This is a genomic window from Streptomyces sp. NPDC004065 (genome assembly GCF_044903565.1).
Lineage (GTDB): Bacteria > Actinomycetota > Actinomycetes > Streptomycetales > Streptomycetaceae > Streptomyces.
In genome coordinates this window covers 1-57671 of the sequence record NZ_JBJDQT010000036.1, presented here as the reverse complement: position 1 = coordinate 57671, position 57671 = coordinate 1, and the positions used below count along the sequence as shown (strand labels likewise).

49 protein-coding genes (1 of these 49 running past the window's edge) are annotated in these 57671 nt (G+C 72.2%); 26 read left to right on the top strand and 23 right to left on the bottom strand.

Annotation, left to right across the window (positions count from 1 at the left end; all coding sequences use genetic code 11):
- Positions 1–274: the 5' portion of an oligopeptide:H+ symporter gene (locus ACI2LW_RS29755; RefSeq protein WP_404734338.1), read on the bottom strand. The gene continues 1223 nt to the left of window position 1, outside the view; 274 of the gene's 1497 nt are visible here — the first part of the coding sequence; the start codon lies at positions 272–274; the stop codon falls past the left edge of the window.
- 568 nt (positions 275–842) lie between these two features.
- Between ACI2LW_RS29755 and ACI2LW_RS29750 the strand changes: the two genes are divergently transcribed.
- Complete coding sequence (locus tag ACI2LW_RS29750) at positions 843–1520, top strand: response regulator transcription factor (RefSeq protein WP_326802750.1); 678 nt, start codon at positions 843–845, stop codon at positions 1518–1520.
- 37 nt (positions 1521–1557) lie between these two features.
- Positions 1558–2829, top strand: coding sequence for an ATP-binding protein (locus ACI2LW_RS29745; RefSeq protein WP_404734337.1), 1272 nt, complete (start codon positions 1558–1560; stop codon positions 2827–2829).
- Between the two features lie 169 nt (positions 2830–2998).
- On the opposite strand, the gene ACI2LW_RS29740 is transcribed toward ACI2LW_RS29745, so the two are convergent.
- Positions 2999–3544: a GtrA family protein gene (locus tag ACI2LW_RS29740; RefSeq protein WP_404734336.1), complete on the bottom strand. Its 546-nt coding sequence runs from the start codon at positions 3542–3544 to the stop codon at positions 2999–3001.
- A 231-nt stretch (positions 3545–3775) separates the two neighbouring features.
- Between ACI2LW_RS29740 and ACI2LW_RS29735 the strand changes: the two genes are divergently transcribed.
- From ACI2LW_RS29735 to ACI2LW_RS29725, 3 genes are read left to right on the top strand one after another with little or no spacing between them, the layout of a single operon-like run.
- Positions 3776–4987, top strand: a complete 1212-nt coding sequence (locus tag ACI2LW_RS29735) for a 5-(carboxyamino)imidazole ribonucleotide synthase (RefSeq protein ID WP_404734335.1) — start codon at positions 3776–3778, stop codon at positions 4985–4987.
- A complete protein-coding gene (purE, locus tag ACI2LW_RS29730) occupies positions 4984–5514 on the top strand; it encodes a 5-(carboxyamino)imidazole ribonucleotide mutase (protein WP_404734334.1) in 531 nt (176 codons plus the stop codon). The genes ACI2LW_RS29735 and purE overlap by 4 nt, the downstream gene beginning before the upstream one ends.
- A complete protein-coding gene (locus ACI2LW_RS29725; RefSeq protein WP_404734333.1) occupies positions 5511–6698 on the top strand; it encodes a dipeptidase in 1188 nt (395 codons plus the stop codon). Before purE ends, ACI2LW_RS29725 begins: the two co-directional genes overlap by 4 nt.
- 28 nt (positions 6699–6726) lie before the next feature.
- Here the strand turns inward: ACI2LW_RS29725 and ACI2LW_RS29720 are convergent, their stop codons facing one another.
- Together ACI2LW_RS29720 and ACI2LW_RS29715 are read right to left on the bottom strand one after the other, a co-directional pair.
- Positions 6727–7119, bottom strand: a complete 393-nt coding sequence (locus ACI2LW_RS29720) for a VOC family protein (RefSeq protein ID WP_404734332.1) — start codon at positions 7117–7119, stop codon at positions 6727–6729.
- A 62-nt stretch (positions 7120–7181) separates the two neighbouring features.
- The gene (locus ACI2LW_RS29715; RefSeq protein ID WP_404734331.1) at positions 7182–7541 is read right to left on the bottom strand and encodes a VOC family protein; all 360 of its coding nucleotides are present in this window, start codon (positions 7539–7541) and stop codon (positions 7182–7184) included.
- Positions 7542–7790: 249 nt separating this feature from the next.
- On the opposite strand from ACI2LW_RS29715, the gene ACI2LW_RS29710 reads away from it, so the two are divergent.
- Positions 7791–10793 carry a Tn3 family transposase gene (locus ACI2LW_RS29710; RefSeq protein WP_404734330.1) on the top strand — a complete coding sequence of 1001 codons (3003 nt, stop codon included), beginning with the start codon at positions 7791–7793 and terminating at the stop codon, positions 10791–10793.
- A gap of 38 nt (positions 10794–10831) precedes the next feature.
- Here the strand turns inward: ACI2LW_RS29710 and ACI2LW_RS29705 are convergent, their stop codons facing one another.
- From ACI2LW_RS29705 to ACI2LW_RS29685, 5 genes are all read right to left on the bottom strand, one after another.
- Positions 10832–11026: a hypothetical protein gene (locus ACI2LW_RS29705; RefSeq protein ID WP_404734329.1), complete on the bottom strand. Its 195-nt coding sequence runs from the start codon at positions 11024–11026 to the stop codon at positions 10832–10834.
- 196 nt (positions 11027–11222) lie between these two features.
- Complete coding sequence (locus tag ACI2LW_RS29700; protein ID WP_404734328.1) at positions 11223–11549, bottom strand: hypothetical protein; 327 nt, start codon at positions 11547–11549, stop codon at positions 11223–11225.
- 1 nt (position 11550) lies between these two features.
- Positions 11551–12057 (bottom strand): DUF6232 family protein, encoded by a 507-nt coding sequence (locus ACI2LW_RS29695; protein WP_404734327.1) that lies wholly within the window; start codon positions 12055–12057, stop codon positions 11551–11553.
- A 104-nt stretch (positions 12058–12161) separates the two neighbouring features.
- Positions 12162–12887, bottom strand: coding sequence for a TetR/AcrR family transcriptional regulator (locus ACI2LW_RS29690; protein ID WP_404734326.1), 726 nt, complete (start codon positions 12885–12887; stop codon positions 12162–12164).
- Between the two features lie 76 nt (positions 12888–12963).
- Complete coding sequence (locus ACI2LW_RS29685; RefSeq protein WP_404734325.1) at positions 12964–14043, bottom strand: hypothetical protein; 1080 nt, start codon at positions 14041–14043, stop codon at positions 12964–12966.
- A 270-nt stretch (positions 14044–14313) separates the two neighbouring features.
- Here ACI2LW_RS29685 and ACI2LW_RS29680 point away from each other — a divergent pair, with 270 nt between their 5' ends.
- Both ACI2LW_RS29680 and ACI2LW_RS29675 read left to right on the top strand, forming a co-directional pair.
- Positions 14314–15381 (top strand): tyrosine-type recombinase/integrase, encoded by a 1068-nt coding sequence (locus tag ACI2LW_RS29680; RefSeq protein ID WP_404734324.1) that lies wholly within the window; start codon positions 14314–14316, stop codon positions 15379–15381.
- Between the two features lie 88 nt (positions 15382–15469).
- Positions 15470–15976: a CGNR zinc finger domain-containing protein gene (locus ACI2LW_RS29675; protein WP_404734323.1), complete on the top strand. Its 507-nt coding sequence runs from the start codon at positions 15470–15472 to the stop codon at positions 15974–15976.
- A gap of 157 nt (positions 15977–16133) precedes the next feature.
- On the opposite strand, the gene ACI2LW_RS29670 is transcribed toward ACI2LW_RS29675, so the two are convergent.
- A complete protein-coding gene (locus tag ACI2LW_RS29670) occupies positions 16134–17477 on the bottom strand; it encodes a UDP-glucose dehydrogenase family protein (RefSeq protein ID WP_404734322.1) in 1344 nt (447 codons plus the stop codon).
- 184 nt (positions 17478–17661) lie between these two features.
- On the opposite strand from ACI2LW_RS29670, the gene ACI2LW_RS29665 reads away from it, so the two are divergent.
- Positions 17662–18819, top strand: a complete 1158-nt coding sequence (locus ACI2LW_RS29665) for an acyl-CoA dehydrogenase (protein WP_404734321.1) — start codon at positions 17662–17664, stop codon at positions 18817–18819.
- Positions 18820–19112: 293 nt separating this feature from the next.
- Positions 19113–19460 carry a four-helix bundle copper-binding protein gene (locus ACI2LW_RS29660; RefSeq protein ID WP_404734365.1) on the top strand — a complete coding sequence of 116 codons (348 nt, stop codon included), beginning with the start codon at positions 19113–19115 and terminating at the stop codon, positions 19458–19460.
- A gap of 107 nt (positions 19461–19567) precedes the next feature.
- Here the strand turns inward: ACI2LW_RS29660 and ACI2LW_RS29655 are convergent, their stop codons facing one another.
- Complete coding sequence (locus ACI2LW_RS29655) at positions 19568–20884, bottom strand: LCP family protein (RefSeq protein ID WP_404734320.1); 1317 nt, start codon at positions 20882–20884, stop codon at positions 19568–19570.
- A 118-nt stretch (positions 20885–21002) separates the two neighbouring features.
- Here ACI2LW_RS29655 and ACI2LW_RS29650 point away from each other — a divergent pair, with 118 nt between their 5' ends.
- Entirely contained in the window at positions 21003–21563 is a 561-nt protein-coding gene (locus tag ACI2LW_RS29650; RefSeq protein WP_404734319.1) for an acyl-CoA thioesterase, read from the top strand.
- A gap of 115 nt (positions 21564–21678) precedes the next feature.
- On the opposite strand, the gene ACI2LW_RS29645 is transcribed toward ACI2LW_RS29650, so the two are convergent.
- On the bottom strand, positions 21679–23049 hold the full coding sequence (locus tag ACI2LW_RS29645) for an LCP family protein (protein ID WP_404734364.1): 1371 nt from the start codon (positions 23047–23049) through the stop codon (positions 21679–21681).
- Between the two features lie 365 nt (positions 23050–23414).
- On the opposite strand from ACI2LW_RS29645, the gene ACI2LW_RS29640 reads away from it, so the two are divergent.
- Positions 23415–24452, top strand: a complete 1038-nt coding sequence (locus ACI2LW_RS29640) for a glycosyltransferase family 2 protein (protein WP_404734318.1) — start codon at positions 23415–23417, stop codon at positions 24450–24452.
- A 191-nt stretch (positions 24453–24643) separates the two neighbouring features.
- On the opposite strand, the gene ACI2LW_RS29635 is transcribed toward ACI2LW_RS29640, so the two are convergent.
- The 4 genes from ACI2LW_RS29635 to ACI2LW_RS29620 form a co-directional block, all read right to left on the bottom strand.
- Positions 24644–26326: an LCP family protein gene (locus ACI2LW_RS29635; protein ID WP_404734317.1), complete on the bottom strand. Its 1683-nt coding sequence runs from the start codon at positions 26324–26326 to the stop codon at positions 24644–24646.
- A gap of 76 nt (positions 26327–26402) precedes the next feature.
- Positions 26403–28181, bottom strand: coding sequence for an LCP family protein (locus tag ACI2LW_RS29630; protein ID WP_404734316.1), 1779 nt, complete (start codon positions 28179–28181; stop codon positions 26403–26405).
- Between the two features lie 227 nt (positions 28182–28408).
- Entirely contained in the window at positions 28409–29689 is a 1281-nt protein-coding gene (locus ACI2LW_RS29625; protein ID WP_404734363.1) for an LCP family protein, read from the bottom strand.
- A 945-nt stretch (positions 29690–30634) separates the two neighbouring features.
- Positions 30635–31390: a TIGR03089 family protein gene (locus ACI2LW_RS29620; RefSeq protein ID WP_404734315.1), complete on the bottom strand. Its 756-nt coding sequence runs from the start codon at positions 31388–31390 to the stop codon at positions 30635–30637.
- A 141-nt stretch (positions 31391–31531) separates the two neighbouring features.
- On the opposite strand from ACI2LW_RS29620, the gene ACI2LW_RS29615 reads away from it, so the two are divergent.
- Both ACI2LW_RS29615 and ACI2LW_RS29610 read left to right on the top strand, forming a co-directional pair.
- The gene (locus ACI2LW_RS29615) at positions 31532–32947 is read left to right on the top strand and encodes a peptidoglycan recognition protein (protein WP_404734362.1); all 1416 of its coding nucleotides are present in this window, start codon (positions 31532–31534) and stop codon (positions 32945–32947) included.
- A 112-nt stretch (positions 32948–33059) separates the two neighbouring features.
- The gene (locus ACI2LW_RS29610) at positions 33060–34142 is read left to right on the top strand and encodes a sugar phosphate nucleotidyltransferase (protein ID WP_404734314.1); all 1083 of its coding nucleotides are present in this window, start codon (positions 33060–33062) and stop codon (positions 34140–34142) included.
- 98 nt (positions 34143–34240) lie between these two features.
- Here the strand turns inward: ACI2LW_RS29610 and ACI2LW_RS29605 are convergent, their stop codons facing one another.
- The 4 genes from ACI2LW_RS29605 to ACI2LW_RS29590 form a co-directional block, all read right to left on the bottom strand.
- Entirely contained in the window at positions 34241–35242 is a 1002-nt protein-coding gene (locus ACI2LW_RS29605) for a DNA-3-methyladenine glycosylase family protein (RefSeq protein ID WP_404734313.1), read from the bottom strand.
- Between the two features lie 250 nt (positions 35243–35492).
- The gene (locus ACI2LW_RS29600) at positions 35493–36953 is read right to left on the bottom strand and encodes a coenzyme F420-0:L-glutamate ligase (protein ID WP_404734312.1); all 1461 of its coding nucleotides are present in this window, start codon (positions 36951–36953) and stop codon (positions 35493–35495) included.
- Positions 36950–37909 (bottom strand): 2-phospho-L-lactate transferase, encoded by a 960-nt coding sequence (gene cofD / locus ACI2LW_RS29595; protein WP_404734311.1) that lies wholly within the window; start codon positions 37907–37909, stop codon positions 36950–36952. Before cofD ends, ACI2LW_RS29600 begins: the two co-directional genes overlap by 4 nt.
- Positions 37910–37986: 77 nt before the next feature.
- On the bottom strand, positions 37987–38535 hold the full coding sequence (locus ACI2LW_RS29590; protein WP_404734310.1) for a cysteine dioxygenase: 549 nt from the start codon (positions 38533–38535) through the stop codon (positions 37987–37989).
- Positions 38536–39193: 658 nt separating this feature from the next.
- Here ACI2LW_RS29590 and ACI2LW_RS29585 point away from each other — a divergent pair.
- The 3 genes from ACI2LW_RS29585 (at position 39194) to ACI2LW_RS29575 (ending at position 45056) form a co-directional block, all read left to right on the top strand.
- The gene (locus ACI2LW_RS29585) at positions 39194–39457 is read left to right on the top strand and encodes a WhiB family transcriptional regulator (RefSeq protein WP_003975777.1); all 264 of its coding nucleotides are present in this window, start codon (positions 39194–39196) and stop codon (positions 39455–39457) included.
- Between the two features lie 182 nt (positions 39458–39639).
- Positions 39640–43545 carry a glycosyltransferase gene (locus ACI2LW_RS29580; protein WP_404734309.1) on the top strand — a complete coding sequence of 1302 codons (3906 nt, stop codon included), beginning with the start codon at positions 39640–39642 and terminating at the stop codon, positions 43543–43545.
- The gene (locus ACI2LW_RS29575; RefSeq protein WP_404734308.1) at positions 43542–45056 is read left to right on the top strand and encodes a DUF5719 family protein; all 1515 of its coding nucleotides are present in this window, start codon (positions 43542–43544) and stop codon (positions 45054–45056) included. The genes ACI2LW_RS29580 and ACI2LW_RS29575 overlap by 4 nt, the downstream gene beginning before the upstream one ends.
- Positions 45057–45218: 162 nt before the next feature.
- On the opposite strand, the gene ACI2LW_RS29570 is transcribed toward ACI2LW_RS29575, so the two are convergent.
- A complete protein-coding gene (locus ACI2LW_RS29570; RefSeq protein WP_404734361.1) occupies positions 45219–45668 on the bottom strand; it encodes a metallopeptidase family protein in 450 nt (149 codons plus the stop codon).
- A 307-nt stretch (positions 45669–45975) separates the two neighbouring features.
- Here ACI2LW_RS29570 and ACI2LW_RS29565 point away from each other — a divergent pair, with 307 nt between their 5' ends.
- The 8 genes from ACI2LW_RS29565 (at position 45976) to ACI2LW_RS29530 (ending at position 55084) form a co-directional block, all read left to right on the top strand.
- The gene (locus ACI2LW_RS29565) at positions 45976–46401 is read left to right on the top strand and encodes a DUF3499 domain-containing protein (RefSeq protein WP_404734307.1); all 426 of its coding nucleotides are present in this window, start codon (positions 45976–45978) and stop codon (positions 46399–46401) included.
- Positions 46402–46550: 149 nt separating this feature from the next.
- Positions 46551–47915 carry a phosphomannomutase/phosphoglucomutase gene (locus tag ACI2LW_RS29560; RefSeq protein ID WP_404734306.1) on the top strand — a complete coding sequence of 455 codons (1365 nt, stop codon included), beginning with the start codon at positions 46551–46553 and terminating at the stop codon, positions 47913–47915.
- Positions 47916–48013: 98 nt separating this feature from the next.
- Complete coding sequence (locus ACI2LW_RS29555) at positions 48014–48184, top strand: Trm112 family protein (protein WP_007382472.1); 171 nt, start codon at positions 48014–48016, stop codon at positions 48182–48184.
- Between the two features lie 789 nt (positions 48185–48973).
- On the top strand, positions 48974–50119 hold the full coding sequence (locus tag ACI2LW_RS29550) for an SIS domain-containing protein (RefSeq protein ID WP_404734305.1): 1146 nt from the start codon (positions 48974–48976) through the stop codon (positions 50117–50119).
- Positions 50120–50202: 83 nt separating this feature from the next.
- Positions 50203–51372, top strand: a complete 1170-nt coding sequence (gene manA / locus ACI2LW_RS29545) for a mannose-6-phosphate isomerase, class I (RefSeq protein WP_404734304.1) — start codon at positions 50203–50205, stop codon at positions 51370–51372.
- Between the two features lie 148 nt (positions 51373–51520).
- Positions 51521–52501: a cation diffusion facilitator family transporter gene (locus ACI2LW_RS29540; RefSeq protein WP_404734303.1), complete on the top strand. Its 981-nt coding sequence runs from the start codon at positions 51521–51523 to the stop codon at positions 52499–52501.
- A gap of 336 nt (positions 52502–52837) precedes the next feature.
- Positions 52838–54295, top strand: coding sequence for an adenosylhomocysteinase (gene ahcY, locus ACI2LW_RS29535; RefSeq protein ID WP_404734302.1), 1458 nt, complete (start codon positions 52838–52840; stop codon positions 54293–54295).
- Positions 54296–54469: 174 nt separating this feature from the next.
- Positions 54470–55084, top strand: a complete 615-nt coding sequence (locus ACI2LW_RS29530) for a hypothetical protein (protein WP_404734301.1) — start codon at positions 54470–54472, stop codon at positions 55082–55084.
- A 20-nt stretch (positions 55085–55104) separates the two neighbouring features.
- Here ACI2LW_RS29530 and ACI2LW_RS29525 read toward each other — a convergent pair whose 3' ends face one another.
- Positions 55105–56133: an RDD family protein gene (locus ACI2LW_RS29525; RefSeq protein WP_404734300.1), complete on the bottom strand. Its 1029-nt coding sequence runs from the start codon at positions 56131–56133 to the stop codon at positions 55105–55107.
- Between the two features lie 131 nt (positions 56134–56264).
- Between ACI2LW_RS29525 and ACI2LW_RS29520 the strand changes: the two genes are divergently transcribed.
- Entirely contained in the window at positions 56265–57272 is a 1008-nt protein-coding gene (locus ACI2LW_RS29520) for a stage II sporulation protein M (RefSeq protein WP_404734299.1), read from the top strand.
- 134 nt (positions 57273–57406) lie between these two features.
- Here the strand turns inward: ACI2LW_RS29520 and ACI2LW_RS29515 are convergent.
- The coding region (locus ACI2LW_RS29515) for a hypothetical protein (RefSeq protein WP_404734298.1) at positions 57407–57671 on the bottom strand (265 nt) is incomplete at its 5' end.

The following is a 57671-nucleotide window of genomic DNA, read 5'->3' as shown; positions in this document are numbered from 1 at the left end:
GGACGCGGTCCGCGAACCAGCCGCCGGGCAGCGTGAGCAGGTACACGAGGGACAGGTACACCGAGTAGATCGCGGTCGCGGAGGCCGCGCTCATGTGCAGGCCGCCCGGTGCCACCAGGTACAGCGGGAGCAGTGCCTTCATGCCGTAGTAGGAGAAGCGCTCCCACATCTCGGTCATGAAGAGGGTGGCCAGGCCGCGGGGGTGGCCGAAGAAGGTCTTCTCGGAGCCGGGGGTGCCCGGTTGGACCGAGTCCTTCGTCAGGCTGGACGCCATGGTCGTTCCTTGCTGGTCGGGACGCGCCGCGATGAGCGGGGACGCGCCCGGTGGGGGTGGCCGGCACCGGCGGGGCCGGACGCCCACCCCACGCCCAGGGGAGTCCGCCCCGGGTCACGGAGCGGCGGACGACGGCCACCGGGATCCACGCCGCCACCCGCGTCGATCCGCGGGCGGGGCCCGGCCCTAGGTCATTCCTTCCGGCCGGCCGCACGGGCCGGCTCGCACACAAAAGGGACCCTCGGTGACGGATGAACACCAAAGGTCCGCTGCGTGCTACAGGCGTTCAACTCACCATACGGCAGGACAACACCGGATTTGGCACACCTGAGACGCGGATCACAGGTGATGGCGGCAACCCCGGCGGCCTTTCGAAGGTCTTCCAAGGATCGCATCTTCCGATGATTGGTCCGGACCACGGCGTGGCAAGGGGCGGTGAAGGTTCCGTGCCCGCGAGCCGCAAGCCGGCCGCAAGCCGGCCGCAGGCCGGCCGCAAGGTAAGAGAGCCGGTTCCCCGTCACACCGCAGCACCGCACTGACGGACGGCACGGCGGACTACCATCACCTCATGACCCGTGTACTGCTCGCCGAGGACGACGCGTCCATCTCGGAGCCGCTGGCCCGCGCACTGCGCCGGGAAGGCTACGAGGTCGAGGTGCGTGAGGACGGACCCGCCGCGCTCGACGCCGGAATGCAGGGCGGCGTCGACCTGGTCGTGCTGGACCTCGGCCTGCCCGGCATGGACGGCCTGGAGGTCGCCCGCCGGCTGCGCTCCGACGGCCACACGGTGCCCATCCTCATCCTCACCGCGCGCGCCGACGAGGTGGACACCGTCGTCGGGCTCGACGCGGGCGCCGACGACTACGTCACCAAGCCGTTCCGGCTCGCCGAACTGCTCGCCCGGGTCCGGGCCCTGCTCCGGCGCGGCGCCGCCGAGCCCCAGCAGCCGCCCGCGACCCACGGCGTCCGCATCGACGTCGAGTCCCACCGGGCGTGGATGGGCGAGGAGGAACTCCAGCTCACCGCCAAGGAGTTCGACCTGCTGCGGGTGCTGGTGCGGGACGCGGGCCGGGTCGTCACCCGCGACCAGCTGATGCGCGAGGTCTGGGACACCACCTGGTGGTCGTCCACCAAGACCCTCGACATGCACATCTCCTGGCTGCGCAAGAAGCTCGGCGACGACGCCGCGAACCCCCGCTACATCGCCACCGTGCGCGGCGTGGGCTTCCGCTTCGAGAAGAGCTGAGCCCCATCACCCGGGCCGCCCCCGCAGGTAAGAGGACATGCGCCGCCGACTGATCCAGTCCACGCTCGCCGTGGTGCTCGTCGTGATCGCCGTCTTCGGCGTCTCCCTGGTGATCGTCGAGACCCGGACGATCAGCAACAGCGCCCAGGAGCGCGTGGACTCCGAGGCGCTGCGGCTGGCCAGCATCGTCGACAGCCGGCTGATGGGCTCGGAGACCGTCAACGCGCGGATCCTGGCCGACCAGGTGGCCCCCGGCCAGTACGCCGTGGTGAGCATCCCGGGACAGCGGCCGATCCGCATCGGCAGCAGGCCCGCCGGCGACGTGATCCATTCCACGGCCCGCGGTGAGCGGGGCGAGACCGTGCGCATGGAGGAGTCACGCTCCTCGGTGACCCGGGAGGTCGGCCGCACCCTGCTGATCATCGGGCTGGTGGCGCTGCTCGCGGTGGTGGCCGCCGTACTGCTCGCGATCCGCCAGGCCAGCCGGCTCGCGTCCCCGCTGACCGACCTCGCGGAGACCGCCGAACGCCTCGGCTCCGGCGACCCGCGTCCCCGCCACAAGCGCTACGGCGTCCCCGAGCTGGACCGGGTCGCCGATGTGCTGGACCGCTCGGCCGAGAAGATCGCCCGCATGCTCACCGCGGAGCGCCGACTGGCCGCCGACGCCTCCCACCAGCTGCGCACCCCGCTGACCGCGCTGTCCATGCGGCTGGAGGAGATCACCCTCACCGACGACCCGGACACGGTGAAGGAGGAGGCGAACGTCGCGCTCACCCAGGTCGAGCGGCTGACGGACGTGGTGGAACGCCTGCTGACCAACTCCCGCGACCCGCGCAGCGGCTCCGCCGTCTCCTTCGACCTCGACGAGGTGATCCAGCAGCAGATCGCCGAGTGGCGGCCGGCCTACCGCAGCGCCGGCCGCGCGATCGTCAGCTCCGGCAAGCGGCACCTGCGGGCGGTGGGCACACCGGGCGCGGTGGCGCAGGTGCTGGCGGCGCTGATCGAGAACTCCCTGATGCACGGCGGCGGCACGGTGGCGCTGCGCACCCGCGTCACCGGCAACCAGGCGGTCGTCGAGGTCACCGACGAGGGGCCGGGCGTCCCCGCCGACCTGGGCGCCCGCATCTTCGAGCGCACGATCAGCGGCCGCAACTCCACGGGCATCGGCCTCGCGGTCGCCCGGGACCTCGCGGAGGCCGACGGGGGCCGTCTGGAACTGCTCCAGGCCCAGCCGCCGGTCTTCGGCCTGTTCCTGTCGCGCACCCCGCCGCCGAAGAAGACCGCCGAGGACGCCCCGACGGTCCGCTGACCCGCCGGACCCGCCGGACCCGCCGGCCCGCCCGCGCGGCCCGGGGGACGGTCGGCGCGGTCCTGGGGACGGTCGGCGCGGCCCGCGACGGTCGGCGCGGCCCGCGAAACGGTTGGCGCGGTCCGAGGTGCGGTCGGCGCGGTCCGCGGGACGGGCCGGCGCGCGACGGTCAGCGCGGGACCCGGGTGCGGGGCTTCTTCGACTCGGCCGCCAGGATCGACTCCGCGTCCGCCACCGTGTCGCGGACCGGGAGGGCGCGGAATACCCAGGTGCGGTAGGACCAGAAGCGGAACAGGGTCGCCACGCCGATGCCCAGGAACTTGAAGATGTTGCTCTGCAGCCGGCTGTCCCAGCCGAAGCCGTACGTCGCCAGGTACAGCACACCGTTCTCGATCACCAGCCCGACCACGCTGAACAGCAGGAACAGGGTGAGTTCCTTGGTGCGGCCGCTCTTGTCGCGGTCCCGGTAGGTGAAGTAGCGGAAGCCGACGTAGTTGAAGATGATCGCGACGACGGTCGCGATGACGCTCGCCCGCACCACCTGGAGGTCGGTCACGTTCCGCACCAGGTTGAAGACGAGCAGGTTGACCAGGAGCCCCGCCCCGCCCACCGCACCGAACTTCGCGACCTCGCGCCACAGCTGTCCGATGCGCCGGCGCAACGCGCTCCGGGGCGCCGGGGGCGCCGATCGGAGTCCCGAGGAACCCTGTCCCATGGCCGTGCAGGCCCCCGTCCGGTCGGTTGTGTCAACCCCGCCATGCTAACCAGCGCCCGCTGCCCGCGCCCGGGGACCGGCCGTGAGCTGGGTAACCCCGGTCGGAAAGAGGCCGGGAAACGACGGGAGCGAAACCACCGATTCCGGCGGCTGCGGGCGGTACGTCCGCAATGCCGCGCGGCCCGCGCGGGCGGGATCCGGCCGCCGTGGCGCGGCCGATACCCTTGAGGCGTGACATTCCCGGTAGTCGGCATGGTCGGCGGGGGTCAGCTCGCTCGTATGACACACGAGGCGGGCATCCCGTTGGGCATCAGGTTCAAGCTCCTCAGTGACACCCCACAGGACTCCGCGGCGCAGGTCGTGAGCGATGTCGTCGTCGGCGACTACCGCGACCTGGAGACGCTGCGCGCCTTCGCGCGGGGCTGTGACGTGATCACCTTCGATCACGAGCACGTGCCCACCGAGCACCTGCGGGCCCTGGAGGCGGACGGCATACCCGTGCGCCCCGGCCCCGACGCGCTCGTGCACGCCCAGGACAAGGGCGTGATGCGGGCCAGGCTCGACGCGATCGGCGTGCCGTGCCCGCGGCACCGGATCGTGACCGATCCGCAGGACGTGGCCGCGTTCGCGGCCGAGCTCGCGGCCCAGGACGGCCCCGGGGCACAGGACGGGCCCGGCGCCTCCGCCGGCGAGGACGGCGGGCGGCCGGCGGACGGGTTCCCCGTCGTCCTGAAGACGGTCCGCGGCGGCTATGACGGCAAGGGCGTCTGGGTGGTCCGCTCGGTGGAGGAGGCCGAGGAGCCCTTCCGGGCCGGCGTGCCCGTCCTCGCCGAGGAGAAGGTCGACTTCGTCCGCGAGCTCGCCGCCAACGTCGTACGCTCCCCGCACGGCCAGGCCGTCGCCTACCCCGTGGTCGAGTCGCGCCAGGTGAACGGCGTCTGCGACACGGTGATCGCCCCGGCCCCCGGCCTGGACGAGAACCTCGCGCTCCAGGCCGAGGAGATGGCGCTGCGGATCGCGAAGGAACTCGGCGTCGTCGGCCACCTCGCCGTCGAGCTGTTCCAGACCCGCGACGGCCGCGTCCTCGTCAACGAACTGGCCATGCGCCCGCACAACTCGGGCCACTGGTCGATGGACGGCGCGGTCACCTCGCAGTTCGCCAACCACGTCCGCGCGGTCCTCGACCTGCCGCTGGGCGACCCGCGCCCGCGCGCGAAGTGGACGGTCATGGTCAACGTGCTCGGCGGCGACTACCCCGACATGTACTCGGCGTACCTGCACTGCATGGCCCGCGACCCCCAGTTGAAGATCCACATGTACGGCAAGGACGTGAAGCCCGGCCGCAAGGTGGGACACGTCAACACCTACGGCGACGACCTGGACGAGGTGCTCGAGCGCGCCCGTCACGCAGCCGGCTACCTGAGAGGCACCATCACCGAATGAGCCCTGTTGTTGGCATCGTCATGGGGTCGGACTCCGACTGGCCCGTCATGGAGGCCGCCGCCAAGGCGCTCGACGAGTTCGAGATCGCCTACGAGGTCGACGTCGTCTCCGCGCACCGCATGCCGCGCGAGATGATCACCTACGGCGAGCAGGCGGCCGAGCGCGGGCTGAAGGCGATCATCGCGGGCGCGGGCGGTGCCGCCCACCTGCCCGGCATGCTCGCCTCCGTCACCCCGCTGCCGGTGATCGGTGTGCCCGTGCCGCTGAAGTACCTGGACGGCATGGACTCGCTGCTGTCGATCGTGCAGATGCCGGCCGGGGTCCCCGTGGCGACCGTCTCCGTGGGCGGCGCCCGCAACGCCGGACTGCTCGCCGCGCGCATCCTCGCCGCCCACGACGAGGAACTGCTCGCCCGGATGCGGGAGTTCCAGCAGGAGCTCAACGACCAGGCCACCGAGAAGGGCAAGCGGCTGCGCACCAAGGTCGAGGGCGCCGGCGGCGGTTTCGGCTGCGGCGCGGGGAAGTGACCGCCGTGAGCCACCTGGAGCGCGCACGGGAACTGCTGCGCGAGTTCCCGGTCGTCGACGGCCACAACGACCTGCCCTGGGCGCTGCGCAAGCAGGCCCGCTACGACCTCGGGGCCCTGGACGTCGCCGCGCGCCAGAGCGCCCGCCTGCACACCGACATCCCGCGCCTGCGCGAGGGCGGCGTCGGCGCGCAGTACTGGTCGGTGTACGTCCCCGCCGACCAGCCCGAGCCGGTGGCGGCGACCCTGGAGCAGATCGACTGCGTACGGCAGCTGCTCGCCCGCTACCCGGCGGACCTGGCCCCCGCCCTGACCGCCGCCGACATGGAGGCGGCGCGCGCGCAGGGCCGCATCGCCTCCCTGATGGGCGCCGAGGGCGGCCACAGCATCGCCGGCTCCCTGGGCACCCTGCGCGGGCTGTACGAGCTGGGCGTCCGCTACCTGACCCTCACCCACAACGACAACGTGCCGTGGGCGGACTCGGCCACGGACACCCCGCGGGTGGGCGGTCTGTCGGCCTTCGGCCGCGCGGTGGTGCGGGAGATGAACCGCCTGGGCATGCTGGTCGACCTCTCCCACGTGGCCGCCACCACCATGCGGGACGCGCTGGACGCCAGCTCCGCGCCGGTGATCTTCTCGCACTCCTCCGCGCGGGCCGTCTGCGACCACCCGCGCAACATCCCGGACGACGTGCTGGAGCGGCTGCCCGCGAACGGCGGCGTGGCCATGGTCACCTTCGTGCCGAAGTTCGTGCTCCAGGCCGCCGTCGACTGGACGGCCGCCGCCGACGAGAACATGCGCGCCCACGGCTTCCACCACCTCGACACCACCCCCGAGGCGATGAAGGTGCACCGCGCCTTCGAGGAGCGCAGCCCGCGCCCGGTCGCCACGGTGTCCACGGTCGCCGACCACCTGGACCACATGCGCGAGGTCGCCGGTGTCGACCACCTCGGCATCGGCGGCGACTACGACGGCACGGCCTTCACCCCCGACGGCCTCGACGACGTCTCCGGCTACCCGAACCTGCTCGCCGAACTGCTGGACCGCGGCTGGTCGACGTCCGACCTGGCCAAGCTGACCTGGCAGAACGCGGTGCGCGTGCTGGGCGCCGCCGAGGACGTGGCCCGCGAGCTGCGCACCACCCGCGGCCCCTCCAACGCCACCCTCGAGGAACTCGACGGCTGAACCCCGGGCCCCGGCGGGACGGGCGGTCTCAGAGGTGCTCGATCCGGCACAGGCAGAACGGGTGCCCGGCCGGGTCGGCGTACACCCGGAAGTCCTTCTTCTCCGCGTCCTCCACATCCAGCGGGCGGGCGCCCAGGGCCAGCACCTTCTCGTGGGCCGCGTCCATCTCCTCCCAGGTGGCGCCCGCGTCGAAGTCCAGGTGGAACTGCTGGGAGTCCCGGTCGGCGCGCGGCCACCGGGGCGGGGCGTACCCGGGCGCCCGCTGGAACGCCAGCCGCGGCCCGTCCGGGATCCGCAGGACGACCCAGTCGTCGTCCTCGGCCTGCGGCGTGCCGCCGCCCACCCGGGCGTAGAACCCGGCCAGGGCGTGCGGGTCGGGACAGTCGATCACGACGGAACGCAGACGTGCCACGGCGGGCATCGGGCTCTCCTGTCTGTCGGTGTCCGCCGGCGTCAGCGGGCGTCAGCGGGCGCCCGCCGGTGTCAGCAGGCGCAGAGGCAGAACGGGTGCCCGGCCGGGTCCGCGTAAACCCGGAACGTACGGGCCCGGTCCTCCGCGTCCAGCGGCCTGGCCCCGAGCTCGAGGACGCCCTTCTCCGCCGCGTCCAGGTCCTCGACGGTCAGGTCCAGGTGGAACTGCTGCGAGTGGTCGGCCGCCGGCCACTTCGGCGGCACGAACCCCGGTGCCTTCTGGAAGGCCAGCGCGGGTCCGCCCGGCACCTTCAGGTCCACCCAGTCGCCCTCGCCCTCGACGGTGCCGCCCAGCACCCCGGCGTAGAAACCGGCGAGCGCGCGCGGGTCGGGACAGTCCAGGACGACGACACCCAGTTCGGCCAGAGCCATTGCTGCCTCCCAGTGACGGATGATCGGTTCGGCGGTAGCCGGTTACCCACAGAGGCGGGTAACCGGTAACCGTTACCGCATGCTCCCGTATAGCCGGTAACGCCGCAACCGGTTTGGGGGGATCGCCGAGATAAGCCCAGAAGGGGCCACGAGATGATCTTGATGCCTTGAGGCCGCAACCCGTCACCTGTTCGGCTTGGCCTCGTTGGTGTGATGTTGGGCTTGTCGTCTGGGGCCGGGGCGGGACTTGTGACCTCGATCGAGCGGACCGCGTATCCGCGGTTCAAGCGGCTGATCACCGCGCATGAGCTGCATCTGTTCTTCTCGCCGACACGTGATGAGGTCGCGTGGGCGTCGGAGGTCACGGACTGCGACGAGCATCTGTTGGCGCTACTGCTGATGCTGAAGTCCTATCAGCGGATGGGGTGTTTCCCCAGGCTGGAGGACGTCCCGGAGATGGTGGTGGACTTCGTGCGGCGGGCGGTGGAGCTGCCGGAGGGCACGCTGCCGCTGTACCAGGCGGTGAAGACCGCGAAGAACCACCGGGGCCTGGTGCGGCAGCGGGTGGGCGTGGTCTACGACCAGGCCGAGGCCCGGAGGATCGCCGAGGCGTCGATCCGCAGCGAGGCCGCGGCGAAGAACCGCCCGGCAGATCTGATCAACATCGCGCTGGAGAAGGTCGTGGGGGCCGGACTGGAGCTGCCGGCGTTCTCCACCCTGGACGCGATGGCTTCGACCGTCCGCAAGGAGGTCAATGCGTCGATCTGCGCGGGCATCCACGACCGGATGAGCGCGGTGGAGCGGGCGGGGCTGATGCGGCTCCTGGAGGAGCGCGACGCGGACGGCACCACGCAGTACAACCGGCTGAAGAAGTTCGCGCAGAGTCCGACCTGGTCGCACTTCAAGCGGCTGATCGCGCAGCTGGAGTGGCTGGATGCCCTGGGCGATTCCTGGGTGTGGACGGACGGTGTGGCTCCGCGGAAGGTCACGGATTTCGCCGGGGAGGCGGATGCGGCGGACGCGTCCGAGCTGAAGGCGTACACGCCGGTCAAGCGGGTCGCGTTGATGGCGTGCCTGGTGCACAAGGCACGGATGCGGGTGCGGGACGAGCTGGCGCTGATGTTCTGCAAGCGGGTCGGGTCGAAGACGAAGAGGGCGAAGGAGGAACTGCAGGCGCTGAGGCTCGCCGAGCGGGAGATGACCGAGACTCTGATCGGCAACTACCGCACGGTGCTTAAGCACCTCGATGACGGTGGCCCGGCCCAGGAGGCGCTGGCGAAGGCCGCCGCGATGACCGCCGAGGCGGCCGGAGCCCTTCAGGGCCTGGACGAACAGGCGCCGGCCGACGAGGTCACCCGGCGGCTGGAGGGGAAAGTGTCCCCGGCGGTGCTCGCCTTCCTGAAGGCCATGACGGTGCAGGCCGGAGGGCTGGGCACGGTGACCCGGGCGGTGGAGGGGTTCGGCGGGTTCGCCAGGGAGTACGAGCAGATCGAGAAGGTCTCCGCCCATCACGGCAACTTCTGGGAGGTGCTGCTGTACGGGCAGATCGGCCGGGACCGGGCCCTGATGTTCGACCTGGCCGGGAAGCTGGAGTTCGCCGCGACCTCGGAGGACCGGACGGCGCTGGCCGCGCTCGCGCACGCCCGCCGCAACCAGGGCGCCCGCGGCGAGTACATCAGCGCGCTCGGTGAGGACGGCCGTCCGGTCGACGTCTCCTTCGCCACGCAGAACTGGCAGAAGGCCGTGGTCGACCGGACGCGGCCGGGGCAGTTCGTGCGCCGGCACTTCGAGGCGATGGTGTTCACCTACCTCGCCGAGGAACTGCGCACCGGGGATGTGGCGGTGGCCGGCTCGGAGGAGTACGGCGACTGGTCCAAGCAGTTGCTCGCGTGGGAGGTCGTCGAGGAGAAGCTGCCCGCCTACCTGGTGGAGATTGGGCTGGCCGAGGACGAGGGTGAGGCCGCCGGCTTCGACGCCGGGTATCCGGACAACGAGAGCCTGGTCATCGACCCGGCGACCGGTATCCCGTCGCTCAAGGCGCACCGCTCGGAGGGACAGCGGCCGTCGGCGAAGCGGCTGGAGCAGGAGGTCAAGGCGAGGATGCCGGAGCGCACGCTGATCGGGATCTGTGCGCGGACCGCGTACTGGGTGGAGTGGTGGCGCCGTTTCGGGCCGCCCTCGGGCCACGACCCGAAGCTCGCCGACCCGTTCGGCCGGTACGTGCTCACCACCTTCGTCAAGGGCACCAACATGGGCCCGTCCGTCGCGGCGGACGGCACGCACATGGACACTTACCTCGACAACCTGCTCGCCGAGACGTCCGTCAGGTACGGCAAGCCGGGCGGCATCGCCTACCACCATATCTCGGACACCTACATCGCGCTGTTCACGCACTTCATTCCGTGCGGGGTGTGGGAGGCCGTCTACATCATCGAGGGCCTGCTCAAGAACGCCTCCGAGGTCAAGCCCACCACCGTGCACGCCGACACGCAGGGCCAGTCACTGCCTGTCTTCACTCTGGCGCACCTGCTGGGCTTCGACCTGATGCCCAGGATCAGGAACTGGAAGGGCCTGGTCTTCTACCGGCCGTCCAAGACCACCGAGTACGTGCACATCGACGCCCTGTTCGGCGAGGCCGGGAAGAACGTCATCGACTTCGACCTGATCGAGTCCCAGTTCCGGCACCTGATGCGGGTGGCCGTCTCCGTCCGTGAGGGTGTCATCTCCTCGGCGACGCTGCTCAAGCGGCTGCGCTCCGGCTCCCACAAGAACGCCACGTACACCGCGTTCCGCGAGGTCGGCCGTGTGATCCGTACAGTGCAGCTGCTTCGGTATCTGACGGACGCGCCGCTGCGCCGGCGGGTGACAGCGGCGACGAACAAGGTGGAGTCGTTCAACCGGTTCTCCCAGTGGGTCGGCTTCGGCAACCGGGGCGTCATCGCCGACAACGATCCTGTCGAGCAGGAGAAGGCGATGAAGTTCAACGCCTTGTTGACCAACGCCGTGATCTTCCACAACGCCCTGGACATCGCCGAGATCGTCCGCCAGCTCCTGGAGGAGGGATGGGAGATCGACCCCGAGGACCTGGCGCACATCTCGCCATACCTGACCGAGCACATCAAACGGTTCGGCGAGTACAGCACGCACGAACTCGGCATCGAGCCAGAGGCGTATCACCCGAAACTCGACGTCGACTTCACCCTGCTGCGCGAGCCAGACCAGGCCGCTGGCGGCTACGGCCAGGCTGCCTGATCCGGCCCAACGGCTTCAGCGACAGGAATCAGCACGGCTCAGGGACGTATCTGCTCGATGAGTCGGAGGTTGCAGGAGGCGTGGCCCTTGCCGTTCTTCGGAAGCACCCAGAAGGAGCCGTCACTGCCTCGTCCCACCACCGTTGAGCCGCGCTTCAGCGAGTCGGAGTCGTAGTTCCTGGCCGCCTTGTGCAGTTCGACGAGTGCCTCCTCCCGCGTCTTGTTCCCGCTCACCGTCCGAGCCTTGACCTGTCGATGCGATGCCAGCCCATCGGCTGTGACCGTCTCCTCTTCGATGATCAACCACGTAGACATCAATCAGCCTCCTTGTGGCTGGCGTCGGTGACTCGCTCACAACGAGCGGCGAACTACATCGGGACTTCGACCCGGTCTGCCCGATACGGTCGCACCCCCGGTGTGACAGTGGCAGTCAGCCCCCGAGGGCTGCTCTTACACCCTGCACTGCCTCAATCACAGGAACACCAATGGTGCCAACCATCGAGGCGATGCCGGCAATACTTGCGAGCGCCCGACGTACAGCGCCGTTAGGGGAACTTGGCTCCGCCTCGATCGTCTCCAGCGCGTCGTCAAGGACCTGTTGGTCCTCCTCGGGAACGTGCTCTCGCAAGAGCCGCACCGCCTCAAGCAGCGTCTCCAAATGTGCCCCGGCCTCAGCGGGTGCCTGGCTCTTAGCGATACCGATGTTGTGGTCACCGTACTGCGTGACGGAGTCGCCAATATGGAAACTGTTGCTCACTTCACCCAGCCTGCTTTCCGATGTTGTAGCCGCCGTGTTGCGTGATTTTGTCGCCAATGTGCACGGTCTCGATCTGCACGTGGAATTCCGTGTTCGGGTCGCTAATCGCTTCCGTGATCTGCTTGTTGAGGGCGTGTACCTTAATCCAGTCGGTGCTTGCAATGACCGTCTCTGCTGCGCTGGGCGTCTCGATGTTCAGCACGTGGACGTCTGGCGTGCGCAGCCTCTTCACTAGCACGATGACCAGTATGAGGAACACGAGGACCGAGACGCCTGGCGCAAGTTCCTTCAACGTCTGACTGAAAGTCTCGCCTGCTGTCATCAAAATGACCATGGCAACAAAAAGTGCGATGACGGACTTTACGAAGCTCTTTACGCTGCCCCCGCGATCAGCTTCAATGACCTGGCGGCGAGTGGCCGTTACGTTCCGCAACGGATAAGCGTCTGCCCCGATCCAGAGCACTTGATTTTCGATCTTCACATCGACAAGGTCAGTTCTCTGAGTCACCGACGAAATCCCTTTCAAGCATTGCTGTGTGGTCGCCTTGGTGTACGTACGCGCTTTAGCTCAAGTTCCAGCCTTCCCTGCAATTAATGTCGGCGATTCAGGGCTTATCTGGTCGGCGGCTGGTACTGGTCTTCGAGGCCCATGCCACGCATCAGGTCTTGCATCAGCAGCTCGAACATGGGCTCCTGGTCGGAGAAGAGGGGGGCGAAGTGCCCGAAGACCTCCAACGCGATTTGACCGTAGAGCGACCGCCAGCAGCTCAGCATCACAACCATCGCGCCAGGGGGAAGGTCCACGCCGGTGTCTGCTCGGTAATCCTGCATCTGTTGCCGCAGACGAGGGTCCATTTCATCGTCTGCGAGGACCGGAAACCGGCGTTCCGCCCACAGCTGCACGAAGATCGGGCCCCAGACGGCGGCAAGCCGCCGCACCCAGGCGCTGGTCAGCTCTGCGTGGGCGTCACCGGCGGCTGCGGACGGGGTACCGAACAGCAGATTGAATTCGGACTGGTGCGTTATTGCCCAGTTGCGAAGTGCACGCACTGGCTCGATCATCCGCATCGCGAATTTGTCTTCAGGGTGGGAATCGGCTGCGGACTGCAGCTCGTGTACCAGGTCGTCGACGATGTCCTCGGCGACCCGGTACACGATCTCCGGGAGTCCGTCATCGAAATGGTGATACAGGGCTGCAGGGGTCACGCCGACACGTCGCGCGATCTCCGCAAGGGTGAGAGCCTCGACGCCCTGGTGAGCGATGATGTGGCGGGCAATGGACCGCACTTCGCCAGACATCTGGGCCCGCATCCGCTCCCGACGTCCCGGTGCGGCCATCTACTCCCCTCCTTGCTCCGAGAAGTCAGTGCCGTCAGGCACTGACGTATATCCACGCGTGGACCACGAAGTGTGACTAACCTTGAACCGAGATTGAGAAGGGCTGAGGGCGCCCTTCCTTGTACGTCATCCCTTCCTCATACTTATCGAGGACACTATCGGGGCCCTTGACTTCGAAGGTGATATCGGATGTTTTCCCTTCAGGCACTCCTTGCAGGATGAGTGTCCCGGTGTTCACAGCCCCAGAACCGCCTCGACTCCCAAGCAGAAGCCCAGGTCCACAGTTGACCACCTCGTTTCGGGTGTAGTACGTCACCCCCTCCGGGACGCCCTTAATGGAAATCGTGGCGGTATCGGGATCGAACTTGCTGGAATCAGCTTCCCAGCGTGGATCGTTTGCATTGAGGACTTCGAGCGTCACCGGAACGATTGACTTGCCGGGAAGAGCCTTCAGTCCGCACGCGTCGTCGCTTTGGGTGGGCTGACCAACCGTTGCGGTTACCTTCCCGCGAGAGCGGTAGATGGTCTTACCGCCTCCCAAGTCGATATACGTCCCCTGGATGTCGAAGTTGACCGTCTTGGATTCCGGTACTTTCGCGTCGCCGACAGCAGAACCCTGCGGGCCGACCGTATCTCCCGAAATGGACGGCTGGCCATTTGCTTTGGTCCCGCCGTCGCCGCCGACCCACTGCGTGACTCCGTAGCCACCGAGGACGACAGCGAGGAGGGCGAACGCTCCGAAGCCGATGCGGATGTTGCGCTTCCTGCTGTTGTCAATGTTGCCGCCGGCGACCTGGTGGCCCTTCCCGCTGATGTCACCACCGCTGATGTTGACCTGGTGGTGCGGCGAGCCGGAGGTGGCGGTGCCCTGGTCCGTGTCCTGGTGGTAGACGTTCACCGCGTCGTTCAGGGCCTGCGCGAACGCAGGGTCGCTCTGAGCGGCGCTGGCTAGCATGCTCGCGGCTTCCATTCGCCGTCCGGAGTCCTGCGGAGTGTCTTCAAGCCGGTCCAGCGCTCTCGCGCCGTCATCGGTCGACCCCAGGCGCTGCCTCACCAGTTCTGTCACGGTGCCGGCCGCCACGTCCTGCACGACTCCGGCCAGGAAGTCCGCTGCGATGCCTACCGCCGCGCCTGCCAGGATCCCGAGCTCCACCATCTTTTCCTCCCCCGAGTATTGAGCCAACCACCCCTCAGTTAAAGGGGCTTTAGAAAGTAGTGCATCTTTAAGATCCTTCTCCAGCTGTGCGCGACAAAGGGACGTGAGCGTTTGGTGTCTGCCGCAGTAAATACCGGATTTACTGCGGCAGAGCCGATACCCTTCCCTCGGCGCCCCTTCAGCGACCTTGGATGTTCGATCTCGCGCCAGGATCGTGATGCGGGGTGAGGTGTACGCATTTACTGCGGCAGGGCCGAAAGGGGCGGACGGGTGGCAATCGAACGGGCGGCCGCGCCGGAGAACGGGGGCGCATTACGGTTGCCGCGCGCCCGGGTCGTGCCGCTGTCCGCCCGGCCCCCGTCGTACGAAGCTGCGGTCGAGCGGTACCTCACCGGCGCGGGCATCGCGAAGTCCTCCGCACGGATCTACCGGATCTCGCTCACCACTTGGGGATGGATGCTGCGCGGCGAACCGGCACCGACCGGGCCCGATCGCCGCGGCGCCAAGCCCGCACCTTTCGAGCTAGCCGCGATCGACGACCCTGAACTGCCGTCGGCGCTCGCCGAACTCGCCGCGGCGCGGGCGGACGAGATGGACGCCGACACCGTCAACCGTGAACTGTCCATCGCGCGCAAGGCGCTCGGATGGTGGCAGGCTCAAGGGTGGATCGAAGCCGACCCCACGATCGGGATCGAGCGCCGCCCGGCCCCGCCGGACCGTACGAAGGCACTGTCCAAACCACAGATCACCGCCCTATGGCAACTGGACGCGTCCGTACGGGAGAAGACGTTCTGGAAGCTCCTCTACGAGAGCGCGGCCAGAGCAGACGAGATTCTGTGCCTGAACATCGAAGAGCTGTTCCCCTCTGACAAGCGCGGACGCGTCGTCTCCAAGGGCGGCGCCATCGAATGGATCCACTGGCAGTCCGGCACCGCCCAGCTCCTGCCTCGCCTCATCGCCGGCCGCACCCGCGGCCCGCTCTTCCTCACCGACCGCAGAGCCCCTGCTCGCACCCCGAGCCTGGACATCTGCCCGGCCACCGGCCGCGCGAGACTGTCCTACCGCCGCGCCGAGGAAATCTTCGAGGCGAGCACCCGACTGCTGGCCAACCCCCTCGCCAGCCCCGACGACTTCGACGAACTGGAGGGCTGGACGCTCCACCGGCTCCGCCACAGTGCGCTCACCCACGACGCGGAGGACGGCACGTCCACGCCCATGCTGCTGGCCCGCTCGCGGCACGCGTCCGTGCGGTCCCTGGAACGGTATGCACGTCCCGGCGTCGATGCGGTCGCCCAGCACGTCGCCGAGCGCGATCCAGCCGCCCGCCGCCGTAGGTGAGCCCGGGCACTCAAGGCTTCAAGATCACCCCGTGGCCCCTTTTGGGCTTATCTCGGCGATCCCCCTTTTGCGGGGTACCGTCGCTGGCATGAGTGAGAGATCGCCCGCGCCGGGGGGCCTGGCTCTGGTCGAGTCCCTGGTGAACACGCTGGACGTCGAGTCGGGCGCCGACTCGCTCGACACCGCGGACGGCCGGGCGCCCTTCGGGATCACGGAGGCCGGCCTGCCCGCGGCCCGCGAGCTGCGCGAGTCCCTGCGGGCCGCGCTGCTCGCGCACGCCGGTCACCCGCCGCACCGCCCGGTGACCCCCCTCGGCGAGCTTCTCGCCGCGTCCCCGCTGGTCGTGGCCGTCGACGACCGCGACGGCTCCGCGCGTCTGGCCCCCCTCGACCCCGCCCCCCTGCTCTCCCGGGTCGCCGCCGCGGTGGCCCAGGCGCTCGTGGAGGGCACCTGGACGCGGCTCAAGGCGTGCGAGGCCGACACCTGCCACTGGGCGTACTACGACCGCAGCCCGGCCGGACGGGGCCGCTGGTGCTCCATGCGGGTGTGCGGGGCGCGTGCCAAGATGCGGCGCTATCGCGCGAAGGAGGTGTGATCCCGGACGGATCCACCCCGGGTTCACCGCCGCGCGGCCGCGCGGTGGTGCAGAATGCGGGAAGACGCCGGTTCGGCCGACTGAGCCTCGGCCGAACCGGCGTCGCCCGCCCGCGAGCCCCCTCGCCGGTCCGGCCGTCCCCGGCCGTCCCCGGCCGTTACGCCGTCGGGCGGCCCATCGCCCGGTACGTCCAGCCGGCCCGCCGCCACAGCTCCGGGTCCAGCGCGTTGCGCCCGTCGAGCACCAGCCGGACCGCCACGGCCTCGCCCAGCGCCGCCGGGTCCAGCTCGCGGAACTCGCGCCACTCCGTCAGATGCAGCACGACGTCCGCGCCCCGCACCGCCTCCAGCGCCGATCCGGCGTAGCCGAGCGTGGGGAAGACCCGGCGGGCGTTGTCCATGCCCTTGGGGTCGTAGACCGTCACCTGGCCGCCCTGGAGGTGGATCTGGCCGGCCACGTTCAGCGCCGGCGAGTCGCGCACGTCGTCCGAGTCGGGCTTGAAGGTGGCGCCCAGCACCGCGACCCGCTTGCCGAGGAACGGACCGCCGCCCAGCGCCTGCCGGGCCAGCTCCACCATCTGCCCGCGCTGGCGCATGTTGATCGAGTCGATCTCGCGCAGGAAGGTCAGCGCCTGGTCGGCGCCCAGCTCGCCGGCGCGCGCCATGAAGGCCCGGATGTCCTTGGGCAGGCAGCCGCCGCCGAAGCCGATGCCGGCCCGCAGGAACTTGCTGCCGATCCGGTCGTCGTACCCGATCGCCTCCGCCAGCTTCGCGACGTCGCCGCCCGCCGCCTCGCACACCTCGGCCATGGCGTTGATGAAGGAGATCTTCGTGGCGAGGAAGGAGTTCGCGGAGGTCTTCACCAGCTCCGCGGTAGGGAAGTCGGTGACCACGAACGGGGAGCCCTCGCCGATCGGCGTGGCGTACACCTCGCGCAGCAGCTTCTCCGCCCGCTCGCTGCGCACGCCCACCACGATCCGGTCCGGGTGCAGGGTGTCCCGCACCGCGAAGCCCTCGCGCAGGAACTCCGGGTTCCACGCGAGCTCCACGTCCTCGCCCGCGGGGGCCAGCTCGGCGATCAGCCGGGCCAGCCGGTCGGCGGAGCCCACGGGCACGGTCGACTTGCCGACCACCAGGGCGGGCCCGGTCAGGTGCGGCGCGAGCGAGGTGATCGCGGAGTCGACGTAGGACATGTCGCAGGCGTACTCGCCGTGCTTCTGCGGAGTGTTCACGCAGACGAAGTGGATGTCGCCGAACGCCGCCGCCTCGGCGAAGTCCATCGTGAAGCGCAGCCGCCCCGTCGAGCCCTCGATCCCGGCCACGTGCCGGCGCAGCAGCTCCTCGAGGCCGGGCTCGTACATCGGGACCTCGCCCCGCCGCAGCGTCTCGATCTTCTCGGGCACGACGTCCAGCCCGAGCACCTCGAAACCGAGCTCGGCCATGGCCGCGGCGTGGGTCGCGCCGAGATAGCCGGTGCCGATCACAGTGATCTTGAGGCTCATGGGTGCTCCAAGAGGGACGATGGTGATGCGGTGCCCGAGCATATCCGGGGCATGGGAGCGGTCTTCGCCGGGCAGTGTCCCGGCTGTCGTCAAGCTCACGTACTCACGGGCGTGGGCGGACCTCTAAAATTTGAGTTACTTAACGGTAATTAGCGTCAGTGCGTCTTCTTTGGAGTGAGAGACCTTGGCCGGATCGGCTGACTTCGACCTGTACCGCCCGTCCGAGGAGCACGACATGCTCCGCGACGCCGTCCGCTCGCTGGCCGAGGCGAAGATCGCGCCGTACGCCGCCGCGGTGGACGAGGAGGCGCGCTTCCCGCAGGAGGCCCTCGACGCGCTGGTCGCGGGCGACCTGCACGCCGTGCACGTGCCCGAGGAGTACGGCGGCGCGGGCGCGGACGCCCTCGCCACGGTCATCGTGATCGAGGAGGTGGCCCGCGTGTGCGCCTCCTCCTCCCTCATCCCCGCCGTGAACAAGCTGGGCTCCCTGCCGGTGATCCTCTCCGGCTCCGAGGAGCTGAAGAAGAAGTACCTGGGCCCGCTCGCCAAGGGCGACGCGATGTTCTCGTACTGCCTCTCCGAGCCGGACGCCGGCTCGGACGCGGCCGGCATGAAGACCAAGGCGGTCCGCGACGGCGACCACTACGTCCTCAACGGCGTCAAGCGCTGGATCACCAACGCCGGCGTCTCGGAGTTCTACACGGTGATGGCCGTCACCGACCCCGACAAGCGCAGCAAGGGCATCTCCGCCTTCGTGGTGGAGAAGTCCGACCCGGGTGTCTCCTTCGGCGCCCCGGAGAAGAAGCTCGGCATCAAGGGCTCCCCGACCCGCGAGGTCTACCTCGACGACGTCCGCATCCCGGCCGACCGCATGATCGGCGCCGAGGGCACCGGCTTCGCCACCGCGATGCGCACCCTCGACCACACCCGCATCACCATCGCCGCCCAGGCCCTCGGCATCGCCCAGGGCGCCCTCGACTACGCCAAGGGCTATGTGCGCGAGCGCAAGCAGTTCGGCAAGCCGATCGGCGACTTCCAGGGCATCCAGTTCATGCTCGCGGACATGGCCATGAAGATCGAGGCCGCCCGCCAGCTGACCTACGCGGCCGCCGCCAAGTCCGAGCGCAACGACCCCGACCTCACCTTCCAGGGCGCCGCCGCCAAGTGCTTCGCCTCCGACGTCGCCATGGAGGTCACCACCGACGCCGTCCAGCTCCTCGGCGGCTACGGCTACACCCGCGACTACCCGGTCGAGCGCATGATGCGCGACGCCAAGATCACCCAGATTTATGAGGGCACGAACCAAGTGCAGCGGATCGTGATGGCGAGGAACCTGCCGTAACGGCGAGGCGGGTGACCCGGACACCACGAGTACCACGGCCCCCGGCACGCGCCGGGGGCCGTAGTGTTTCCGGCGGACGCGCGCCCCGTGCGGCAGGCGCCCGTCCGCGCCCGCCACTGCGGGCTCCCCTCCCGCGCGGCACCGCGGCCTCACCCGGACGGGTGCAGCGGAGCCGGTGTGTGTGCCGGATGGCGCGTCGGGGTGCCGGGGCGTACGACGGAGGGGAACGGGGCCCGCCCCGGGCCCCTCTCGTCCCCCAAGGAGGAGCCGTGACCAACACCCAGCCCGGCGCCATGGCCGCCATGAGCAAGGAGATGCAGGACTGCGTCGACGCCTGCATGAGCTGCCACAACATCTGCGAGGAAGCCATGAGCTCCTGCATGCAGATGGGCGGCCAGGCGCAGATGCAGATCATGCGGGCGCTCATGGACTGCTCCGAGACGACCCGCATGTGCGCGGACATGATGATGCGCCGCTCGCCGATGTCGGCCGAGATGTGCGCGATGTGCGCCAAGGCCTGCGACATGTGCGCCGAGGCGTGTATGTCCATGCCCGACGATCCGATGATGATGCGCTGTGCGCAGGCGTGTCGGCACTGCGCCGACATGTGCCGCACGATGGCGGGCGCCGGCATGAGCTGAGCCCCCAGCCCTGAACCCCGGCAGCACACGCGGGAGCCCCGCGGCGCGTGAAGCGGATCGCGGGGCTCCTGGTGGTGCGGCCGTACGGTTCGGGCGCGGTCGCCCGGTCAGTCGCTCGTGACGGTGACCTTCTCGTCGTTCTTCAGCTGGTTCACCAGCGTCTTGACCTTGGCCTTGTCCCAGACGAGGTTGCCGCCGGCGGAGCCCGATATCGGCATGTTCATGGAGGTGCCGTCGCCGCCGCTGACGCCCTTCATCGCCCAGAACATCGACGCCAGGTCCCACAGGCTCATGTCCTTGTCGACGATCAGCGAGTCCAGGCCGGCGCTCATCGTCGGGTAGAGCGTGAAGGGGTTCAGCACCGTCGAGGGGGTCGCCACCTGGTGCGCCAGCGCGGAGAGGAACTTCTGCTGGTTCTTGGTGCGCTGCAGGTCGCTGGCGGCGAAGGCGTGCCGGGTGCGGACGAAGGCCAGGGCCTGCTCGCCGTTCAGGGTCTGCTTGCCGGCCTGGAAGTCGGCGCCCGAGTACTTGTCCTTGAAGGGCTTGTCGATGGTGATGTCGACGCCGCCGACCGCGTCCACGATGTTGGCGAAGCCGGCGAAGCCGATCTCCACGTAGTGGTCGATGTGCAGGCCGGTGTTGTACTCGATGGTGCGCACCAGCAGCGTCGGGCCGTCGAAGGCGTAGGCGGCGTTCAGCTTGTTCTGGCCGAGCGGGCCGCGGAGCTTGCCGGACTCCGAGCCCTGGAACTTCGGGATCGTGACGTTGGAGTCGCGCGGCAGGGATATCAGGGTGTCGCCGTTGTCACCGACGTGCAGGATCATCATCGAGTCCGTGCGCTTGCCCTCGGCGGACCCGGTGTGCAGCTTCTTCTTGTCCGCGTCGGACAGCCCGGCCCGGCTGTCCGAGCCGACGATCAGGTAGTTGGTGCCCTTGCCCGTCTCCGGCCGGTCGATCACCTTGGACAGGTCGACGTCGCGGTGCAGCTTGGAGTCGGCCCAGAAGTAGGTCGCGACGGAGGTGACCACCAGCACGGTGACCAGGGTCAGCGCGGCCCACTTGATGCGGCGGCGCCAGTTCGGCGCGGGGCGGCCGGGGCCGCCGTAGCCGTCACCGGGTCCGCCGCCGCCCGGGGCGCCGTAGACCTGGCCGGTGTTGTAGCCGCTGTCGTAGCCGTAGCCGTCGTGGTTCCCGGCGTCGTCGTAGCCGCGGCCGTCGACGTACGACGGCTGCCGCGGGACCCCGTACGGCGGGGCCGACGGACCCTGGCCGCCGTAGCCGCCGTCCCGCGCGGGCGGTACCGCCGGGCCGCCGCGCCGCACTTGACGCATCACGCGGGCGCCCTCCGGCTGTGCGCCGGCACTGCCGCGTCCGTATCGGGGGCCGCCGTTCTCACCGGACCATCCATCGGGCCAATCATTCATGCGCCCCAGTGTGCAGGGCACGACGGTGTGCCTTACAAGGCCCGTCGGAAAATAAGGTCGCCGCTGTTGCCAAGCTGACACAAAATCCCCGGATGTCGCCTCGGCATAGGGTGGGGGCATGACAGACCAGGCCCCCGCCGCCGCCGAGTCCGGAACTCCGGACATTCCGGGCAAGCCGACCTCGGCGTCCCGCACCACCCTGAGCCACATCATGACCCACAACGACACCAACCTCCTGGGGACGGTGCACGGCGGGGTGATCATGAAGCTGGTCGACGACGCGGCGGGAGCCGTGGCCGGCCGGCACAGCGGCGGACCCGCCGTCACCGCCTCCATGGACGAGATGGTGTTCCTGGAGCCGGTCCGGGTGGGCGACCTCGTCCATGTGAAGGCCCAGGTGAACTGGACCGGCCGGACCTCGATGGAGGTCGGCGTGCGCGTCCTGGCCGAGCGCTGGAACGAGTCCACCCCGCCGACCCAGGTCGGCTCCGCCTATCTCGTCTTCGCCGCGGTGGACGCCGACGGCAAGCCGCGGATCGTGCCGCCGGTGCTGCCCGAGACGGAGAAGGACAAGCGCCGCTACCAGGAGGCCCAGATCCGCCGCACCCACCGGCTGGCCCGCCGCCGCGAGATCAGGGAACTCCGCGAGAAGCGCGCCGCGGAGGGCTACGAGGACTGACCCCGCCCACGGGGGCGGGGCACAGGACCGCCCGGAGGCGACGGCCTGGAGGCGACGGCCTGGAGGCGACGGCCCGGAGGCGACGGCTCGGAGGCGACGGTCCGGAGGCGCCGGCTCAGGAGCAGGCCACCTCGTCGCCGGTCACCACCGTGGCGGACTGCTGGGCCGGGTTCTGGACCTGGACCTTGCGCACCTGGCGGAAGTCGCCGCCCGCGATCACCTTGAGCGTGGGGCCCTGGCCCGGGACGGCCCGCAGTTCGCTGCCGGGCAGGGCGGCGGCCACGGACCGGGCCGACCGGTCCCAGCGGGGGTCGTACAGGACGAGCGTGCGCGCGGTGTGCTCCTTGGCGTCCATCGGTGTCCGCGTCGTGAGGAACCCGGCCGCCGCCAGCGCCGTGTCCACGCGCCGGCCCAGCCCGGCCGTGCCCACGCCGTTCTCCACCTGCACCCGGATCCGCTGCGGGGCGACCTCCACGTCCACCGGCCGCTCCGCCGGCCGCCGGGACGGCTTGCGCACCGCCAGCGGCCGGTCCTCGCGCAGCGCCCGGAACAGCGCGTCCGCCCGGGCCGCGTCCCACTTCACGGTCGAGCCGAGCCCCTTGACGGGGTACGACATCCGGGCGACCGGCACGGTGGTGAACTCGGAGGAGGAGGGCGAGAAGTTCCGCATCGCCCGCCCGAGGTCCAGCAGCTCCTCGGTGTGGAAGCCCTTGTCCGCCCGGACCGAGCCCAGCACGGCCCGGGTCACGTCCCGGAACCGCATGGGGTTCAGCAGCACCCGCGAGGAGGTCGCCCGCTCGATCAGGGCGGCCAGGAAGCTCTGCTGCCGTTTCATCCGGCCCAGGTCGCTGGCCCCGTCGACGTGCCGGGAGCGGACGTACTGCAGGGCCTGGCCGCCGGTGAACGTGTGGGTGCCGGCCGGCAGGTCCAGCCCGGTGTAGCTGTCCTTGAGCGGTTCGGAGGTGCAGATCCGCACCCCGCCCAGGACGTCGACCGTCCGCATGAAGGTGGTGAAGTCGACCTCCAGATAGTGGTCGATCTTCAGGTGGGTCATGTTCTCGACCGTGCGCACGGTGAGGTGGGGGCCGCCCTCCGCGTAGGCCGCGTTCAGCTTCACCGGGTGCGGCCCGTGCTGCCGGCCGGTGACGCGGTCGGTGTGGGCCGGGACCTCCGCGTAGGAGTCCCGCGGCAGGCTGACCACGCTGGCCCGTCTGCGGTCCTCCGACAGGTGCACGATCATCATGGTGTCGGTGCAGTGGCAGGGCTGTCCGCCCAGCCGGTACCGGCGCCGGTCCTGCTCGCTGATCCGGTCCCGGCCGTCGGTGCCGACCAGCAGGACGTTCATGCCGTTGCCCGCCTGCGGGCGGTTCTTCATGTCCCGGAACGGGTCGACCCGGGCGATGTCGGCGTCCAGGCTGGAGACCACCGCGTGCCCGATCCCGGCGGAGGCGAGCACCACCACCGACAGCGTGGTGACGGCCCGCATGGCCCAGCGGGGCCTGCGGCGCGGCACGGGCGCGTACGGCACCCGGGCGCCCGGCCGTCCGGGGGAGGCGGTCCGCCGCGCCGGTGCGGTCCGCCGCGCGGGGGCGGGGGACCGCGCGGGGGCGGGGGGCTGCCGGGCCGGAGAGGTCCGGCGTGCGGGACCGGAGGCCGTGGAGCCGGTGGCCTGCTGCGGCGCTCGGGGCGACGGGGCGGGCGGCCGGGACGGCTTGGTGGACATGGTCGGACACCTCCGCTTATGGCGTGGGTGGGCACCGTGAGCACCGTAGGGCCATACGATCTGCAGCCCGGTCAGGCGGCCCCCGCCGCGCGCACCGGTGTCCCCCGTTCGCGGTAACGTGAGCACCGATGAACGCCAAGCCCGACGTGCGGTTCCCCGCCGTATCTGTGATCATGCCCGTCCTCAACGAGGAGCGGCATCTGCGCGGGGCCGTCGAAGCGATCCTCGCGCAGGAGTACGACGGCGAGATGGAGGTCGTGATCGCCCTGGGTCCGTCCACGGACCGCACGGACGAGATCGCCGCCGAGCTCGTCCGGGACGACCCGCGCGTGCACACGGTTCCCAACCCCACCGGCCGTACCCCCGCCGCGCTCAACGCCGCGATCAAGGCCTCGCGCCATCCGGTGGTGGTGCGCGTCGACGGCCACGGGATGCTGTCGCCGGACTACATCGCCACCGCGGTCCGCCTCCTGGACGAGACGGGCGCGCAGAACGTCGGCGGCGTCATGCACGCCGAGGGTGAGAACGACTGGGAGCACGCGGTCGCCGCCGCGATGACCTCGAGGATCGGCGTGGGCAACGCCGCCTTCCACACCGGCGGCGAGCCCGGACCGGCCGAGACGGTCTACCTGGGTGTCTTCCGCCGTGAGGCCCTGGAGCAACAGGGCGGCTACAACGAGGAGTTCATCCGCGCCCAGGACTGGGAGCTGAACTTCCGCATCCGCGAGGCGGGCGGCCTGATCTGGTTCTCGCCCGAGCTGCGGGTCTCCTACCGGCCCCGCCCGAACGTGCGGGCACTGGCCAGGCAGTACAAGGACTACGGCCGCTGGCGGCACGTCGTCGCCCGCTACCACCAGGGCTCCATCAACCTGCGCTACCTCGCCCCGCCGGCCGCCGTGTGCGCCATCGCGGCCGGGCTCGTGGCCGGCGCGGCGCTGACGCCGTGGGGGTTCGTGGTGCCCGGCGGCTATCTGGCGGCGATCGTCGCGGGGTCGCTGCCCGCGGGCAGGGGGCTGCCGTGGAAGGCGCGGCTGCGGATACCGGTGGCGCTCGCGACCATGCACATGTCGTGGGGCTGGGGCTTCCTGACCAGTCCCAGGTCGCTGGCGAGGAAGGTCATCGCCTCGCGCAGGCCCGCGGTCGTCGCCACCCCCGCCACCGACTGACACCCACCACCGACTGACGCCCACCGCCGATGACACTCGCCGCCGGTTGACACTCGCCGCCGGTTGACACTCGCCGCCGGTTGACGCTCGCCGCCGGCTGACGGCTCGGACCGGCGCCCTTGAGTTCCAACGGTCCTCGCACCACCCGCGATCTGCGGGAGTTGCGAGGACCGTGGCCGTTGGACGCGCCGCTACCAGCGGTAGGGCGCGTACACGGGCATGCACTGCTTGGTGTCGGCGCCGTTGATGGCGTCGGCGTTCTCGGGGATGTCCCCCGCCTTCGGGGGCGCCTGCTTCGGGTACGCCGAGCCGCTGCGCCAGTCGGCGCCGACGACGACGGTGACTCCGGAGACGTCGGTCGACTTCTCCACCGAACCGAGGGGGATGCCCAGCGCCCCGGCGACGCGCTCGGCGTCGCCCTTCAGTTCGGCGCTCGGGTAGCGCACCACGGTCCGCTCCGCCGACGGCGTCACCGACGCGTCGGCGGCGGCCCTGGAGAAACCCTTCTGCGCGAGCACCTGGCTGATGTCGGCCGCACGGTGCGGGACCGCGGCCGTGGTGGCCGTACGGGTGCCGTTGCGCACCGAGACGCCGATCTGGCCGTCGGTGTGCGCGGGCCGCGCACCGGCCCGCTCCTCGTCCTGATCGGCCGCCTGCTTCGCGGGGGAGTCCTTGCCGTTGCCGTCGAAGGCCACGTCGTCGCGGAGCATCTGCCACATCTTGTCGGCGTTGGCGCCGTCCGGCACCACGTGGTCGCGGTTGTCCGGGTCCTCGACCCACGGCATGGTCGTCATCGTGATGCGGTTCGTCGGGACCGTCTTGAGCTGCATGCCGAGGTCGTACAGCTTCTTGACGGTGCCGATCTCCTCGGAGACCTGGAGCGACTTGGTGGCCGCCTCGGCCAGGTCCATCAGCCGGCCGGTGCCGGTGAAGACGTTCTGCTGCTTGAGCACCCGGATCATCGAGTTCAGGTACATGTGCTGGGCCCTGGCCCGCAGCGGGTCGCTGCCCCAGGCATGCCGGGTGCGCAGCCACTGCAGCGCCTGCTTGCCCTTCACCTTGTGCGTGCCGGCCGTCAGCTTCAGCCCGGAGCCGCCGGGCACCGCCGGCAGCGGCCGGTCCCACACGTTCTGCTGTACGCAGACGTCGACGCCGCCGATCGCGTCGGCCATCTTCACCACGCCCGCGAAGTCGATGGTCATCCAGTGGTCGATGTAGACACCGGTGAGGTTCTGCCAGGTGGCGAGGGTGCAGCCGGCGCCGCCGCGGGCCAGCGACACATTGATGATGTCGGTGACCGGCGGATAGACCTCGCCGGTCTTGGGATCGGTGCACCGGGGGATGCTCACCCGGGTGTCGCGGGGGATGCTGACCACGGCGGCGCTCTTGCGGTCGGCCGAGAGGTGGATCAGCATCTGCACGTCGCCGAGCGGCGGGTTGCCGCGGTTGTCCCGGCTGCCGCCGAGGGCCACGTTCGCGTCGGAGTTACGGCTGTCGGAGCCGATCAGCAGGATGTTCAGGGGCGTCTGGCCGGCCGCGTTCGGCTCCGACTTGCGCGCCTTGGAGTCGCCGCTGCTGCGCTCGCCCTTGCGTATGTTGTCGTTGAGGTGCTGGTAGTACAGGTATCCGGCGCCGGCCGTCCCGAGTATCAGCACCGCCAGCGTCGTCGCGGACCAGCGCAGCACACGGCGCTTGCCCCCGCCCCGGCGTCCCCGGCCGTCGCGCCGTCCGCCCGCGCCGCCGCCGCCTCTTCCCGGGCCGTCGCCGTCCGGCGCGGTCTCGTCCTCCTCCGGCCGGCCGTCCGTCCAGTCGGCACCTCGCGTGCGCCGGACGTCCGTTCGCGTCCCCTCCCCGCGCACACTGCTCTGGGTCATGTCCCCTGCCTCCCCACCCTCACACCGTCGACGGGCCTGTCATGCGTCTTGTTAGACGCACAACAGGCCCGTCAGGTCACTTGGCGCACTCAACCTTGTCCGCTGTGGACTTGTCGACGTCCGGTGCCTTCTCCGGAGCGGTCAGCGGCACGCCCGCGCCCTTGAAGTCCTTGCCCAGCGTCAGTGTCATCGCGGGCAGGCCCTGGGCGTTGGTGACGCTCTTGCCGGGCTTCATCGCGGAGCCCGGCAGCCCCATGACCGCGGCCAGTTTGCGGGCCTGGGCCGCCTGGTCGGGCGCGTACTCCAGCGTGGTCCTGCCGAGTTCGGCGGGTGCGTTGCCGGCGTTCTCCGATTTGAGCACGCCCTGATCGTTCTGCAGCCAGGTAAGAGTTTCCTGAGCGCTGCCGGCCGGCGCCCCGCCGTTCATGATGCGGACCCGCACCTCGGAGGCGGCGGACTGGGTGCCCTTCAGCCGCGCGGCCTGGGCGTCCTTCTCCTTCTTCTTCTGGTTCTTGACCTCGGTGAAGGAGACGTCGTTCTTTATCGCCGCGAAGACCTGCTGGGCCTGTGTCGGTTTGAGCACGACCGTCGCGTGGACCTTCTCGGCCGGGTTGTCGACCACCGGCACCGTGGTGAAGGTGAGGTTCTTGGGGTTGAGCTTGCCGAGCTCCAGGCCGAGGTCCTTCAGCTTGCCGATGCTGTCGATCTTGGAGTCGACGGTCAGCGCCTTGGTGGCCGCCTCGGCGACGTCCACCATCTTGGTGGGGCTGGTCAGCGTGGAGTTGGACTTCAGCTTCCGCATCAGCGCGCTGAGGAACTGCTGTTGCAGGGTGATCCGGCTCAGGTCGCCGCCGAAGCCCACCGCGTGCCGGGTGCGCACGAAGGCCAGCGCGGTCTCGCCCTGGATGTGCCGCATGCCCTTCTTCAGGTTGAGGTGCGAGTCCTTGTCGTTGATGTCCTTGCCCAGGCACACGTCGACGCCGCCGACCGCCGTGGTCAGCGTCTTCACCGCGTTGAAGTCGGCGACCATGAAGTCGTCCGGGGTGATGCCGGTGAGCTGGGTGACCGTGCGCATGGTGCAGCTCGGTGTGCGCTCGTCCTGCCCGAGGCTCGTGTTGAAGCGGGCGTTGCGGCTGCCGGGGATGACCTTGGTGCTGCCGTCGGGCTGCTTCGTCGGGCAGTCCGGCACATCGACGATGAGGTCGCGCGGGATGCTCAGCGCGGTCGCGTTGGAGCGGTCCTTGGAGACGTGCAGCAGGATCGTGGTGTCGGCGTGACCGACGCTGCCGGAGTCGCCGTAGCCCTGGTTGCCGGCGCCGGTGCGCTTGTCCGTGCCGATCAGCAGGATGTTGATGGCCTTGTCCTTCTGGAAGCCACCGGTGCTCGCGCCGTCGTCGGAGACGGAGGTGATGTTGTCGTTGAGGTGCTTGATGTAGAGGTAGCCGGCGGTCGTCGCGGCGAGCACCACGAAGGCCATGGTGCCGCCGGTCCACAGCAGGACCTTCTTCGCCTTCGACTTCTTCTTCACCGGCCGGCGTCCGCGGCGCCCCGGCAGCGGCTCCTCGGGAGCGGCGCGCCGGCGGCGGGGGTGCGGGATGTCCGTGCCGGGCGCCGCTGGGGAGCCCTGCGGGCCGCCGCCGGGCCGCGGGCGGCCCGGAGCCGCCGTACGGCCCTGCGCCGTGCCGGGCCCGGCCGTGCCGCCGCCCGGACGGCCTCCGGGCCTGCGCGGCCCCGGTACCGAGGACTGCGGAGCGGAAGGAGTCAGTCGCAGTTCGTATTCGCCGGTGTGCGGGTTGAGCACCCACTGGTCTGCGGGGTCGATGTTGTCCGCCCGCCCACGGCCTTGCGCGTCCACGGTTTACCGAATCCTCCGTCGGGGCCACGCGGCGCCTTCCCCCCACAAGGCGCTCAGGTCTGGTCTCTCAGTGCACGACCCCAGGAAGACCTCGCGGCCGGATGCACCGGATCGCTCACACTATCCGCCCGGTTCGGCATTGAGCGACGGCGGTGACAAATTCCACGTCCCTACAAGTGGGCAATCCGCCCATTTCCTTGGACAAAAGTTCGCCTTTGGCCGCGGCTTTACCCGCACAGGTCCTCTGCGGCCGTGTTCCCCCGGTAGGTCGGGGTGGGGGAGGACGTCTTCCCGGAGCCGTCGGGCCCCTCACCGGCCTCCTCGCCGGTGCTCCGCAAAACATACCGAACGTAGTCGGGCGGTTGCGCAGACGAATCCACTTCCGTCAGGGAATCCGACCCGGAATCCGCGGTCCTGGAAGTCGAATTCGCTCCGTTTGCTCCGGAATCCTGTGGAACTTCCCGGGAGACCTCCACCGCCTCGTCCGCGCGCAGCCGCGCGAACAGCTTTTCGGCCTCCGGTTCCACGAGCTGGTCGCGGTTGGCGTTGTAGACGTACGACTCGCGCGGGACCGTCAGGAACCGCACCCGTTCGGTGGGGATCTCGCGCAGCCCCCGCACCAGCTGGTACAGGCCGCGCAGGCTCGCCAGCGCCGGGTCGGTGGTCAGGGACGAGGTGGCCGCGTCCAGGACGGGATACAGCTTCGCCGGGTTCAGCAGGACGTCGTCGCTGCGGACCTTGCCGACGAGCGCGCCGAGGAAGCGCTGCTGGCGCTCCATCCGGTCGGTGTCGCTGCCGTTGCCGAGCGACTTGCGGGCGCGGACGTAGCCGAGCGCCTGCTCGCCGTCGAGCGCCACCCGGCCCGCGGGCAGCCGCAGCTTGGCGTCCTTGTCGTTCATGGGCTGCTTCAGGCACACCTCGACGCCGTCGATCGCGTCGACCATCTCCTTGAACCCGCTGAAGTCCACGACCACGTGGTGGTCGACCCGGATGTCGGTCAGCTTCTCCACGGTGCGGATGAGGCAGGCCGAGCCGCCCATCTCGTAGGCGTAGTTGAACATCGCGAACATCGGCTCGGTGCGGGTGCCGTCCGGGCGGCGGCAGCTCGGCACGTCCACCATCAGGTCCCGGGGCAGGGACACCGCGGTGGCGCTGCGCCGGTCGGCGGCCAGGTGCAGCAGGATCACGGTGTCGGACCGCTCGGTGCCGTTGTCGTGCCCGTACTGCCCGTTGCCGGAGCCGGCGCGCGAGTCGGAGCCGACCAGCAGGATGTTCTGGGCACCCTTGACCAGCGCGGTGGGCCGCTCCTTCTCGTACCGCCTGAGCTCGGCCGCGGCCGCCTCGTCGGCGGTGATGTTGCCGCTGAGCTTGGCGTAGACGGCGAGCCCGGCCCCTCCGGCCGCGGCGAACAGGACGGCCGTGCCCAGCGCGGCGCCCCGCAGCCAGCGCCGGCGCCGACGACGCGCGAGCCCGGTCCCGGTGGCGGACGCCCCGGCCCCGGGCCCCAGGCCGCCGGCCGCGCCTGCGTCCCCGGGCCCCGGGCCGCCGGCCGCGCCTGCGTCCGGCCCCTCCGCCGGCCCGTCCGGCGCGCCTGCGCTGCGCGTCACGTCTGGGACCACCCCTCTGCCGTACGACGGTGCGGTGCAGCTCTCGTCCCTACGACGATGACGTGCGCCGACGGCCGGGGGCGGAAGATGCTGCGCCGAACGGGTGACCCGCCCCGGGTCCGGAACCCGCTGCCGAGAGGGCGCGGACGAGGACGCCGGGGGCGCGGTGGCGACGAGGGCCGCCGGTCGCCCTGGGCTGCGGGGGGCCGCCTGCCGCTGTGGCTGCGGGCGGCCGCCTTGCGACTTGGGCTCTGGAGGTTGCTCGGGCCGTGGGCTCGGGTGCGTGGGTGGGCGGCCCGTGGGCATGGGGCCGCGGCATGGAGGCCGTAGCCCGCGGGTGATGTCGGCGCCCTGGGCCGCGGGGTGCCGCGGACGATGCGGCGCCGCGGTTGATGCGGGTGCCGGGACCCCGCGGCCGCTGCTTGACGCGCCGAGCCGCGCGCTCCCTGCGCGCCGAGCCGTGGGTGCGCCTTACGTGCCGAGCCGCGGTGCTGCGTGACGCCCTGAGGCGCGGGTGCGGCTGAGGCTGTGGGCAGTGCGGGTGCCGTGAGGAGCGGGCGCGGCGCGCATGCGGCCGTGGGCCGCGGACGCCGCGCCCGCCTTGGGCTGTGGGTGCCGCGGATGATGCACCGCTGCGGCTGGTGCCGCGGCGCCGCGGGTGCGCCGCCGGTGCCGTGGGCACCGCGCGTGCGGGCCGTGGGGCACGGGCGCTGTGGCCCGCAAGCCCGTCGGCCCGTCGGCCCTCAAGCCCGTCGGCCCGTCGGCCCGCAAGCCCGTCGGCCCGCAGGCCCGCGCGCCCGCCGGCCATGGGCGCCACGGCGCCGCAGTCGCCGCCGGGGGCGCGTGCTACCTCGCCGTGGCCGTGACGCGTTCCGCCTCGATGCGCTTGGCGAGGGACTCCTCGGGCAGCCGGTCCAGGTTCCGGCACAGTACGACCGACCCCCCGGCCGCCAGCGGGGCGTACAGCCCGGCGCTCAGGCCCTCCCAGGTGTCGTACGGCAGTGCGGACAGCAGCCGGGAGCCCGGGCCGGTCAGGCCCAGGGCGGGCGCGTCGCCCCGGGCCCGCTCCACGACCTCGGCCGCCGTGTACTCGGCCCCGGCCACGATCAGCGCGGGCTCCTCCGGGTCCACCGGCGCGAACGGCGCGAACCGGTCGCCCTGCCCCGGCACCTCGACGGCGTAGTCGAGGAAGCCCTCCGGCGGCCGCGGGAACCGCCCGCCCAGCGGACGCAGCGCCAGCGCGACGCGCTCCCCGGTGCAGGCCCGGGCCGCCTCCAGCGTGTCCGGCCCGCTGACCACGACATCGGCCGCCGCGGCGTTCCCGCCGACGTCCGCCACCGCGCCCACCGACCCGCACGCCATCAGCCACACCGCCGTCTGCCAGTGCGCGGGCAGCAGCAGCGTGACCCGGTCGCCGGGTCCGGCGGCGAGGTCGCCCTGGAGGAGGTTCGCGGTCTTGGCCACCCAATTGGCGAAGGTGGCCACGGACAATTCGACCCGTTCGCCGGTGGCGTCGTCGTAGAAGGTCACCAGGGGGCGCCCGGGGTCCGCGGCGAGCGCGGAACGCAGCAGGTCGGCAGGGGTGCGTTCGGTGGCGTTCACCCGCGCAAGCGTACGCCGCGCCGCTGCCGCGCGGTGAAACGGCGGACGGCCGGGCCGCGCCCGGGCCCCGCGGCGGCCACCGGTATGGCGCAACGGCAGCCGACGGTCCGTCAGTTCCCCAATGGACAGATATGTATGACTATGTTCAAGATCAGGAGCATGCGTCGATACGGATTCCTTGCGTCCTCGATCGGTGTCACCTGCGCCACCGCGCTCACCCTCGCGCCGGGCCCGTCCGCGGCCGCGGCGGCGGCGGACCCCGTGGCGGCGGTGGCGCCCCGGGCCGCGGCGGGGTCCGCCGCCGACCCGGCGGCCGCCGTCCCCGGCAGCACCCAGTCCCTGCCTCTGGCCCCCCTCTCCGGGGAGAGGGCCGGCGGCGCCGTCCCCGAACAGGGGCTGCGCCGGACGGACGTACGCCACTTCTCGCTGGTCGGTGTCGTCTGGGACAACCCCGACACCTCGCTGCACGGCAGCGTCCGGATCCGCACCCGCTCCACCGCCACCGGCGCCTGGTCGGACTGGCAGGACGTCGACACGCACAACGCCGACCACGGGGCCGACCCGGGCGCCGCCGAGCGCACCACCGGGCAGGTCAGGGGAGCCACGGCGCCGCTGTGGGTGGGCGACTCCGACGGCGTCGACGTACGGGTCCGCGCCGACGCGGGCGGGCGCGGCCGGGGCGGGCCGGCCGACCCGCCCGTCCCGCTGCCCTCCGGGCTCCGCCTCGAACTCGTCGACCCCGGCGACGAACCCGCCGTCACCGCGGGCCCCGAGGCCGACCCGGCGTGGACCGGGGAACTCGGCGAGGAGGCGACCGCCACCTCCGCCGCCAACGCCGTACTCGCCCCGATCGGCGCACTCGAGATCCCGGAACTCGGCCAGGAGGCCACCGAACGCGAACTGCTCGAGCTGCGCGGCGGCGACCTGACGGGGCGCCGGCCCGCGAAGCCGTACATCGGACCGCGCCCCCGCATCGTCACCCGGCGCGGCTGGGGCGCGGACGAGTCGCTGCGCGCCCGGGGGTTCGTCTACACCAAGAAGGTCGGGGCGGCCTTCGTCCACCACACCGCCACCGGCAACAACTACCGCTGCTCGCAGGCCCCTTCGGTCATCCGCAGTATCTACCGCTACCACGTCAGGAGCATGGGCTGGCGCGACATCGGCTACAACTTCCTCGTCGACAAGTGCGGGACCATCTACGAGGGCCGGGCCGGGGGCGTCGCCAAGGCGGTGCTGGGCGCCCACACGATGGGCTTCAACACCAACAGCATGGGCGTCGCCGTCATCGGCACATTCAGCAGGTCCAGGCCCGCCGCGGCCGCGGTGACCGCCGTCGCACGGCTGGCCGCCTGGAAGCTCGGCCTCTACGGGATGAATCCGCGCGGAAAGACATATCTGAAGTCCGGCGGTGGCAACCTCTACCAAAAAGGAAAGAACGTACGCCTGCACGTGATCTCCGGCCACCGGGACGGCTTCGCCACCGACTGCCCCGGAAAGCAGCTCTACGGCAAGCTCGGCTCGGCCCGTTCGGCCGCGGCGCGCTACCAGGGCCGCTGACGGAGGGAAACCCGCGGGGCCCAGGAGGCGTCGGAGAGCTGGACAACCGTCTGCATACACTGGCCGGCCGAAGGACAGTTCGGCCGGTCCCGGCAGGAAGCAGAGACGACAGGTGACAGAAGCGATTCTCCTGGTCGGCGGCAAGGGCACCCGGCTGCGTCCCCTCACGGTGCACACCCCGAAGCCCATGGTGCGGGCCGCGGGAGTGCCCTTCCTCACACACCAACTGGCGCGGGCGAGAGCCGCGGGCGTCGAGCACATCGTCCTGGCCACCTCCTACCTGGCCGAGGTGTTCGAGCCGTACTTCGGCGACGGCTCCTCGCTCGGGCTCCACCTCGAGTACGTGACGGAGGAGGAGCCCCTGGGCACCGGCGGCGCCATCCGCAACGTCGCCTCGCGCCTGCACTCCGGCCCCGACGAACCGGTCCTGGTCTTCAACGGCGACATCCTGACCGGGCTGGACATCGGGGCGCTGGTGCGCACGCACGAGACGACGGGCGCGGACGTCTCCCTGCACCTGACGAAGGTGAGCGACCCGCGGGCGTACGGCCTCGTCCCCACGGACGGCACCGGACGCGTCCTGGCCTTCCTGGAGAAGCCGCAGACCCCGGAGGAGATCGTCACCGACCAGATCAACGCGGGGGCGTACGTCTTCCGCCGCTCGGTCATCGACACCATCCCGCAGGGCCGCCCGGTCTCCGTCGAGCGCGAGACCTTCCCGGACCTGCTGTCGGCCGGCGCCCACCTGCAGGGCATGGTCGACTCCACCTACTGGCTGGACCTGGGCACCCCGGCCGCCTTCGTGCGCGGCTCGGCGGACCTGGTCCTGGGCCGCGCCCCCTCCCCGGCCGTGCCCGGCCGCTGCGGCGACCGCCTGGTCCTGCCCACGGCCGTCGTCGCCCCCGACGCCAAGCTGACCGGCGGCACCGTGGTGGGCGAGGGCGCGTTCGTCGCCGAGGGCGCGCGCGTCTACGGCAGCGCCATCCTGCCCGGCGCCGTGATCGAGCCCGGCGCGGTCATCACCGACTCCCTGATCGGCACCCGCGCCCGCGTCGGCACCCGCTCCGTCCTCACCGGCACGGTCGTCGGCGACGGCGCGGTGGTGGGCGCCGACAACGAACTGCGGGAGGGCGTAAGGGTCTGGTGCGACGCCCGCATCCCGGCGGCCGCGGTGAGATTCTCCTCGGACCAGTAGAGCCCCGCGCGCAGCGGGCACCGCACCGGCCGCGGCGCCCGGTCCGGGCGGCCGGGTCCGGGCGGCCGCGACGCCACCCGGCCTCCGCGCCGTCCGCCTCAGAGTCCGCGGATGTCACCCACGGGCATCCGCGGCGCCCGCCGCGCCGGTACCCGCCCGCTCAGCAGGATCAGCCGGGCGGCCCGGTGCCGCTGTCCCGCGTAGGGCTCCAGCAGGCGCAGCATCTCCGCGTCGTCCGCGTCGCGGTTCCCCGCCAGCGCGAACCCCACGATCCCGGGCAGATGCAGATCGCCCACCGTCACCGCGTCCGCGGCCCCGTGACTGCGCTGGACGGTCTCGGCCGACGTCCACGGCCCGATCCCGGCGACCAGCTCCAGCCGCTTGCGCGCGTCCGCCGGAGGCATCCGTGCCGCCTCCTCCAGCCGCGCCGCGACCCGCACCGCGCGCAGCACCGTCGACGCCCGCTTGTTGTCGACGTTCGCCCGGTGCCACTCCCAGGAGGGGATCAGCGCCCAGGTCCGGGGCGCCGGCATCACGTACATCCGCTCCGGCGCCGGCCCGGGCGCCGGCTCGCCGTACGTGCGGACGAGCACCCGCCACGACGCGTACGCCTCGACCGTCGTGACCTTCTGCTCCAGGATCGAGGGGATCAACGACTCCAGCACCAGCCCGGTCCGCGTCAGCCGCAGTCCGGGCCGCCGGTGCCGGGCCAGCGCCAGCAGCCGGTGCCGCGGTGTGAACGCGGACGGATCGTCCGCGGCCCCCAGCAGCTCGGGCAACCGCTCCAGCAGCCACTCCGCGCCCGGTCCCCACGCCTCGCCGCGGATCTCCCCGCCGCTCGCGCGGACGCGCAGCGTCCCGGGCCCCAGCGGTGTCCGGCTGGCCCGCCACACCGACCCGTCGGGCATCGCCCGGAACGTCGGGTCACCCGGCCCGCGCCGCAGCGGGCCGAGCACCAGTCCGAGGTCCAGCGGCCCGTCCGGTGCGTGGGTGCGCACCCGCCCCGGCACGGCGGCCTGCCGCGGCACACCCACGGGTACGGCGACATGCCCGCCGCGCACGGTGGTACGCGTGGGCCGGGGTGCGAAACGTCCTGCCACGAGCGGGTCCAAGGGGGTCGACGGTGTCCGGGGAAGCCCTACGAGCGTAGGCGAGCCTACGGGCCCCCGAGCCCACGGGCCACGAACCACGGGCCACGAACCACGGGGGTACGGGCCACGAACCACGGGCCACGAACCACGGGCCACCGGGTGCGAACCACGGGCCACGGGGTGCGAACCACGGGGTACGAGGCGCACGGGCCGCCGGGCGGAACCGGGCCCGGGGCGCGCCCCTGGCCCGGTCGACGCCTCAGCGCACTTCGACGAAGGCCTCCGCAGTGCGCTGCGGCCGCGGCTCCGGCTCCCGTGCCGGATGCCCCACCGCCACCGCGCCCATCGGGTCCCAGTGCGCGGGCAGTTCCAGCACCTCGCGCACCACGTCCCGGCAGAACATGGTGGAGGACACCCACGCCGACCCGAGCCGCTCCCCGGCCAGCGCGACCAGGAAGTTCTGCACCCCGGCCCCGGCGGCGACCACGAACATCTCCCGTTCGGCGCCGTCCCGCCGCGCGTCGCCGTAGGTGTGCGAGCCGTCCATGACCAGGCAGGGCACCACCAGGTACGGCGCGTTGCGCAGCACGTCGCCGCGGCGCACCCGCTTGGCGATCGACTCCTCGCTCTTGCCGTCCCGCCGCAGGTCGGCGACCCAGGCGTCGCGCATCGCGTCGAGCAGCCGGGTCCGCGACCGTTCGGACTCCAGCAGCACGAACCGCCACGGCGTGGTGTGGTGGGGCGCGGGCGCGGTGACCGCCGCGGCGACCGCGCGCCGTACCGCGCCGGGGTCGACGGGTTCGGCGGTGAAGGACCGTACGGTCCGGCGCTGGGTCACCGCCTGGCGCACGGCCTCGGAGGTGCCGAGCCGGAACATGTCGTCGCGTGTGTCGCGCACCATCGCTCTCGCTCCCCGGTCGTCGTCCTCGCCCACCAGGTGCGGCAGTCCGCGCACCACGGCGACGGGCAGCCCGGCGGTCTTGCCCTTGACCAGGTCGCCGGCGGCGGCGAGTTCGTCGGCGGTGGCGACGACGGTCGAGCCGAGCGGGTTGCCGTGCGTGTCGGTGCCGCCGCGCAGGTCGTCCAGCACACGGACGCCGGCGGCGCCGATGGCGACGTCCGTCAGGCCGGTGCGCCAGGGGCGCCCGAAGGTGTCGGTGACGATCACGCCGACGGTGACGCCGAGCGCGTCGCGCAGTCCGCCGCGGATCGCCCGCGCGGAGGCGTCCGGGTCCTCGGGCAGCAGCAGCACGGTGCCGGCGGGGGTGTTGGAGGCGTCCACGCCGGCGGCCGCCATGATCAGTCCCTGCCGGTTCTCGACGATCCGCAGCGGTCCGCGCCGGGCCACCACCCGGACGGTCTCGGCGTCGATCGCGGCCTCCCGGTCCGCCGCCTCGACGACGCGCCCCTCGGCCTTGGAGACGATCTTCGAGGTGACGAGGAGCACGTCCCCGTCGGCCAGCCCGGGCTCGGCGCCCGCGATCAGCTTGGCGAGGTCGTCGCCCGGCGCGACCTCGGGGATCCCGGCCACGGCCCAGACCCGGAACCCGGAGGCGTCCCGCGCCGCCGCGCCTCCCGGGACCGCGTCCGCCGCGCCCGCCGGGACCGCGTTCCCCGCGCCTTCCCTGATCGCGTCCGCCGCGTCCGCCGCGTCGGCCGCGTCCGCCGCGCCTCCCGTGACCGTCTCGTCCGCCGCCCTGCCCGACGGTGTGCCGCTCATGCTCCCCGTACCTCCTCGGCCAGGGCGAGCGCCTCCCGTGCCATCCCGGCCGCGGCGTCGACGTCGGTCATCATCAGCGGCACCGCCCGGCACCGGATCCCGGCCGCCTCGACCCGTTCCACCGAGTCCGCGTCCACGCTGTCGACCAGCCAGCCGTCCAGCAGCCCGGAGCCGTAGTGCTCGGCGACCGCCGCGGCCGTGGACTCCACGCCGACCGCGGCGAGGACCTTGTCGGCCATGCCGCGCACGGGCGCGTCCCCGACGATGGGGGACAGGCCGACCACCGGCACGCCCGCGTCGGCGATGGCCTCCCTGATACCGGGCACGGCCAGGATGGTGCCGATGGAGACCACGGGGTTGGACGGCGGGAAGAGGATCACGTCCGCCTCGGCGATCGCCTCCAGCACGCCCGGCGCCGGCTTCGCCTGCTCGGCGCCGACCGGCACCACCGCCTCGGCCGGCACCGAGGCCCGCAGCCGCACCCAGTACTCCTGGAAGTGGATCGCCCTGCGCTCGCCGTCGATCTCGACGGCCACGTGCGTCTCCACGCGGTCGTCGGTCATCGGGATCAGCCGCACGCCCGGCTTCCACCGGTCGCACAGCGCCTCGGTCACCGCGCTCAGCGGGTACCCGGCGCCGATCATCTGGGAGCGCACGATGTGCGTGGCGAAGTCCCGGTCGCCGAGCCCGAACCACTCCGGCCCGGCGCCGTAGGCCGCGAGTTCCTCCTTGAGGTGGAAGGTCTCGTCGGCCCGGCCCCAGCCCTGCTCCTCGTTGATGCCGCCGCCGAGCGTGTACATCACCGTGTCCAGGTCCGGGCAGACCTTCAGCCCGAAGAGGTGGATGTCGTCGCCGGTGTTGCCGATGACCGTGACGTCCGCGTCCGGCACGGCCCGCTTCAGGCCGCGCAGGAACCGGGCACCACCGATGCCGCCTGCCAGAACCACAATCCGCATGGGGCAAGTCTGGCAGGCCGGTACGACAACGGGGCACACGGCCGCCGACGCGGCACCCGCCCGTGTGCGCGCGCCGGTTACGCGCCGACGGTGTCCACCCGGTCGTGCGGCGCCCCGGTGCACGCGGCGGCGGGGTGCATCGGCATCTCGGTCAGGCCGGGGAAGTACACGTGCAGGCTGACCGCCGGTTCCAGCGTGTCGTTGACGACCTCGTGCACGTACCCCGGCGCGAACACCCGCTGGGCGCCCGGGCCCAGCGCGCGCGTGCCCCGCTCGGTCCGCTCGGTCAGCGTGCCGTCCAGGACGGTCAGCACGCCGCTGGAGCGGCCGTGGTCGTGCGGGCCGCTGCCCTGCCCGGGCACCCAGGACAGCAGCCACACCTCGTAGCCGGCCGGGGCGCCGCCCGGCGCGGAGCCGGGCACGGCGGGGACGCTGCGCAGCCGGTGGTACCAGCGCGTCGTCGCGTCGTAGCGGACCAGGTGCGCCCACTGGGCGCGGTCGGCGGCGATGGAACGGGCCAGGCCGGCGAACTCCGCCACGGTCGAGGGGTGCTCGCGCGGTGCCTGGAGCAGGTGCGGCACCTCGAGGATGTCGCCGGCGATCTGCAGGTCGCTGTCGCTGTTCATGGGGTGCGGTGGTTCCTCAGTGAAAGGAGGTCAGCGGGGAACGGGTCGTCCGGGCCGGGAAGGGCCGGACGGCGGCTGGAGCGCGCTCGGGCGCGTGGCTCAACAGCCGCGGCGGCGACAGCTACAGCGAGCGCGGGCAGCACCGTGGGACCCGGCGGTGCGGGTCGAGGTGGAGGCCGAGTTCGCGAGCATGCCCACAAGGACACCGGTTCACACCTCTGCTGTCAACTCGACGCCCCATGGCGGGACAGGTTTCACCTCATCCGGTTGATCTCCCAGATGAAAGGTTTGCTCATGGGGAGACCGGGACACATGGCGCACATGCCGGGCGCGCAAGCCCCGTTGCGATCCCGTGATCGGACTGTGATCATGCTCGCCTCGGAGCCCGTGCCGGAACGAGACCGAGGTCCTGGGCGTCCTTCCCCGTGCGGGCTCCGCACGAGGGTGCGAAGTCCTGAGGGTCCCGTTTGCGTGTCGAGGTTTATGCCGATTTGAACACTTAACGCATGGCCTTGGTTCCGCAGAGTGAATAAGGGGCCCAATAGCAGATCTCGGCTTGACTCGCCCGGAGCAGCACACTTGTAATTTCACTCGTGTCGTTCAGCCGGATCGGTAACGGCTGCATCACGGGGACGCGAAAGACAGACGAGGGGCGCACATGACCGAGCTGGTGCAGCAACTGCTGGTCGACGACGCGGACGAGGAACTCGGCTGGCAGGAGCGCGCGCTGTGCGCCCAGACCGACCCCGAGTCGTTCTTCCCCGAGAAGGGCGGCTCCACCCGCGAGGCCAAGAAGGTCTGCCTCGCCTGCGAGGTCCGCTCCGAGTGCCTCGAGTACGCCCTCGCCAACGACGAGCGCTTCGGCATCTGGGGCGGCCTGTCCGAGCGCGAGCGGCGCCGCCTGAAGAAGGCCGCCGTCTGACCGCGGGGACCCGCCCGGCACCCCACGCAAACCTCACGAACGGCCCGTCGCCGGTGGTTGTCCACAGGCGGCGGGCCGCTGTGCTGGCCAGCCGATAGTGTGGTCGCTCGTCCGAGACGCCCCGTCGCCCCCAGCGGGCACGGGCGTCCACCGTCACACCACCGAACCGGGGCCGTATCTCGATGTCCGTGCACAGCCGTACGGCAGCCCACTACGGCGTGGCTGCCGCAGCGCCGTCGGACCCCGCGCGCGCGGCGGAACCCGACCCCAGCCGCCCGCCCGAGTTCCCGCGCCATGTCGTGACCGCCGTGCTGGTCTCCCACGACGGCGCCCGCTGGCTGCCCGACGCCCTGGCCGGCCTGCTCGGCCAGGAGCGCCCCGTGCAGTACGCCGTGGCCGCCGACACGGGCAGCGCGGACGACTCCGCGCAGGTGGTGACCGACGCCCTCGGCGCCGACCGGGTGCTGCACCTGGCCCGCCGCACCGGCTTCGGCCAGGCCGTCGAGGAGGCCACCCGCACCGCGCCGCTCCTCACCCCGGACGAGCTGCCGTACCTCAGGCGCCCCAGCGGCTGGGACCCCGTCACCCGCAGCTGGCGCGACGACGCCTACGACATGCCGGACCTCCCCTACGGGGAACCGGTTCAGTGGCTGTGGCTGCTGCACGACGACTGCGCCCCCGAACCGGACGCCCTGGCCGAGCTGTTGCGCGTCGTCGACAACGAGTACGACCTGGGCCGCGAGGACGTCGCGGTCGTCGGCCCCAAGCTGCGCGGCTGGTACGACCGCCGCCAGCTCCTCGAAGTGGGCGTCAGCATCGCCAACTCCGGCCGCCGTTGGACCGGCCTGGACCGCCGCGAACAGGACCAGGGCCAGCACGACCACGTCAAGTCCGTGCTCTCGGTGTCCACCGCGGGCATGCTGATCCGCCGTGACATCTTCGAGCAGCTGGGCGGGTTCGACCGCCGGCTGCCGCTGATGCGCGACGACGTCGACCTGTGCTGGCGCGTGCACGCCGCCGGCCACCGCGTCCTGATCGCCCCCGACGCGGTCGTACGGCACGCCGAGGCCGCCTCCCGCGAGCGCCGCACCGTCGACTGCGTGGGCCGCACCGCCGCCTCCCCGCACAAGGTCGACAAGGCCGGCGCCGTCTACACCCTGCTCGTCAACACCCGTACCGCCGCGCTGCCCTGGGTCCTGCTGCGGCTGGTCCTCGGCACCCTGGTGCGCACCCTCGCCTACCTCGTCGGCAAGGTCCCCGGACAGGCCGTCGACGAGATCCGCGGTCTCATGGGCACCCTGCTGCGGCCCGAGCGGATCGTCGCCGGACGCCGCGGACGAGGCCGGCCGCAGATCGACAAGGGGGAGCTGCGCGCCCTGTTCCCGCCGCCCGGCGCCACCGTCCGGGCCACCGTCGAACAGGTCGCGAGCAACCTCGTCGGCCGCTCCGACCCCGAGGTGTCCTCGGCCGGCCGGCACGGTGGCGCGGTCGAGTCCGGGCCCGGCGGCGAGGACGCCGACTTCCTGGAGATCGAGCAGTTCGCCCGCCTCAAGCGCATCGCCCGCAAGCCCGGCCCGGTGCTCTTCCTGGTGCTGCTGGCGGTCTCCCTGATCGCCTGCCGGGCCCTGCTGGGCGGCGGCGCGCTCGCGGGCGGCGCCCTGCTGCCCGCCCCGGCCGACTCCGCCGGCCTGTGGGCGCGCTACCTCGACGCCTGGCACCCGGTCGGGTCCGGCGGCACCCCGTCCGCACCGCCGTACCTGGCCCTGGTGGCGGCCCTGGCCTCGCTGCTGTTCGGCTCCACCGGCCTGGCGGTCACCGTGCTGCTGGTCGGCTCGGTTCCGCTGGCCGGGTTCACCGCCTACTTCGCCTCCCGCCCGCTCGTCCCCTCCCGGCTGCTGCGCGCCTGGGCCGCCGTCGTCTACGCCTTCCTGCCCGCGACCACCGGAGCGCTGGCCGGCGGCCGGATCGGCACCTGCGTGCTGGCCGTGCTGCTGCCCCTGATGGCCCGCGCGGGCGTCGCGGCGAGCGGCCTGGCAGCCTCCTCCGGCGCCCGCGGCAGCTGGCGCGCCACCTGGGCGTACGCGCTGCTGCTGACCATCGCCACCGCGTTCACACCCGTCGTCTGGCCGGTCGCGTTCGTCCTCGGCCTCGGCGTACTGGCGGTGCGCCGCGGCGACATCGTCGCCCACGGGCTGCGCTTCCTGGCCCAGCTCGGCACCCCGCTGCTGGTCCTCGCGCCCTGGTCGCTGACGCTGCTGCCGTTCGGCTTCTTCCAGGAGGCCGGCCTGGACTACGGCCCCTCCGCCGCCTCCGCCCTGGACCTGCTCGGCGCGGCACCGGGCGGCCCCGGCACCGTGCACGGACTGATGTTCCTCGGCATCGTCCTGGCCGCCCTCGCCGCCCTGCTGCGCGCGCAGCGCCGGCTCGCCATCCTCACGGCGTGGACGGCCGCCCTGGTGGGACTCCTCTTCGCGGTCCTGTCCAACGCCTCCGCCTGGGCCGGCCCGGCCACCCTCGTCTACGGGACCGCCCTGCTGACCGCCGCCGTGCTCGGCGCCGACGGGGCGCGCTCGCGCGTGGCCGAGCAGAGCTTCGGCTGGCGCCAGCCGGTCGCCGCGCTGATCGCCTTCGCCTCGGCCGCGGGCCCGCTGCTGGCCGTCGCCGGCTGGATGATCCGCGGCGCCGACGGCCCGCTGGAGCGGCGCGAACCGGTCCAGGTGCCCGCGTTCGTCGCCGAGGAGAGCAACACCCGCGACCAGGCCCGCACCCTCGTCCTGGACAGCGACTCGCCCGGCCACGTCGGCTATGTGCTCGTCCGCGGCTCCGGCGCCCGCATGGGCGACGGCGAACTGGCCGCCGCGGCCGGCGCCAACGCCCGGCTCGACAAGGTCGTCGCCAACCTGGTCGCGGGCTCCGGCGCCGACCAGGCCGGCCAGCTCGGCGGCTTCGCCGTGCGCTACGTCCTCGTGCACAAGGGCGCCCCCCGCGAGGTCAGCCGGGTCCTGGACGCCACACCCGGCCTGAGCCGGCTCAGCCGGCAGGACGGCAGCGCCCTGTGGCGGGTGGACCAGCAGGTCTCGCGCGCCGCCATCGTGCCCGCCTCGGGCACCGGCACCCCCCAGCCCGTCGCCGCGGGCCCGGTGGAGATCCACACCACCGTCCCGGCCGGCTCCGGCGCACGCGTGCTGCGCCTGGCCGACTCCGCCGCCGAGGGCTGGACGGCCACCCTGGACGGCCGGCCGCTCACCCGCACCACGGTCGACGGCTGGGCCCAGGGCTTCCAGCTGCCCGCCTCGGGCGGCAGGCTCGACGTCACCTTCGACGACCCGCTCGGCCACACCGCCTGGCTCTGGACCCAGGGCGCCCTCGCCGTCGTGCTCGTCGTACTGGCCCTGCCCGGCCGGCGCCGCGACATCGACGACGACCTGCCCGACGAGCAGCCCGTGCCCGCGCAGGCCGTCGAGGGCGAGGGCCGCCGCGCCCGCAGGCTGCGCGCCCAGGCCGAGGCGGAGGCGGAGGAGGCCGGCCGGCAGCTGCCCACCCCGGACGCGGACCTCGCGCCGGCCCCCGCGCCGGAGACCCCCGCAGCCGTCCCGCACCAGCAGTCCTACGACGAGTGGGACGCCACCGCCTACGACCGGGCGGGCGCCGACCACGGCGGCTACGGCGGCGAGGGCTACCAGGACGCCGAGCCCCAGCAGCAGTACCCGGCGGGCGCCTACGACACCGAGTACCAGGACACCGAGTACCAGGCCGCGCCCTACCGGAGCGGCGCGTACGACCCGTACGGCTACGGCGTCCCGGAGCAGGCCGGGTCCTACGACCAGGGGCAGGCCGGACCGTACGACCAGGGGCAGGCCGCGCCTTACGGCCAGGGGCAGGCCGGACCGTACGACCAGGGGCAGGCCGCGCCTTACGGCCAGGGGCAGGCCGGGCCCTACGACGAAGCGCAGGCCGCGCCCTACGGCCAGGGGCAGGCCGGGCCCTACGGCCAGGCGTACCACCAGGGGTACGAGGATCCGTACGACCCGGCACAGCACCACCCGCACGGCATCGGCAGTGAGCGCCCCGACGGGAGCCAGCAGTGAACCGCACGACCCTGTCCCTGATCGCCGGTGCGGCCGCGCTCGCCGCCGTCACCGGGTTCGCCGCCCTGGACGCCCCCGACGCGGCGGGCACCGCCACCGCCGGGGCGGTGGCGAAACTGCCCGTGGAGCGCACCACCCTGGTGTGCCCGTCCCCGAGCAGCTCCGACATCGCCGACACGACCTACGCGTCGTTCACGCCGGTGACCCGGGGCGCCGCCGGCGCGGGCCGGGCCCAGCTCCAGGCGGCCGACGAGGCCGACACGGGGGACGCCGCGGGCGGGGGCAAGGGCAAGGGCAAGAGCGGCGCGAAGAAGACCGCCAAACCCGTGGTGGCGCCCAAGGCCCCCGGCACACCGGCCACCGGCGACACCTCCGGCGCGGACGCCCCCGCGCTGATCGGCACCGCGGACGGCAGGTTCGCCCCCGGCTGGACGATGCAGGCGACCACCGAGGTCGCCGCGGGCACCGGCCGCGGCCTGCTGGGCGTCAACTGCGCCGCCCCGGACACCGAGTTCTGGTTCCCCGGCGTGAGCACGGCGGCCGACCGCTCCGACTACGTCCACCTGACCAACCCCGACGCCTCGGCCGCCGTCGTGGACATCGAGCTCTACGGCAAGGACGGCGCCGTGAAGTCGACGGTCGGGGAGGGCATCACGGTCGCGCCGCACTCCAGCGAGCCGGTCCTGCTGTCCACCCTCGCCGACGCGCCGCAGCAGGACCTCACGGTGCACGTGAGCGTGCGCAGCGGCCGGGTCGGGGCGGCGGTGCAGGCCCTCGACGACAAGCTCGGCGGCGACTGGCTGGCGGCGTCCGCGGACCCGGCGGGCACCCTGGTGCTGCCGGGCATCCCCAAGGACGCCACCTCCGTACGGCTGGTCGCCTTCACGCCCGCCGACTCCGACACCGACCTCAAGGTGCGGCTGGCCTCCCCGTCCGGGCTGATCACCCCGGCTGGACACGAGACCGTGCACGTCAAGGGCGGGATGACGACCGCCGTCGACCTGGGCGACGTCACCCGCGGGGAGGCGGGCTCGCTGGTGCTGACGTCGGCGTCCGGGTCCGCGCCCGTCGTCGCGGCCGTCCGGGTCGTCCGCGGCAAGGCCGGCGCGCAGGAGACCGCGTTCGTCCCGGCGACCGGCGCCATCGGCACCCGGGCGACCTCGGCCGGGAACAGCGGCAAGGGCTCCACGCTCTCGCTGACGGCGCCCACGGCCGCCGCCACCGTCAAGGTCACCGCCTCGGCGGGCAGCGGCGGCGGCACGGCGGTGTCGAAGACGTACACGGTCAAGGCCGGCACCACGCAGGACTTGACGCCGCCGGTGCCGGACGGACTGAAGGGGACGTACGCACTGACGGTGGAGCGGCTGTCCGGCGGGCCGGTGTACGGGGCGCGCACCCTGACGGCGGTCCACGACGGCGTCCCCGGGTTCACGGTCCAGACGCTCCCGGACGACCGCGGCACGGTCATGGTGCCGCGGGCGGAGGAGGACCTGTCGGTCCTGCAGAAGTGACCCGGAGGTGACCCGGGACCGGCCCCGGACTGACCGGCGGCGACCGGAATCCACCCGTGCGGTCCGCGGCGACCGGCCCGGCCGGGCCCGGGACGACCGCCCCGCGCGGGCCGACCGCGCAGCCCGGGCCGACCGTCGCGCGGCCGGCCGGTGACGCCGCGGTCAGTCCTCCCCGTACCGGGGGTCCACGGTCTCCGGAGTCAGCCCCAGCAGCTCCGCCACCTGCTCGACCACGATCTCGTGCACCAGGGCGGCGCGTTCGTCGCGCCCCTTGGTGCGGATCTCCACCGGCCGCCGGTAGACCACCACCCGCGCGGGGCGGCCGTCGCGCGCCGGGACGGTCCCGCCGAGCGGCACCGGCTCGTCGCTCCAGACCTGGCCCGGCCCGTCCAGCCGGGGCACCTCCAGCACCAGGAAGTCGATGTCGGCCAGCTGCGGCCACCGCCGCTCCAGCCGTTCCACGGAGTCCTGCACCAGGTCCGCGAAGGCCTCCGCACGGCTTGCGGCGAGCGGCACCTGCGGCGGTGCGATCGGGCCGCGCATGCCCCGGCCGTGGCGATCACGACGGCGGGGCCCGGGGCCGGCGGCGCGGGGCGGTACACGGTTGTCCATCACTGGTGAAGGGTAGTCCCCGCCGCCCCCGCCCGCCCGTGCCTGCGCGCCGTCCCGGACAACGTGCCGCGCAGTGCAAGCGCGTGCCAGGAGATGACCATTTCAGCCAAGCTCGGGCTCGATTCCATATCTCTTCCCCATCCCTTCCCGACCGCCGATCTCAAGTCAATTGACAGTGTTTGTGCCAAGTCGTGACCCGGGGGCCGCACCGCCCTTGTTTTGGGCCCCTCGCATCGGCGCAGGTCAGCAAGGTGTGGCAGAAGGGACGTGTGGGGCGTTTCACACACCGACACGGGAAGGTGACCTGGTGGAGAGTCGTCGCGGCCCGCTCAAGAGTGCGGTACCGTCCAACGTCGTGAGCCCTGTACGTCGCTGTTCGCGCACCGCTTGCGGCCGTCCCGCCGTAGCGACGCTGACGTACGTCTACGCCGACTCGACCGCCGTCCTCGGCCCGCTCGCCACCTACGCCGAACCCCACTGCTACGACCTGTGCGCCGAGCACTCCGAGCGTCTCACCGCGCCCCGCGGCTGGGAGGTCGTACGGCTCCTCGACGGCTCGGCGCCCGCCCGCCCCAGCGGCGACGACCTGGAAGCGCTTGCCAACGCCGTCCGCGAGGCGGCCCGGCCCCAGCAGCGCGCGGCCGAGGCCGGTGGCGGCGGAGTCCGCGGGGCGGACCCGATGGAGGTGGCCCGCCGCGGCCATCTGCGGGTGCTCCGCTCCCCGGACAACTGACAAAACCGTTCGCCACCCGCCGACGCGCCTCGCCCGCCCGCTCGCACGGGTCCGCAACCCGGCGGGCTCCCCGCGCGCGGCCGGCCGCGCCAGGTAGTTTGGCGCGCACCGGACACGACATCCGGGCAGGACATTCAGGAGGGTTGGCCGTGGCTGCTGATCTGTCGCAGATCGTGAAGGCGTACGACGTGCGCGGGGTGGTCCCGGACCAGTGGGACGAGTCGCTGGCCGGACTCCTCGGCGCCGCGTTCGTCGAGGTGACCGGCGCGGACGCCATCGTCGTCGGACACGACATGCGGCCCTCCTCGCCCGGCCTGTCCGCCGCCTTCGCGCGCGGGGCGGCACGGCACGGCGCCGACGTGACCGAGATCGGACTGTGCTCGACGGACCAGCTCTACTACGCCTCCGGCGCGCTCGGCCTGCCCGGCGCGATGTTCACGGCCTCGCACAACCCGGCGCAGTACAACGGCATCAAGATGTGCCGCGCGGGCGCCGCCCCCGTCGGCCAGGACACCGGCCTGCTGGACATCCGCGAACTGGCCGAGCGGTGGCTGGAGTCGGGAGCGCCGGAGCCCGCGGCCCGGCCGGGCGGGATCACCCGGCGCGAGACGCTGGACGACTACGCGGCACACCTGCGCTCCCTCGTCGACCTGACCTCGCTGCGCCCGCTGAAGGTCGTCGTCGACGCGGGCAACGGCATGGGCGGCCACACCGTGCCCACCGTCTTCTCCGGCCTGCCCCTCGACCTGGTGCCGATGTACTTCGAGCTGGACGGCACCTTCCCCAACCACGAGGCCAACCCGCTCGACCCGGCCAACCTCGTCGACCTCCAGCAGCGGGTCCGCGAGGAGGGCGCCGACCTCGGCATCGCCTTCGACGGCGACGCCGACCGCTGCTTCGTCGTGGACGAGCGCGGCGAGCCCGTCTCCCCGTCCGCGATCACCGCGCTGGTCGCCGCGCGGGAGCTGGCCAGGAACGGCGGCAAGGGCGTGATCATCCACAACCTGATCACCTCCTGGTCGGTCCCCGAGGTGGTGCGGGAGAACGGCGGCACCCCGGTGCGCACCCGGGTGGGCCACTCCTTCATCAAAGCCGAGATGGCGACGTCGGGCGCCATCTTCGGCGGCGAGCACTCGGCGCACTACTACTTCAGGGACTTCTGGAACGCCGACACGGGCATGCTGGCCGCGCTGCACGTCCTCGCGGCCCTGGGCGGACAGGACGGCCCGCTGTCGGCCCTGGTGGCGCGGTACGACCGCTACACGGGCTCGGGCGAGATCAACTCCACCGTCGACGACCAGACGGCCCGCCTGGCCGCGATCAGGGCCGCCTACACGGGCCGCGCGGACGTCACCCTCGACGAACTCGACGGCCTCACGGTCACCGCGGCCGACTGGTGGTTCAACGTCCGCCCCTCCAACACCGAACCGCTGCTGCGGCTGAACGCGGAGGCCCGGGACGAGGCGACCATGGCCAAGGTGCGGGACGAGGCCCTGGCGATCATCCGGGGCTGAGCGTTCGGCGGTAACCTGACCAGGCACGTCCGTACGAACCGTCCGCAGGACGCGTCCGTACGGCGCACACCCGCCCGTCCGCTCCGAAGGGAACCCCCATGCCGCTCGAAGCCGGCCTCCTGGAGATCCTCGCCTGCCCGGCCTGCCACGCCCCTCTCAAGGAGCAGGACACGGAGCTGATCTGCACCGGTCAGGACTGCGGCCTGGCCTACCCCGTCCGCGACGGGATCCCGGTCCTGCTCGTCGACGAGGCCCGCCGCCCCGCCTAGCCATCGGCCCACCGCACGCCCGGACGCCCGCACGCCCGCACGCCCGGACCCGTGCACGCCCGGACGCGCTGGACCGTATCCCGGCCGACGGGGACGGCCCCTCGCCCGGGAGACCCAGGGCCGGTCCCTGGTCGAGGGGCGCGGGCCCGGTCCTGGTCCGAGAGGGCGCAGGCCGGTCCGTCGTCCGAGAGGCGTGCGGCGGACGCGCCCCCGGAGGCGGCAGTGACTCGCCCGCAGGCCGTCGGCGACCCGCCGGGCGGGGCGAGCGCTCGCCGGGCAAGGCGACCGCCTGCCGGACGGGAGTGCCTGCCGGGACCGGAAGGTGCTCACCGAACTGGGAGCGGCCACCCGCCGCCACGGCTCGGCCCTCCGGCGGCTCGGCCCTCCGGCGGTACGGCCCCCGAGGGGACGGCCGGCCCACTCGACCGGCGAGGGCAGGGCCACCCACCCGGACGAGACCCCACCCCGGACGGGGAGGCACCCCGTACGGGCTCCGGCCCGAGGAAGCCCCGCCCGCCAGGTGCCCACCCCGCGGACACCCGTCCGACGACGGGCCACCGCCCAACGCGCAACAGGGGCGCCCCCGGGGCGCAACGCGACCACCCCACACGCAACACGACCACCCCCAGGCGCAACACCCACCGCCGAAGCGGGTAGGAACCCGCCGCAGGAGACGATCCCGCCGGAGGCAACCGCCCCGCCGGACCAGCCGCACCGCCCGCCGGACGGAGTCAGCCGCCCCGTACCCCCACGACCCGGCGACCGGAGCCCGAATCGGAGGCTGCCGCCATGCTCGACGAATCGCTGCTCGACACCCCCGAGGCGCTCGCCGAAGCGGACCGCCGCGGACTGCTCCGCGGCGCCGCCGAGGCAGGCGCCCGTGTCCGGACCGCCGCCCGGCACGCCGCCGAGGCGGGCGTGGGCGACCTGAAGCCCGACGGCCGCCCCCGCGCCGTACTGATCGCCGGCCCGGGCGCCGCCGCCACCCACGCCGCCGACCTGCTCGGCACCCTCGCCGGCGCGGGCAGCCCGGTCACCCGGCTGGCCCCCACCGGGGTAGCCCCCGCCTCCGGCGCCCTGCGCTGGGAGCTGCCCGGCTGGGCCGGCTCCGTGGACCTGCTGCTCATCGCCACCCCGGACGGCACCGAACCCAGCCTGTCCCTGCTCGCCGACCAGGCCTACCGCCGCGGCTGCACGGTCGCCGCCGTCGCCCCCGCCCAGACCCCGCTCGCCGAGGCCGTCGAGGGCGCCCACGGCCTGTTCGTACCGATGGCGACGGCCCCCTACGACCACGACGAACCCCTCGCCGGTTCCGCACCCGGCGTCCTGTGGGCGCTGCTCACCCCGCTGCTCGCCCTGCTCGACCGGATCGGCCTGCTCACCGCCCCGCCCGACGCCCTGGAGAAGGCCGCCGACCGGCTGGACCAGGTCGCCGAACGCTGCGGACCCGCCATCGCCACCTACAGCAACCCGGCCAAGACCCTCGCCGCCGAGCTCGCCGACGCGCTGCCCCTGATCTGGACCGAGGGAATCGCCGCCGGTCCCGCGGGCCGCCGCTTCGCCGCCGGGCTGGCCGAGCTGTCCGGCATCCCGGCGGTCGTCGCCGAACTCCCCGAGGCACTCGCGGCGCACAGCGCCCTGCTCGCCGGCCCGCTGGCCGCCAGCGCCGACCCCGACGACTTCTTCCGCGACCGCGTCGAGGAGCCGCCCGCCCTGCACGCGCGCGTGGTCCTGCTGCGCGACCGCCCGCTCGGCGGACTCACCGCCGCCCCCGCCGCCCGCGACCTGGCCCTCAGCCACGACACGCCGGTCAGCGAGCTGGAGCCGGAACCCGGCGGCGAGATCGAGACCCTCGCGGAACTGATCGCCATCACCGATTTCGCCGCCGTGTACCTGGCGCTCGCCTCCAGCGCCCGGCCCGCCGCCGGCGCCTGATCCGTACCGACCGTCCGCGGCCGACCGGACCTCCCCCTCGGCGCCCCGCACCCGCCGGCCGCCGCACTCGCAGAAAGAAGCGCATGGACCGCCTCGAGAACACCGTCCGCCCCTACGCGTGGGGATCCACCACCGCGATACCGCACCTGCTCGGCGTCGAGCCCAGCGGCGAGCCGCAGGCGGAGATGTGGATGGGCGCCCATCCCGGAGCACCCTCGCGCACCGGACGGGGCGCCCTCGTCGACGTCATCGACGCCGACCCGGAACGCGAACTGGGCGCCGAGGCGGTCGCCCGGTTCGGCCCGCGCCTGCCGTTCCTGCTCAAGATCCTCGCCGCCGGCGCCCCGCTCTCCCTCCAGGTCCACCCCGATCTGCGGCAGGCGGCCGAGGGATACGCCGACGAGGAGCGCCGCGGCATCCCGGCCGACGCCCCCGACCGCAACTACAAGGACGCCAACCACAAGCCCGAACTGATCTGCGCCCTCACCGAGTTCGACGGCCTGTGCGGCTTCCGCGACCCCCGGCGGAGCGCCGCCCTGTTCGAGGCCCTCGGCGTGGACTCCCTCAAGCCCTACGCCGACCTGCTGCGCGCCCGCCCGGAAGAGGCGGCCCTGCGCGAGGTCCTCACCGCGATCCTCACCGCCGACCGCGAGGAGACGGCCCGCACGGTCACCGACACCGCGGCCGCCTGCGCCCGGCTCGGCGGCGAGCACGCCCCCTACGCCGCTCTCGCCCACCACTACCCCGGCGACCCGGGCGTCCTCGCCGCGATGCTCCTCAACCACGTCCGTCTCCAGCCCGGCGAGGCGCTCTTCCTCGGCGCCGGCATACCGCACGCCTACCTCAGCGGCCTGGGCGTGGAGATCATGGCCAACTCCGACAACGTGCTGCGCTGCGGCCTGACCCCCAAACACGTCGACGTGCCCGAACTGCTGCGCGTGGTCCGCTTCGAGTCCGGCGACCCCGGCGTCCTGCGCCCCGAGGCCGCCCCGGACGGCGAGGAGGTCTACGAGACCCCCATCGACGAGTTCCGCCTCTCCCGCTACGTCCTCCCCGAGGGCGCTCCCGCCCACGACCTCACCCTCGCCACCCCGCAGATCCTGCTGTGCACCGCCGGTTCGGTGCGCGCGGGCGAGCACGAGCTGGCCCCCGGGCAGTCCGTCTTCGTCCCGGCCGGGGAGAAGGCCGAGGCGTCCGGCGCCGGCACGCTCTTCCGGGCCACCGTCGTCGTCCGACCCCGGGCCGGGCGCTAAGCCGGTGACCTCGCGCACCGCCGCCCGGGCGGGCTGCAACAATGACCCACCGGCAAAGGACGGGCAAAGGCCGTTTCCGGACCCGGGCGAAGCCCCGGTCCGGCCACCGGCACGAAGACGCACGAAGGCGAAGGGACAACGCGGACACATGAGCGCGTCAGGCGGTACCAAGGCGATCGTGGCGGCACTGGGCGCCAACCTGGCGATCGCGGCATCGAAGCTCGTGGCGTTCGCGTTCAGCGGGTCGTCGTCGATGCTCGCCGAGGGCGTGCACTCCATGGCCGACTCCGGCAACCAGTTCCTGCTGCTGATCGGCGGGAAGAAGGCCCAGCGCGAGGCGACCCCGCAGCACCCCTTCGGCTACGGCCGTGAACGCTACATCTACGCCTTCCTCGTCTCGATCGTCCTCTTCTCCATCGGCGGCATGTTCGCCATCTACGAGGGCTACGAGAAGATCACCCACCCGCACGAGATCGAGCACTGGTACTGGCCCGTGGGCGTCCTCGTCTTCGCGGTCATCGCCGAGGGCTTCTCCTTCCGCACCGCCATCAAGGAGTCCAACGAACTGCGCGGCAAGCTGTCCTGGTCGCAGTTCATCCGCCGTGCCAAGGCGCCCGAGTTGCCCGTCGTCCTCCTCGAGGACTTCGGCGCGCTGATCGGTCTCCTCCTCGCCCTCGGCGGCGTGGGCCTGGCCCTGCTCACCGGCGACGGCGTCTGGGACGGCATCGGCACCGTCTGCATCGGCGTCCTGCTCGTCCTGATCGCGCTCGTCCTCGCCGCCGAGACCAAGTCCCTGCTGCTCGGCGAGGCCGCCGGCGCCGAGGTGGTCCAGCAGATCGAACAGGCCACGGTCGACGGCGACACGGTGACCCGCATCATCCACATGCGCACCCTCCACCTCGGCCCGGAGGAACTGCTCGTCGCCGCCAAGGTCGCCGTGCGGCACGACGACACCGCCGCCGAGGTGGCCGCCGCCATCGACGCCGCCGAGGCCCGTATCCGCGACACCGTACCCATCGCCCGCGTCATCTACCTCGAGCCGGACGTCTACAGCGAGGCCGAGGCCCTGAGGGGCCCCGACCCCGAGGCGACCCCCGGCGGCCCGGCCCCGCACACCGGCGGCCACTGACCGGCGCCCACCGACCGGCCACGGCCCGGCCCTTGACCGGCCGCCGCGCGGCGGCCGCCCGGCGACCCCGCCCCGCAGCGCTCGGGCGAACGGCGCCGGCCGCCCGGAGGCGGACTGGGGCCGCAGGGCCCGGCGGTGTAGCTTGGAACGGAGCCAGACGTCGCTGCTGATGGCGGTCGGGCGGCCCCACGAAGGGCCGGCCGAGGGAGAGAGGGCCTCCGACGGACTGCGCTGCGCGCACGCGGGCATGCCTGTGTCCTCTTTCGGGCACCCTGTGTCCGCCGCCGCGCAGGTCAGCCGTACCCACCTCGACCCAACCCCGAGGAGCAGCCCGTAATGACGACTGTCGAGAACCGACAGGACTTCAAGGTCGCCGACCTGTCCCTGGCCGAGTTCGGCCGCAAGGAGATCTCCCTCGCCGAGCACGAGATGCCCGGCCTGATGGCCATCCGCAAGGAGTACGCCGAGCGGCAGCCGCTGAGCGGCGCCCGGATCACCGGCTCCCTGCACATGACCGTGCAGACCGCGGTTCTGATCGAGACCCTGGTGGCCCTGGGCGCGCAGGTCCGCTGGGCCTCCTGCAACATCTTCTCCACCCAGGACCACGCGGCCGCCGCCGTCGCCGTCGGCCCGAACGGCACCCCCGACAACCCGCAGGGCGTCCCGGTCTTCGCCTGGAAGGGCGAGACGCTCGAGGAGTACTGGTGGTGCACCGAGCAGGCGCTGACCTGGCCGGACACCCCCACCGGCGGCCCGAACATGATCCTGGACGACGGCGGCGACGCCACCCTCCTCGTCCACAAGGGCGTCGAGTACGAGAAGGACGGCAAGGTCCCCTCGCCCGACACCGCGGAGTCGGACGAGCACCGCGTCATCCTCCAGCTGCTCACCCGCACCCTCGCGGAGAGCCCCCAGAAGTGGACCCAGCTGGCCTCCGAGATCCGCGGCGTGACCGAGGAGACCACCACCGGCGTGCACCGCCTGTACGAGATGCAGCGCGACGGCACCCTCCTCTTCCCGGCGATCAACGTCAACGACTCCGTCACCAAGTCGAAGTTCGACAACAAGTACGGCTGCCGGCACTCCCTGGTCGACGGCATCAACCGCGCCACCGACGTCCTGATCGGCGGCAAGACCGCCGTCGTCTGCGGCTACGGCGACGTGGGCAAGGGCTGCGCGGAGTCCCTGCGCGGACAGGGCGCCCGCGTGATCATCACCGAGATCGACCCCATCTGCGCCCTGCAGGCGGCGATGGACGGCTACCAGGTCACCACCCTGGACGAGGTCGTCGAGACCGCCGACATCTTCATCACCACGACCGGCAACAAGGACATCATCCTCGCCTCCGACATGGCGAAGATGAAGCACCAGGCCATCGTCGGCAACATCGGCCACTTCGACAACGAGATCGACATGGCCGGCCTCGCCAAGGTCCCCGGCATCGTCAAGGACGAGGTCAAGCCGCAGGTCCACACCTGGACCTTCCCGGACGGCAAGAAGATCATCGTGCTGTCCGAGGGCCGCCTGCTGAACCTGGGCAACGCCACCGGCCACCCGTCGTTCGTGATGTCCAACTCCTTCGCGGACCAGACCCTGGCCCAGATCGAGCTGTTCACCAAGCCCGACGAGTATCCGACCGGCGTCTACGTGCTGCCCAAGCACCTCGACGAGAAGGTCGCCCGCCTCCACCTGGACGCGCTCGGCGTGAAGCTCACCAAGCTCCGCCCCGAGCAGGCCGCCTACATCGGCGTGGACGTCGACGGCCCGTTCAAGTCGGACCACTACCGCTACTGACCGGACCCCGGGCCCGCGTCCGCGCGTCCCGGCCAGGCCGACCGAGGCAGGCCCCCGCACCCCCGTGCCGGGGGCCTGCCCCTTTGGCCGGGCCGACGGCCGTCACGCACCCCGGACCGGCCCGCCAGGGCGGCCCGACGAGCCCCGACCGGCCCCTCGCACCCCAGGACCCCCATGCCCCGCGGCCGTTATTCGCTCCACGACCCGCACGATCACACCCCCTTCGCCGAAGAGCACTTCCAGTGCGCCCCCGGCCCCTCCGGCTGGCGCTACGTCTCCCAGGTGACCACCACCGCGGGCGACCACCGGGGCTCGGTCGACCTCGCCCTGGACGAACTCGGCCGCCCCATCCGACTCGAACTCCACACGGGGAGCTGGCAGGTGCGCGGCGCCGCCCTGGACGGCGTCACCTGGGTCCGCACCGACCCCACCGGCACCGATGCCACCGAAGGCAATGTGCGCGCCCACGCCTTCACCGGCACGTCCCCCGCGTTCCTCGTCGCCACCGCCCGGCTGCTTCGCCTCACCCCCTCCTCGGCAACCCGCGTACGCCTCGTCTCCTTCACGGAACCGGTCCTCGCCCCCCGCACCGTGGACCAGTCCTGGGCCCTGCTGGAAAGAGAAGCACACCCCACTGACAGCGGCCCCCTGATCGTGGACGCGTACCAGGTCACCGCCCTGGACACGGGCGAACGGCACACCGTGCACATCGCCGGCGACGTCGTCCTGGCCGCCCCCGGCGTCGAACTCGAGGACCTGGCGTCGCCACCGTCCGTCTTCGACGCCTGAACCACCCGTACCCACCCGTACTAGGCGGGCGGCACGAACCCCGTGGGGGACCCGCCGGCGGGCGACTGCCGCTCCGAGGCAGCGGAGCCCCGCGGCTCGGCGGGCGCGGACCCGGGCGCAGCGTCCGCGGGACCCCCACCGGCGCCGGGCGCCGGCCACCCGGGCCCGGCGGCGTCCCGGTAGGGCTCCGGGGCCACCGCGGGCCCGCCATCCGCGCCGGGAACGGACACCCCGCTCCCGGCCGTCGCCCCGCCGGGCAGAGAACCGCTCCCCGCCGCGGAACCGCCCCCGGACACAGGACCGCCGGCGAACGTCCGCCGGACCTCACGGGCCTGCCGCTCCTGCAGCACCGCCGCCAGATACATGGCGGGCGGAATCTCCGGCGGGACCGGCGTCCCGGTACGGCCCGCCACATCGGCCGCGAGACGCTGCCCCATCGCCCAGGCCACCTGCGGATCCAGCTGCTGCATCCGGGTCAGGTACTGCCGGACGGCCAGCCACAGACCGTCGGGCACCGCCGACAGGTCCAGGGCCGCGAACCGCCCGGCCAGCCAGGGCGGCGGCGGGGGCACGAAGCCCGCCTGCCCGGCCGGCACCCTCTCCCGGACGACGAGCGTGCCCGCGAACACGTCACCGAGCCGCCGTCCGCGCGCCGACACCAGCGAGGCGACGCAGGCGACGACCCCGAACGTCATCAGGATCTCGACCACACCGATCGCACCGCGCACCAGCGCGTGCCGGAAGCGGATGGGCCCGCCGTCGTCCCGTACCACCCGCAGCCCGCACGCCAGCTTCCCCAGCGACCGCCCATGGCTGAGCGTCTCCACCGCGATCGGCCCGCCCACCAGCACGAGCAGGAACGCCGCGATGGACATGGCGATCTGCGCCGCCTCGTCCAGGGAGGCCGTGGCCGCCAGCAGGGCCACGCTCACGCCGACGTACACCGCCATGGCCACAGCCAGGTCGAGCAGTACGGCCATCGCCCTGCTGGGCAGTCTCGCCGGGCGCAACTCCAGCGCCACCGCCTCGCCCGTCACCAGCTCACTCACGCCCGCCGTCCTTCCCCTGACCTGCCCCGAGAACGGCCAGTCTGCCAAGCTGAGGGCACCCGCGCCGCAGTACGACAACCTGACACATCCCGCCAGTCGTCGAACAACCAGCCGAGGAACAGGCAGACCCGATGGACCTGGACGTCTTCGTCTCCGCCCACCGAGCCGAGTGGGACCGTCTCGACGCCCTGCTCCGCCGGCAGCGCCGCCTCACCGGCGCCGAGGCCGACGAACTGGTCGCCCTCTACCAGCGCACGGCCACCCACCTCTCCCTCATCCAGTCCAGCGCACCGGACCCCCAGCTGACCGGACGGCTCAGCGCTCTGGTGGCACGGGCGCGCAGCGCGGTGACGGGAACCCGCCGCGCCTCGTGGCGGGACGTCACGCACTTCCTGCTCGAAGGCTTCCCCGCGGCGGTGTACCGGGCACGTCACTGGTGGGTGCCCACGGCGGTGGTCTCCACGGTCGTCGCGGCGCTCCTGGGGTGGTGGATCGGCACGCACCCGGAAGTACAGGCGACGATCGCCGCGCCCGGCGAACTGCGGCAGCTCACCCGGCCCGGTGGAGAGTACGAGACCTATTACTCCAGCCACCCCGCCGCCGCCTTCGCCGCCCAGGTGTGGACGAACAACGCCCAGGCCGCGGCCATGTGCCTGGTTCTCGGCGTGTTCCTGGGACTGCCGGTGCTGTGGATCCTGTTCCAGAACATGCTCAACCTCGGCGTCGGCATAGGACTGATGTCCTCGGCCGGCCGGCTGGACACGTTCCTCGGCCTGGTGCTGCCGCACGGGCTGCTGGAACTGACCGCCGTCTTCGTCGCCGCCGGCACCGGCCTGCGCCTCGGCTGGACCCTGATCGACCCAGGCCCCCGGACCCGGCGCACCGCGCTCGCCGAAGAGGGCAGGGCAGCCGTCGGGATGGCGATCGGCCTGGCCCTGGTCCTGCTGGTGTCCGGCGCGATCGAAGGCTTCGTCACGCCCTCCGGTCTGCCCACCTGGGCCCGCATCGGCATCGGCATCGCCGCGGAGCTGGCCTTCCTGGTCTACGTGTATGTCCTGGGCGGTCGTGCGGCACGGGCCGGCGCCACGGGTGACGTGGCGCCATACGAGCGAAGCGCCGGAGTGCCGACGGCCGCCTGATGTGCGTTCCGGTCCGCTGAGCTGCTAGTCTCCTCTTCGCCCCACCGGAGCCGTTGACACGGCGTGGGTGGGGAGGTAGATTCGAACAGTTGCCTGGAGCTGGGGTTGTGACCCCGATGGGCAGCCGTGAAAATCTATCCGCTTCTCGAAACGTCGATCACACCGATTTCGAAGAAGCCCCTCCCGATGAATCGGAAACGATGGCCGCCGGTCAGGTCGGCGTCACAGATCTGATAAAGTCGGAGCCGCCGGAAAGGGAAACGCGAGAGCGGAAACCTGGAAAGCGCCGAGGAAATCGGATCGGAAAGATCTGATAGAGTCGGAAACACCGAAGGGAAGCGCCCGGAGGAAAGCCCGAGAGGGTGAGTACGAAGGAAGCGTCCGTTCCTTGAGAACTCA

Coding starts and splice junctions, on each gene's coding strand:
- ACI2LW_RS29590 (WP_404734310.1), bottom strand. CDS start 38,535: ATGAACAGCGACAGCGACCTGCAGATCGCCGGCGACATCCTCGAGGTG.
- ACI2LW_RS29615 (WP_404734362.1), top strand. CDS start 31,532: ATGTTCAAGATCAGGAGCATGCGTCGATACGGATTCCTTGCGTCCTCG.
- ACI2LW_RS29720 (WP_404734332.1), bottom strand. CDS start 7,119: ATGCCCGCCGTGGCACGTCTGCGTTCCGTCGTGATCGACTGTCCCGAC.
- ACI2LW_RS29640 (WP_404734318.1), top strand. CDS start 23,415: ATGAACGCCAAGCCCGACGTGCGGTTCCCCGCCGTATCTGTGATCATG.
- ACI2LW_RS29530 (WP_404734301.1), top strand. CDS start 54,470: ATGCCCCGCGGCCGTTATTCGCTCCACGACCCGCACGATCACACCCCC.
- ACI2LW_RS29550 (WP_404734305.1), top strand. CDS start 48,974: ATGCTCGACGAATCGCTGCTCGACACCCCCGAGGCGCTCGCCGAAGCG.
- ACI2LW_RS29750 (WP_326802750.1), top strand. CDS start 843: ATGACCCGTGTACTGCTCGCCGAGGACGACGCGTCCATCTCGGAGCCG.
- ACI2LW_RS29635 (WP_404734317.1), bottom strand. CDS start 26,326: ATGACCCAGAGCAGTGTGCGCGGGGAGGGGACGCGAACGGACGTCCGG.
- ACI2LW_RS29555 (WP_007382472.1), top strand. CDS start 48,014: ATGCCGCTCGAAGCCGGCCTCCTGGAGATCCTCGCCTGCCCGGCCTGC.
- ACI2LW_RS29660 (WP_404734365.1), top strand. CDS start 19,113: ATGGCCGCCATGAGCAAGGAGATGCAGGACTGCGTCGACGCCTGCATG.
- manA (WP_404734304.1), top strand. CDS start 50,203: ATGGACCGCCTCGAGAACACCGTCCGCCCCTACGCGTGGGGATCCACC.
- ACI2LW_RS29745 (WP_404734337.1), top strand. CDS start 1,558: ATGCGCCGCCGACTGATCCAGTCCACGCTCGCCGTGGTGCTCGTCGTG.
- ACI2LW_RS29715 (WP_404734331.1), bottom strand. CDS start 7,541: ATGGCTCTGGCCGAACTGGGTGTCGTCGTCCTGGACTGTCCCGACCCG.
- ACI2LW_RS29580 (WP_404734309.1), top strand. CDS start 39,640: ATGTCCGTGCACAGCCGTACGGCAGCCCACTACGGCGTGGCTGCCGCA.
- ACI2LW_RS29520 (WP_404734299.1), top strand. CDS start 56,265: ATGGACCTGGACGTCTTCGTCTCCGCCCACCGAGCCGAGTGGGACCGT.
- ACI2LW_RS29670 (WP_404734322.1), bottom strand. CDS start 17,477: ATGAGCCTCAAGATCACTGTGATCGGCACCGGCTATCTCGGCGCGACC.
- ACI2LW_RS29685 (WP_404734325.1), bottom strand. CDS start 14,043: ATGGTGGAGCTCGGGATCCTGGCAGGCGCGGCGGTAGGCATCGCAGCG.
- ACI2LW_RS29655 (WP_404734320.1), bottom strand. CDS start 20,884: ATGAATGATTGGCCCGATGGATGGTCCGGTGAGAACGGCGGCCCCCGA.
- ACI2LW_RS29570 (WP_404734361.1), bottom strand. CDS start 45,668: ATGGACAACCGTGTACCGCCCCGCGCCGCCGGCCCCGGGCCCCGCCGT.
- ACI2LW_RS29650 (WP_404734319.1), top strand. CDS start 21,003: ATGACAGACCAGGCCCCCGCCGCCGCCGAGTCCGGAACTCCGGACATT.
- ACI2LW_RS29675 (WP_404734323.1), top strand. CDS start 15,470: ATGAGTGAGAGATCGCCCGCGCCGGGGGGCCTGGCTCTGGTCGAGTCC.
- ACI2LW_RS29540 (WP_404734303.1), top strand. CDS start 51,521: ATGAGCGCGTCAGGCGGTACCAAGGCGATCGTGGCGGCACTGGGCGCC.
- cofD (WP_404734311.1), bottom strand. CDS start 37,909: ATGCGGATTGTGGTTCTGGCAGGCGGCATCGGTGGTGCCCGGTTCCTG.
- ACI2LW_RS29645 (WP_404734364.1), bottom strand. CDS start 23,049: ATGCGGGCCGTCACCACGCTGTCGGTGGTGGTGCTCGCCTCCGCCGGG.
- ACI2LW_RS29690 (WP_404734326.1), bottom strand. CDS start 12,887: ATGGCCGCACCGGGACGTCGGGAGCGGATGCGGGCCCAGATGTCTGGC.
- ACI2LW_RS29740 (WP_404734336.1), bottom strand. CDS start 3,544: ATGGGACAGGGTTCCTCGGGACTCCGATCGGCGCCCCCGGCGCCCCGG.
- ACI2LW_RS29600 (WP_404734312.1), bottom strand. CDS start 36,953: ATGAGCGGCACACCGTCGGGCAGGGCGGCGGACGAGACGGTCACGGGA.
- purE (WP_404734334.1), top strand. CDS start 4,984: ATGAGCCCTGTTGTTGGCATCGTCATGGGGTCGGACTCCGACTGGCCC.
- ACI2LW_RS29585 (WP_003975777.1), top strand. CDS start 39,194: ATGACCGAGCTGGTGCAGCAACTGCTGGTCGACGACGCGGACGAGGAA.
- ahcY (WP_404734302.1), top strand. CDS start 52,838: ATGACGACTGTCGAGAACCGACAGGACTTCAAGGTCGCCGACCTGTCC.